Annotated in this window: 56 protein-coding genes and 1 pseudogene; 40 read left to right on the top strand and 17 right to left on the bottom strand. The window is 43.7% G+C overall.

What is annotated here, in order from left to right:
* Positions 1-134 precede the first annotated feature (134 nt).
* Positions 135-1,937 carry an alpha/beta hydrolase gene (locus tag O9334_RS12745; protein ID WP_288000427.1) on the top strand — a complete coding sequence of 601 codons (1,803 nt, stop codon included), beginning with the start codon at positions 135-137 and terminating at the stop codon, positions 1,935-1,937.
* Positions 1,938-2,428: 491 nt separating this feature from the next.
* Positions 2,429-4,402, top strand: coding sequence for a serine/threonine-protein kinase (locus O9334_RS12740; protein ID WP_288000426.1), 1,974 nt, complete (start codon positions 2,429-2,431; stop codon positions 4,400-4,402).
* Positions 4,403-4,532: 130 nt separating this feature from the next.
* On the opposite strand, the gene dxs is transcribed toward O9334_RS12740, so the two are convergent.
* From dxs to O9334_RS12715, 5 genes are all read right to left on the bottom strand, one after another.
* A complete protein-coding gene (gene dxs / locus O9334_RS12735; protein WP_002803695.1) occupies positions 4,533-6,443 on the bottom strand; it encodes a 1-deoxy-D-xylulose-5-phosphate synthase in 1,911 nt (636 codons plus the stop codon).
* A 73-nt stretch (positions 6,444-6,516) separates the two neighbouring features.
* On the bottom strand, positions 6,517-7,287 hold the full coding sequence (gene larB / locus O9334_RS12730) for a nickel pincer cofactor biosynthesis protein LarB (RefSeq protein ID WP_008207304.1): 771 nt from the start codon (positions 7,285-7,287) through the stop codon (positions 6,517-6,519).
* A 327-nt stretch (positions 7,288-7,614) separates the two neighbouring features.
* Positions 7,615-9,363, bottom strand: coding sequence for a ribonuclease J (locus O9334_RS12725; protein WP_288000425.1), 1,749 nt, complete (start codon positions 9,361-9,363; stop codon positions 7,615-7,617).
* A gap of 242 nt (positions 9,364-9,605) precedes the next feature.
* The gene (gene dapA, locus O9334_RS12720) at positions 9,606-10,499 is read right to left on the bottom strand and encodes a 4-hydroxy-tetrahydrodipicolinate synthase (RefSeq protein ID WP_045360948.1); all 894 of its coding nucleotides are present in this window, start codon (positions 10,497-10,499) and stop codon (positions 9,606-9,608) included.
* Between the two features lie 281 nt (positions 10,500-10,780).
* Positions 10,781-11,818, bottom strand: a complete 1,038-nt coding sequence (locus O9334_RS12715; RefSeq protein WP_288000424.1) for an aspartate-semialdehyde dehydrogenase — start codon at positions 11,816-11,818, stop codon at positions 10,781-10,783.
* Positions 11,819-12,142: 324 nt separating this feature from the next.
* On the opposite strand from O9334_RS12715, the gene tig reads away from it, so the two are divergent.
* From tig to O9334_RS12690, 5 genes are all read left to right on the top strand, one after another.
* Entirely contained in the window at positions 12,143-13,534 is a 1,392-nt protein-coding gene (gene tig, locus O9334_RS12710) for a trigger factor (RefSeq protein WP_288000423.1), read from the top strand.
* Between the two features lie 434 nt (positions 13,535-13,968).
* Positions 13,969-14,670, top strand: coding sequence for an ATP-dependent Clp endopeptidase proteolytic subunit ClpP (gene clpP / locus O9334_RS12705; RefSeq protein WP_002736918.1), 702 nt, complete (start codon positions 13,969-13,971; stop codon positions 14,668-14,670).
* A gap of 10 nt (positions 14,671-14,680) precedes the next feature.
* The gene (gene clpX, locus O9334_RS12700) at positions 14,681-16,015 is read left to right on the top strand and encodes an ATP-dependent protease ATP-binding subunit ClpX (RefSeq protein ID WP_287170001.1); all 1,335 of its coding nucleotides are present in this window, start codon (positions 14,681-14,683) and stop codon (positions 16,013-16,015) included.
* A gap of 21 nt (positions 16,016-16,036) precedes the next feature.
* Complete coding sequence (locus O9334_RS12695) at positions 16,037-16,246, top strand: hypothetical protein (RefSeq protein ID WP_002752152.1); 210 nt, start codon at positions 16,037-16,039, stop codon at positions 16,244-16,246.
* A complete protein-coding gene (locus tag O9334_RS12690) occupies positions 16,224-17,081 on the top strand; it encodes an alpha/beta fold hydrolase (protein WP_288000422.1) in 858 nt (285 codons plus the stop codon). Before O9334_RS12695 ends, O9334_RS12690 begins: the two co-directional genes overlap by 23 nt.
* A 276-nt stretch (positions 17,082-17,357) precedes the next feature.
* On the opposite strand, the gene O9334_RS12685 is transcribed toward O9334_RS12690, so the two are convergent.
* Positions 17,358-18,308 carry an undecaprenyl-diphosphate phosphatase gene (locus tag O9334_RS12685; RefSeq protein WP_502846543.1) on the bottom strand — a complete coding sequence of 317 codons (951 nt, stop codon included), beginning with the start codon at positions 18,306-18,308 and terminating at the stop codon, positions 17,358-17,360.
* Positions 18,309-18,560: 252 nt separating this feature from the next.
* On the opposite strand from O9334_RS12685, the gene O9334_RS12680 reads away from it, so the two are divergent.
* The 6 genes from O9334_RS12680 (at position 18,561) to tpiA (ending at position 22,247) form a co-directional block, all read left to right on the top strand.
* A complete protein-coding gene (locus O9334_RS12680; protein ID WP_045360933.1) occupies positions 18,561-19,292 on the top strand; it encodes a glutathione peroxidase in 732 nt (243 codons plus the stop codon).
* A 208-nt stretch (positions 19,293-19,500) separates the two neighbouring features.
* Complete coding sequence (locus O9334_RS12675) at positions 19,501-19,851, top strand: hypothetical protein (protein ID WP_002739434.1); 351 nt, start codon at positions 19,501-19,503, stop codon at positions 19,849-19,851.
* Between the two features lie 196 nt (positions 19,852-20,047).
* Positions 20,048-20,254: a type II toxin-antitoxin system HicB family antitoxin gene (locus O9334_RS12670; RefSeq protein ID WP_002739432.1), complete on the top strand. Its 207-nt coding sequence runs from the start codon at positions 20,048-20,050 to the stop codon at positions 20,252-20,254.
* A 2-nt stretch (positions 20,255-20,256) separates the two neighbouring features.
* A complete protein-coding gene (locus tag O9334_RS12665; RefSeq protein WP_002739431.1) occupies positions 20,257-20,484 on the top strand; it encodes a type II toxin-antitoxin system HicA family toxin in 228 nt (75 codons plus the stop codon).
* A gap of 257 nt (positions 20,485-20,741) precedes the next feature.
* Positions 20,742-21,275 carry a DNA starvation/stationary phase protection protein Dps gene (gene dps, locus O9334_RS12660; RefSeq protein WP_045360931.1) on the top strand — a complete coding sequence of 178 codons (534 nt, stop codon included), beginning with the start codon at positions 20,742-20,744 and terminating at the stop codon, positions 21,273-21,275.
* A 246-nt stretch (positions 21,276-21,521) separates the two neighbouring features.
* Entirely contained in the window at positions 21,522-22,247 is a 726-nt protein-coding gene (gene tpiA / locus O9334_RS12655) for a triose-phosphate isomerase (RefSeq protein ID WP_072024881.1), read from the top strand.
* On the opposite strand, the gene O9334_RS12650 is transcribed toward tpiA, so the two are convergent.
* Positions 22,244-23,026, bottom strand: a complete 783-nt coding sequence (locus tag O9334_RS12650) for a fumarylacetoacetate hydrolase family protein (protein ID WP_045360927.1) — start codon at positions 23,024-23,026, stop codon at positions 22,244-22,246. The genes tpiA and O9334_RS12650 overlap by 4 nt on opposite strands.
* A 145-nt stretch (positions 23,027-23,171) precedes the next feature.
* On the opposite strand from O9334_RS12650, the gene rpsF reads away from it, so the two are divergent.
* On the top strand, positions 23,172-23,561 hold the full coding sequence (rpsF, locus tag O9334_RS12645) for a 30S ribosomal protein S6 (RefSeq protein ID WP_002769143.1): 390 nt from the start codon (positions 23,172-23,174) through the stop codon (positions 23,559-23,561).
* 6 nt (positions 23,562-23,567) lie between these two features.
* On the opposite strand, the gene O9334_RS12640 is transcribed toward rpsF, so the two are convergent.
* Entirely contained in the window at positions 23,568-24,287 is a 720-nt protein-coding gene (locus O9334_RS12640; protein ID WP_288000420.1) for a Uma2 family endonuclease, read from the bottom strand.
* A gap of 437 nt (positions 24,288-24,724) precedes the next feature.
* On the opposite strand from O9334_RS12640, the gene O9334_RS12635 reads away from it, so the two are divergent.
* Positions 24,725-25,333: a hypothetical protein gene (locus tag O9334_RS12635; RefSeq protein WP_288000419.1), complete on the top strand. Its 609-nt coding sequence runs from the start codon at positions 24,725-24,727 to the stop codon at positions 25,331-25,333.
* A 182-nt stretch (positions 25,334-25,515) separates the two neighbouring features.
* On the opposite strand, the gene O9334_RS12630 is transcribed toward O9334_RS12635, so the two are convergent.
* The 3 genes from O9334_RS12630 to queD form a co-directional block, all read right to left on the bottom strand.
* The gene (locus O9334_RS12630) at positions 25,516-25,611 is read right to left on the bottom strand and encodes a type II toxin-antitoxin system HicB family antitoxin (protein WP_238567866.1); all 96 of its coding nucleotides are present in this window, start codon (positions 25,609-25,611) and stop codon (positions 25,516-25,518) included.
* A 154-nt stretch (positions 25,612-25,765) separates the two neighbouring features.
* Positions 25,766-26,209: a DUF29 domain-containing protein gene (locus O9334_RS12625; RefSeq protein ID WP_288000418.1), complete on the bottom strand. Its 444-nt coding sequence runs from the start codon at positions 26,207-26,209 to the stop codon at positions 25,766-25,768.
* Between the two features lie 77 nt (positions 26,210-26,286).
* On the bottom strand, positions 26,287-26,661 hold the full coding sequence (gene queD / locus O9334_RS12620) for a 6-carboxytetrahydropterin synthase QueD (RefSeq protein WP_190380923.1): 375 nt from the start codon (positions 26,659-26,661) through the stop codon (positions 26,287-26,289).
* A gap of 251 nt (positions 26,662-26,912) precedes the next feature.
* Here queD and O9334_RS12615 point away from each other — a divergent pair, with 251 nt between their 5' ends.
* The 5 genes from O9334_RS12615 (at position 26,913) to O9334_RS12595 (ending at position 31,285) form a co-directional block, all read left to right on the top strand.
* Complete coding sequence (locus tag O9334_RS12615) at positions 26,913-27,599, top strand: ATP-dependent Clp protease proteolytic subunit (protein WP_002746650.1); 687 nt, start codon at positions 26,913-26,915, stop codon at positions 27,597-27,599.
* Between the two features lie 35 nt (positions 27,600-27,634).
* Entirely contained in the window at positions 27,635-28,234 is a 600-nt protein-coding gene (locus tag O9334_RS12610) for an ATP-dependent Clp protease proteolytic subunit (protein WP_045360908.1), read from the top strand.
* Positions 28,235-28,590: 356 nt separating this feature from the next.
* On the top strand, positions 28,591-29,226 hold the full coding sequence (locus O9334_RS12605) for a discoidin domain-containing protein (RefSeq protein WP_288000417.1): 636 nt from the start codon (positions 28,591-28,593) through the stop codon (positions 29,224-29,226).
* 345 nt (positions 29,227-29,571) lie between these two features.
* The gene (locus tag O9334_RS12600) at positions 29,572-29,976 is read left to right on the top strand and encodes a DUF1622 domain-containing protein (protein ID WP_288000416.1); all 405 of its coding nucleotides are present in this window, start codon (positions 29,572-29,574) and stop codon (positions 29,974-29,976) included.
* A 358-nt stretch (positions 29,977-30,334) separates the two neighbouring features.
* Positions 30,335-31,285 carry an NAD-dependent epimerase/dehydratase family protein gene (locus tag O9334_RS12595; protein WP_045360904.1) on the top strand — a complete coding sequence of 317 codons (951 nt, stop codon included), beginning with the start codon at positions 30,335-30,337 and terminating at the stop codon, positions 31,283-31,285.
* A gap of 264 nt (positions 31,286-31,549) precedes the next feature.
* Here the strand turns inward: O9334_RS12595 and O9334_RS12590 are convergent, their stop codons facing one another.
* The gene (locus O9334_RS12590; RefSeq protein WP_045360902.1) at positions 31,550-32,491 is read right to left on the bottom strand and encodes a DUF1517 domain-containing protein; all 942 of its coding nucleotides are present in this window, start codon (positions 32,489-32,491) and stop codon (positions 31,550-31,552) included.
* 181 nt (positions 32,492-32,672) lie between these two features.
* On the opposite strand from O9334_RS12590, the gene O9334_RS12585 reads away from it, so the two are divergent.
* Both O9334_RS12585 and O9334_RS12580 read left to right on the top strand, forming a co-directional pair.
* Positions 32,673-33,932, top strand: a complete 1,260-nt coding sequence (locus O9334_RS12585) for a phosphopantothenoylcysteine decarboxylase domain-containing protein (protein ID WP_045360919.1) — start codon at positions 32,673-32,675, stop codon at positions 33,930-33,932.
* Between the two features lie 43 nt (positions 33,933-33,975).
* Positions 33,976-34,275 (top strand): 2Fe-2S iron-sulfur cluster-binding protein, encoded by a 300-nt coding sequence (locus O9334_RS12580; RefSeq protein ID WP_008199024.1) that lies wholly within the window; start codon positions 33,976-33,978, stop codon positions 34,273-34,275.
* Between the two features lie 63 nt (positions 34,276-34,338).
* Here O9334_RS12580 and psbQ read toward each other — a convergent pair whose 3' ends face one another.
* The gene (gene psbQ / locus O9334_RS12575; protein WP_045360899.1) at positions 34,339-34,779 is read right to left on the bottom strand and encodes a photosystem II protein PsbQ; all 441 of its coding nucleotides are present in this window, start codon (positions 34,777-34,779) and stop codon (positions 34,339-34,341) included.
* Between the two features lie 239 nt (positions 34,780-35,018).
* Complete coding sequence (locus tag O9334_RS12570) at positions 35,019-36,149, bottom strand: FAD-dependent oxidoreductase (protein WP_288000415.1); 1,131 nt, start codon at positions 36,147-36,149, stop codon at positions 35,019-35,021.
* Between the two features lie 219 nt (positions 36,150-36,368).
* Here O9334_RS12570 and phaA point away from each other — a divergent pair, with 219 nt between their 5' ends.
* From phaA to O9334_RS12530, 8 genes and pseudogenes are all read left to right on the top strand, one after another.
* Positions 36,369-37,559: an acetyl-CoA acetyltransferase PhaA gene (gene phaA / locus O9334_RS12565; RefSeq protein WP_288000414.1), complete on the top strand. Its 1,191-nt coding sequence runs from the start codon at positions 36,369-36,371 to the stop codon at positions 37,557-37,559.
* Positions 37,560-37,571: 12 nt separating this feature from the next.
* The gene (gene phaB, locus O9334_RS12560; protein WP_045360892.1) at positions 37,572-38,288 is read left to right on the top strand and encodes an acetoacetyl-CoA reductase PhaB; all 717 of its coding nucleotides are present in this window, start codon (positions 37,572-37,574) and stop codon (positions 38,286-38,288) included.
* A 104-nt stretch (positions 38,289-38,392) separates the two neighbouring features.
* Entirely contained in the window at positions 38,393-38,668 is a 276-nt protein-coding gene (locus O9334_RS12555; RefSeq protein WP_045360890.1) for a BrnT family toxin, read from the top strand.
* Positions 38,652-38,864: a hypothetical protein gene (locus O9334_RS12550; RefSeq protein WP_002784823.1), complete on the top strand. Its 213-nt coding sequence runs from the start codon at positions 38,652-38,654 to the stop codon at positions 38,862-38,864. Before O9334_RS12555 ends, O9334_RS12550 begins: the two co-directional genes overlap by 17 nt.
* A 79-nt stretch (positions 38,865-38,943) precedes the next feature.
* Positions 38,944-39,938 (top strand): annotated as a pseudogene (gene phaE / locus O9334_RS12545) (class III poly(R)-hydroxyalkanoic acid synthase subunit PhaE).
* Positions 39,939-40,118: 180 nt separating this feature from the next.
* Entirely contained in the window at positions 40,119-41,213 is a 1,095-nt protein-coding gene (locus O9334_RS12540) for a class III poly(R)-hydroxyalkanoic acid synthase subunit PhaC (RefSeq protein WP_002772718.1), read from the top strand.
* A 248-nt stretch (positions 41,214-41,461) separates the two neighbouring features.
* Positions 41,462-42,679 (top strand): geranylgeranyl reductase, encoded by a 1,218-nt coding sequence (gene chlP, locus O9334_RS12535; protein ID WP_045360886.1) that lies wholly within the window; start codon positions 41,462-41,464, stop codon positions 42,677-42,679.
* A gap of 297 nt (positions 42,680-42,976) precedes the next feature.
* A complete protein-coding gene (locus tag O9334_RS12530; RefSeq protein ID WP_288000413.1) occupies positions 42,977-44,101 on the top strand; it encodes a three-Cys-motif partner protein TcmP in 1,125 nt (374 codons plus the stop codon).
* On the opposite strand, the gene O9334_RS12525 is transcribed toward O9334_RS12530, so the two are convergent.
* The gene (locus tag O9334_RS12525; protein ID WP_045360882.1) at positions 44,091-44,867 is read right to left on the bottom strand and encodes a DUF5131 family protein; all 777 of its coding nucleotides are present in this window, start codon (positions 44,865-44,867) and stop codon (positions 44,091-44,093) included. The genes O9334_RS12530 and O9334_RS12525 overlap by 11 nt on opposite strands.
* A 1,099-nt stretch (positions 44,868-45,966) precedes the next feature.
* Here O9334_RS12525 and hcp point away from each other — a divergent pair.
* From hcp to O9334_RS12500, 5 genes are all read left to right on the top strand, one after another.
* Positions 45,967-47,595: a hydroxylamine reductase gene (hcp, locus tag O9334_RS12520; protein ID WP_190380576.1), complete on the top strand. Its 1,629-nt coding sequence runs from the start codon at positions 45,967-45,969 to the stop codon at positions 47,593-47,595.
* An 85-nt stretch (positions 47,596-47,680) separates the two neighbouring features.
* Positions 47,681-48,397: a bidirectional hydrogenase complex protein HoxU gene (gene hoxU / locus O9334_RS12515; RefSeq protein ID WP_002760545.1), complete on the top strand. Its 717-nt coding sequence runs from the start codon at positions 47,681-47,683 to the stop codon at positions 48,395-48,397.
* A gap of 8 nt (positions 48,398-48,405) precedes the next feature.
* Entirely contained in the window at positions 48,406-48,801 is a 396-nt protein-coding gene (locus tag O9334_RS12510; RefSeq protein WP_190380577.1) for a hypothetical protein, read from the top strand.
* 2 nt (positions 48,802-48,803) lie between these two features.
* Positions 48,804-49,265, top strand: a complete 462-nt coding sequence (locus tag O9334_RS12505; protein WP_045360876.1) for a hypothetical protein — start codon at positions 48,804-48,806, stop codon at positions 49,263-49,265.
* A gap of 77 nt (positions 49,266-49,342) precedes the next feature.
* Positions 49,343-49,891 carry an NADH-quinone oxidoreductase subunit B family protein gene (locus O9334_RS12500; RefSeq protein WP_002740992.1) on the top strand — a complete coding sequence of 183 codons (549 nt, stop codon included), beginning with the start codon at positions 49,343-49,345 and terminating at the stop codon, positions 49,889-49,891.
* A gap of 597 nt (positions 49,892-50,488) precedes the next feature.
* On the opposite strand, the gene recG is transcribed toward O9334_RS12500, so the two are convergent.
* Both recG and O9334_RS12490 read right to left on the bottom strand, forming a co-directional pair.
* On the bottom strand, positions 50,489-52,957 hold the full coding sequence (gene recG / locus O9334_RS12495) for an ATP-dependent DNA helicase RecG (protein ID WP_288000412.1): 2,469 nt from the start codon (positions 52,955-52,957) through the stop codon (positions 50,489-50,491).
* A 67-nt stretch (positions 52,958-53,024) separates the two neighbouring features.
* Positions 53,025-53,918, bottom strand: a complete 894-nt coding sequence (locus O9334_RS12490; RefSeq protein WP_288000411.1) for a hypothetical protein — start codon at positions 53,916-53,918, stop codon at positions 53,025-53,027.
* Positions 53,919-54,159: 241 nt separating this feature from the next.
* On the opposite strand from O9334_RS12490, the gene hypE reads away from it, so the two are divergent.
* From hypE to O9334_RS12465, 5 genes are all read left to right on the top strand, one after another.
* A complete protein-coding gene (hypE, locus tag O9334_RS12485; RefSeq protein ID WP_045360870.1) occupies positions 54,160-55,230 on the top strand; it encodes a hydrogenase expression/formation protein HypE in 1,071 nt (356 codons plus the stop codon).
* A gap of 256 nt (positions 55,231-55,486) precedes the next feature.
* A complete protein-coding gene (hypA, locus tag O9334_RS12480) occupies positions 55,487-55,831 on the top strand; it encodes a hydrogenase maturation nickel metallochaperone HypA (RefSeq protein WP_045360863.1) in 345 nt (114 codons plus the stop codon).
* Positions 55,822-56,634 (top strand): hydrogenase nickel incorporation protein HypB, encoded by an 813-nt coding sequence (hypB, locus tag O9334_RS12475; RefSeq protein ID WP_190381248.1) that lies wholly within the window; start codon positions 55,822-55,824, stop codon positions 56,632-56,634. The genes hypA and hypB overlap by 10 nt, the downstream gene beginning before the upstream one ends.
* Before the next feature lie 47 nt (positions 56,635-56,681).
* Positions 56,682-57,080 carry a helix-turn-helix domain-containing protein gene (locus O9334_RS12470; RefSeq protein ID WP_190381247.1) on the top strand — a complete coding sequence of 133 codons (399 nt, stop codon included), beginning with the start codon at positions 56,682-56,684 and terminating at the stop codon, positions 57,078-57,080.
* Positions 57,081-57,097: 17 nt separating this feature from the next.
* Positions 57,098-57,286, top strand: coding sequence for a DNA adenine methylase (locus tag O9334_RS12465; RefSeq protein ID WP_288000410.1), 189 nt, complete (start codon positions 57,098-57,100; stop codon positions 57,284-57,286).
* The last annotated feature ends 385 nt before the right edge of the window (positions 57,287-57,671 follow it).

Here is a 57,671-nt window from a genome sequence, read left to right as displayed (position 1 = left end):
CTATTTTCCCTTTCTTCCCCGACGGTTAACTTTTCTCCTATCTCCTCACCTAAGGGAAGATTTTTGATTTTTGCAGGAGATCTAATAGGTTCCCGCTCTAGAATTTCTCTGAAAAACTAGCCCTAGTAATGCCGATGAAACTCCTCTCACAATTTTCTGGGAAATTGATCGCTTTTTGGCTAACTTTCTCCGGTTTTAGTGGTTTATTTTCCCCTATTCCCGCTTTGGCCGCTGAAACCCTGACCTTGCGCCTAGGAATGGTCGAACAGGATATTAATATTCAAGAGTTAGAACAATATGTGGAAACTGGAAAATTATCTCCGAATTTACAGTCCTATCCAACAATTTTAACTGCTGCCATCCGTCAAGGTTTAGAAAAACATCTCTATGTGGATAGTCAAATCGCCCAGCAATTTCTAGAAAATTTATTCAACGAACAGGAAGGCAAAAACTTATTATCTCAGTTAAATCAGGCTCTTCCCGAAAGTAATCCCACCAGAATTAAAGCCACTTTATCTCTGATTCTCCAAACCAATGATAAAGTTAATATCTTTAGTTTTTTAAAAGCCTATCCCCAGAAAAAACTTACCCTAGACTTATTAGCTTTAACCTCCATAGCTAAACAACTAAATCAAAATCGTTTTAAAAACATTTTGCTCACCTCGCTTTTAGAACACTCGTTAAGTGCAAGTGATTCCGTCAAATTACCAAATCAATTTTCTCCCGATCAAAGAGGAAAAAATTTGGTTTTTAAACAGACACAATTTTTCTATGATTCTATCAGAAATAGAGCCGTTAAAACCGATATTTATTATTCGGTTGATAGTCGCGGCCCTTTAGTGATCATGTCCCACGGTTTTGCCGCAGATCGGCGTTTTTTACGTTATCTGGCCTTCCATCTCGCTTCCTACGGTTTGACAGTGGTTTCTGTGGAACATCGCGGCAGTAATATTAATGCTTTACTAACCGCTGCTCAAGGTTGGCAAATTAATAATTTATTGCCCGCATCAGAATTTATAGAACGGCCGAAAGACATCAGCTTTATTCTCAATGAATTAACCGCTTTAAACAAGGATAATAACAGTGAATTTCGAGGTAAATTCAATACCCAAAAAGTCACAATAATTGGTCATTCTTTTGGGGGATATACTGCTTTAGCTTTAGCCGGTGCGCGTTTAGAACCCTCCCACACTCGTCGAGTTTGTCAATCCCTAACCCCCTTGGAACGTTCCCCCGCAGATTGGCTACAGTGTGCGGTGACAAAGTTGGCCTATAAACAAATGTCTTTTCGTGATTATCGCATCGATCGAGCTATAGTATTAAATCCTGTTATTGGTTCCCTTTTTGCCTCTAATCTTGCCTCGATCACGATTCCCGTATTGATGTTATCCTCGACAGAAGACGGGATCACTCCCATTATTGAACATCAATTACAACCCTTTGAAAACTTATCAGGAGAAAAATATTTAATCCTTGCTCATGGTGCAACTCACATGAGTGCCACGGATATTATTTATCTGAATAGCACCATGGGACAAAGTACATTAGTGCCAGAAGTAATGGACGAAAAAGCCAACCCTCTCCGGGAGATGATTAAAGGGGTTAGTTTAGCTTTTATCGAACAATCAACCTCTTTTTCTGACCAGTATCAACCTTATTTAAGTAGCAATTATATCGAGTCTTTTAACAGTAAAGCTATTAATTTTCGGCTCACAAAAAAGTTACCTACTACCGTCACAGCATTAGCCAATTTTTTGACAGTTAATAAAACCCCGATTAAATCCGACACTTCCCCAAAACCATCCTCTTGGTTAGAGGAATCATGGATAGCGATAAATAGTCTATTTACTCCTCCCAATTTCCGCACCGAAAGTCTCAGTTCAGTTTTTGGTGAACTTCTTGATTATACCGATCGCACCTTTGATCCTTGGAGTTAAAATAGGGTTTGCGGCAAAAAGTTTGTTGGTGGGGTTAGGAGTCAGTAGCCGGTCGTCGGTCGTTTCAGGCTTTGTTGCCCTCTTTTTTTGTACCAGTTTATATACTACAAGAAGGATAATGCCAGGTTTTTGAAGGTCTCAATCCTATATTCTTGCACTAACATCGGATTTTAACAGGTCAAAAGCCTTATTTTAAAAGGGTTTTACCATTATTCAGCAAGCCTTAAGTAGTAGTGCAAAATTAATTTCCTAGTCGAGACTCCGAGACAGCTAATCTAAGGATAGGCGGTTAAAATGCGTTTTAGCTTACTTAAGTAGGTAGGCGTTAAAAATTATCAGATGCCCCCCTTATCAAGGGGGGATTAAGGGGGGATCGAACCTAAAATCCATTTTTAATTTAATTATAACCAGCTACTTATGATAAAATGCTTTCAAAGACAGGTAAGGGAAAACTTGCAATTATTCACTCAATAAAATAACTGATATCCGAGATGAAACCCTGTTACTGCATTAATCCCGATTGTTCTCAACCAGAGCATCCGAGTAATAATAACTCGAATACTCGTTACTGTCAAAGTTGCGGCTCTGAGTTGTTGTTAAATGGTCAATATAGGGTAAGTCGGTTATTGAGTGATACGACCGGTTTTGGGGTTGTTTATGAGGCTTTTGAAGGTTTTACACCCAAAATCCTTAAGGTATTACAAGAAAAATGGAATAATGAACCGAAGGCAGTGGAATTATTTAAACGGGAATATGACGTTTTATTAGAGTTGAGTCGTCAAAATGTCACCGGTGTTCCTCGCGCAGATGCCTATTTTCAATATTCCACAAGGGAGGGGAAAATATTACACTGTTTAGTTATGGAAAAAGTGGAGGGGATTAATTTAGAACAGTGGCTAAAGCAGTATGATAAATTAAGTCAAAAACGAGCCTTAAAATGGCTGAGAGAAATCACTTTAATTCTCGATAAAATTCATCAACAGAATTGGCTGCATCGAGATATTAAACCCCCTAATATCATGCTGCGAAATAGTGGCGAGTTGGTGTTAATTGATTTTGGCACAGCAAGGGAAGAAACCCAAACCTATCATCAAAAGGTAAAAGGTCAACAGGTAACAGGTATTACCTCAGCCGGATATACCCCCAATGAACAACAACATGGCCAAGCAGTGATTCAATCAGATTTTCATGCTTTAGGACGAACTTTTGTGCATTTATTAACCGGAAAACATCCTTTAGAAATGTATGATCCGATTAATGATGTTTTACCTTGGCGAGAAGAAACGGAAAATATTCACCCGTTATTGTTGGATTTTATTGATGAGTTAATGGGAAGATTACCCAAGAATAGGCCAGCTAATACTAGGGTTATTTTACAACGTTTGGATGAGATTGAACGGCAATTAAAGTTACCTCCTATAACTCCTACTATACCATCTCCACCAGCACCAAATCCGCAGCCTGTTGTAACTCAAAAACAACCACAGGTTATTCCTAAGATTAATCCTTCTCCGCCGGTTTCACCCGTAGCTGTACCCAAAAAAACACCAGCACAACCGGTTAAAAATAATAATCTGAGAAATGGATTAATAGCGCTCAGTGGCGTTTTGTTATTAGGAATAGGAATAACTCAAGGTTACGGTTATTTAAAATATAAAAGATTTCCTGTAACTCCTCAATTTTTGATTTCTGGTTTAGTAGATAATCCATCTCTTTATAAAACCCTTACTGGTCATTCTGACTGGGTTAAGTCAGTAGCATATAGTCCCGATGGCCGCTATTTAGCTAGTGGTAGTGATGACAAAACTATCAAAATTTGGGAAGTAGCAACCGGAAAAGAACTGCGTACCCTTACTGGTCATTCTAGTGGGGTTTTGTCAGTGGTATATAGTCCCGATGGCCGCTATTTAGCTAGTGGGAGTGCTGACAAAACTATCAAAATTTGGGAGGTAGCAAAGGGAAAAGAATTGCGTACCCTTACTGGTCATTCTGACAGGGTTAGGTCAGTAGTATATAGTCCCGATGGCCGCTATTTAGCTAGTGGTAGTTGGGACAAAACTATCAAAGTTTGGGAGGTAGTAACGGGAACAGAATTGCGTACTCTTGCTGGTTATTCTGGCTGGGTTTGGTCAGTAGTATATAGTCCCTATGGCCGCTATTTAGCCAGTGGGAGTTGGGACAATACTATCAAAATTTGGGAGGTAGCAACGGGAAAACAATTGCGTACTCTTACTGGTCATTCTAGCGAGGTTTGGTCAGTAGCATATAGTCCCGATGGCCGCTATTTAGCTAGTGGTAGTAGTGACAAAACTATCAAAATTTGGGAGGTGGCAACGGGAAAAGAATTGCGTACCCTTACTGGTCATTCTAGTGGGGTTACGTCAGTAGTATATAGTCCCGATGGCCGCTATTTAGCTAGTGGTAGTAATGACAAAACTATCAAAATTTGGCGAGTGGGACAGTAAACTTGTGTTGGGGGTGACAGCAATAACTTTTGTCTATCAAAAATGAGCGCTGAAGATGATATTATCTAGAGCAAAAAAAAACAGTCTTCCCTGATTTTTCGGGAAAACTGGACAAGCTAATCTTGAGATTTTAACCGACGTTAGCGGTTTGTTTTTGGCTAAAAAATGCCGCTAAAACCTGTTGGGCAATCTGGGGACTGGTTAAACCCAAATCAGCGAAGGATTCCTCTGGTGTTGCGTGGTCCACTAATTTATCGGGAACCCCGAAACGCTTGACAGGAACTAGAATATTAGCATCCTGTAAAGCTTCCAAAACCGCAGAACCAAAACCACCCATCAAACAACCTTCTTCTAAAGTCACCACTTTACCAAGACGTTGGGCAAGGGGAAAGATAAGTTCTGTATCAAGGGGCTTGACAAAACGGGCATTAACCACTGTGGCTTCGATGCCGTGTTCGCTGAGGATTTCGGCCACCTGTAGGGAAGTGTTGACCATAGTGCCGTATCCTAACAGGAGAATATCATCGCCACTGCGGAGAATTTCGCCCTTACCGATGGGTAAAGCTTCCCAACCTTCTTCCATCAGGGGAACCCCTAAACCGTTGCCCCGGGGGTAACGCATGGCAATGGGGCCGCTGGTATGATTAATCCCGGTCACGACCATTCTTTGCAGTTCCGCCTCATCTTTCGGGGCCATAATGGTCATATTGGGGATACAACGCAGGTAGGCGATATCGTACATCCCTTGGTGGGTCGGTCCATCGGCCCCGACAATACCGGCCCGGTCCATGCAGAAGAAAACCGGTAGATTTTGAATGCAGATATCATGAATAATCTGATCAAAAGCCCGCTGCAGGAAAGTAGAGTAAATAGTGACAACCGGGCGCATTCCTTCGCAAGCAAGACCACCAGCGAGAGTAACCGCGTGTTGTTCGGCAATTCCCACATCGATGTACTGTTTCGGCAGTTTTGCTTGAAATTTATCTAATCCCGTCCCCGTGGCCATGGCGGCGGTGATACCGATAATGCGCGGGTCATTTTCCGCCAATTTAGTGAGAGTATGCCCGAAAACTTTGGAATAAGCGGGAGGTTTCGGTTTACTGGAGGGAATCGGTTTACCCGTGGCTAAATTAAAGGGATTTTGGGCATGATAACCCACTTGATCTTTTTCGGCCCATTCGTAGCCTTTGCCTTTAACGGTGGCAACGTGGACGAAAACCGGTCCGTGGACCTTATGGGCCTGTTTAAAAGTGGCGATTAATTCGGGAATATTATGACCATCAATCGGGCCAAAATATTTAAAGCCCAATTCCTCGATGACTGCGCCAACTTTGGGAACTGCTAACCGTTTCATCCCTTCTTTGACTCGTTCCATTTCCGGAGTGAGGGAGTCACCGAAGAAGGGTAGATTTTTAAATTGTTCTTCGAGATTATCGGCGATAAACTGGACGGGTTCGCTCAGACGAACTTTATTGAGATAGCGGGAAATTGCCCCGACGTTGGGGGAAATGGACATTTCGTTATCGTTGAGGATAACCATGATGTTGGTGTTCGGTAAATGTCCAGCATGGTTAATCGCTTCTAGGGCCATACCCCCGGTTAAAGCACCATCCCCGATGATCGATACCACCTTGAAATCTTCCCCCTTGGCATCCCGGGCTAAAGCCATTCCTAACCCCGCAGAAATGCTCGTGGAGGCGTGTCCAGCCCCAAAATGGTCAAATTTGCTCTCGCAACGTTTTAGATAGCCCGCAACGCCGTTTTTTTGGCGCAGGGTGTGAAAATCGTTATAGCGACCGGTGAGGAGTTTGTGCGGATAAGCTTGGTGTCCCACGTCCCAAAGGACTTTATCTCGATCGAGATCGAGGGTTTGGTAAAGCGCGATCGTTAGTTCTACAACTCCTAACCCCGGTCCTAAATGTCCACCAGTAGCGGCGATCGTCTGGAGGTGTTTTTCGCGAATCTGACGGGCAATATCTTCTAATTGACGGAGTGACAAACCATGTAACTGGTTGGGATGAGTAATTTCACTTAGGTGCATATCGGCTTCTTTTTCAAAGTAGTTTATCCCTATACCAACTGTATAGGATCTTCAGCCTGAGATGAGGGAAAATCTAGGCTAGTCTCGCCGCCGTGCGTAAAATTTGGCCGGCTAACATGGCAGCCCCAAAACCATTATCTATATTAACCACACCGATGCCGACCGCGCAGGAATTGAGCATAGTTAACAAAGGAGCAATACCGCCGAAACTGGTTCCGTAACCGATACTGGTGGGAACGGCGATCACTGGGCGATCGACTAATCCCGCTACCACACTTGGTAAGGCTCCTTCCATTCCCGCAACAACAATTAACACATCGGCGGCATCCAGTAGATGGCGATGATTCAAGAGGCGATGAATTCCCGCTACTCCCACATCCCAGAGACGCTGCACGGAAAAACCGCATAATTGAGCAGTAACCGCCGCCTCCTCCGCTACGGGAATATCGGCAGTTCCCGCCGTTAGGATGGAAATTATCCCTTTTGGGGGATTTTCTGGAGCGGCTGCGGCAATGGCACAGATGCGAGCCAAGGGATAATAAACTAAGTCCGTTACCTGTTCCTGTAGCTGGGCCGCTATCTCTGCTTCAATGCGAGTGGCCATAACCACGGGACTATTTTGACGCAAAACATGGATAATTTGGGCGATTTGAGCGGTGGTTTTACCCGGCCCCCAGATAACCTCCGGAAATCCCGTTCTTAATTGACGATGATGGTCAATCTTAGCGAAGTCTTCCACCGGTTCAAAGGCCAGATGTTTAAGTTTATCTAAGGCTGTCTCCGGGTTAATTTCTCCCCTGGCAACGGCGGTCAGCAGCGATCGCAAATCGGCAGCATGGAACATGGTCAGTTATCAGTTATCAGTTATCAGTTATCAGTTATCAGTGGGTAAGTTAACAGTTATCAGTTATCAGTTATCAGTGGGTAAGTTAACAGTTATCAGATTTGAGTTTTAAGTGAGCAGTAAGTACCTAAGCAAAATTAATTACACATATCTAACCACCTCTTGCCTCTTGCCCCTTGCCTCTTGCCTATCTTCACTAGGAAATTAATTTTGCACGACTACTTATGTGTTAAGTGACCAGTATTAAATAGCAGTTTCTTGCCATCTTTTCACTGTTTACTGATCACTGATTACTGATTACTGATTACTGCTCACTGCTCACTGATATTAGGAGGCCATGGTAGCTGCGGGACGACGGCGGCGATAAGTACGATTGTTCGCTGGTTCTGTTGCCGCCGCTTGCAGGAGGAAAATCACTAGAGGTTGACTCTTTAACTCCCGTTTGATTAAACGTTGCAAAGTCGTCTCGATTTCGGCCCGTAAACCGGCCCAATCTTGGTCCCCCGTGGCGGTTTTAAATTCACCACTGCGATCGCTTAAACAGCGTTCGATCGCCCGAATAATTAACTGATTCAGCAGCGAGATTTCCACTTTTGTCACCACACCGCGCAAATTAATCTCTGGAGGTGCGCTTAATTGCCCCTCAGCGTTAACGAAGGCGGCGATCGTAATCACACCATCTTCGGCTAACTGTTGTCTTTCCTGCATAATGTGTTCGTGGACCACACCCGCTTGATCAACTAACTCGATTCCCGAAGGCACTGGTGCGCCGAGGCCAATGCGATCGCCAGTTAACTCGATCGTGTCACCATTTTTGACAATTACCATATTTTCGGCGGGAATACCCATACTTTGGGCCATCTGAGCGTGTTTGACCAGCATTCGGTGTTCTCCATGCACTGGCACAAAAAACTTCGGCCGGGTCAAAGATAGCATCAATTTATGGTCTTCTTGGGAACCATGGCCAGAAACGTGAATTCCCTTATCGCGTCCGTAAACTACGTTAGCACCCTGCATCATCAGGCGATCAATCGTATTGACCACAGCGATGGTATTACCCGGAATCGGATTAGCGGAAAAGACAATCGTATCCCCCTGACGCACGCGAATATGAGGATGTTCACCCTTAGAAATCCGCGTCATGGCCGCTAAAGTTTCTCCCTGGGAGCCTGTGGTTAAAATGACGATTTTTTCATCGGCTAAATTGCGGGTCGCTTTTAAGGGTTCAAATAGATCGTCGGGACATTTTATATACCCCAAATTGCGCGCATGAGCGATGACATTTAACATCGATCGACCCACTACCACCACTTTCCGGTTAAATTTCTGGGCCAATTTCAACACCAGATTAATCCGATGCACTGAGGAGGCAAAGGTAGTGATCATAATCCGTCCCGTTGCTTGGTTAAAAACCCGCTCTAACCCGGGATAAACGGAAGCTTCCGAGGGAGTATAACCGGGTACTTCCGCGTTAGTGGAATCACTCAATAAACATAGCACCCCTTTCTCGCCATGTTCGGCAATTTTTTGTAGATCAAAAAATTCGCCATCCACGGGAGTATGGTCAATTTTAAAATCTCCCGTGTGAATAACTACCCCTAAAGGAGTGTGAATTGCTACACAAAAACTATCGGCGATCGAGTGGGTATTGCGGATATATTCCACCATGAAAGATTTACCTAAACGCACCATTTGCCGAGGAACTACGGTTTCTAATTTGGTACGATTTGCTAATCCTGCTTCTTCCAATTTATCCCGCAATAAAGCCATCGCTAGACGCGGACCGTAGATAATTGGCACATCAAATTGTTTGAGATGGTAGGGAATGCCACCGATATGATCTTCGTGACCGTGGGTGACGATCATACCCTTAATTTTATGGCGATTTTCCCTTAGATAAGTCATATCGGGAAGCACTACATTCACCCCGTGCATATCGTCGGAGGGAAAAGCTAAACCGGCATCCAGGAGAATAATCTCATCATCGTACTCAAAAACACAGGTGTTTTTGCCGATTTCGTGTAGTCCTCCTAGGGGAATGATCTTTAGTTTTGCTTGGGTTTTATCTTGATTCATTAGGTATCCTTTGATGGTAAGTTATGGTGATTTTTCAGGTGGGTTTTTTGGACGGGAAATCTCAAAAAATGAATAGTTAGAATAAGTCGAACTAGGGAAATAACACCTAGCTAAATTCACTTAGTATCAATACTTTCTAGCAGTTCTAAACTATATTTCTTTTCTTCTAGTTAAGCTATTAATATTATAACCTACTTTCTCGAAAAATCCCAGTTTAGTGGGCAAGAATTTCTAGTGTTTTTCTAGATTAAAGCCAATTCTTGCATAATTTTTGCTAATCCTTCTTCTAACTCTGGACTTAAGGAACATAAAGGAAGTCTTAGACCCCCCACTTCCCAACCGACTAGATTTAAGGCCGCTTTAATTGGAATTGGATTAGTGGCACAGAATAAACCTTTAAACAACGGAAATAATTTCAAGTTAATCTCGGTCGCTTTGGCCGCATCTCCGGTTAAGAAAGCTTGAATCATTCCTCGTATTTCTTCTCCCACTAGATGACTAGCAACACTGACCACCCCCACCGCACCACAGGTCATCAGGGGTAAGGTGAGAAAATCATCACCGGAATAAATAGCGAAATTTTCAGGGGTATGACAGTAAATCTTGCAGGTTTGTTCTAAATTACCACTAGCTTCTTTTACCGCCACAATATTATCAACTGCTGCCAGTTTAATAATCGTTTCCGGGGTCATATTTTGACCCGTACGACCGGGGATATTATAAAGCATCACCGGCAGGTCGGGACAAGCTTTGGCAATGGTGCGAAAATGCTCGTATAAACCCTCTTGGGGTGGTTTATTGTAGTAGGGGACCACTTGCAAAGAACCATCTAAACCCAGTTTAGCAGCCTGTTGGGTAGCTTCGATCGCTTCGGAAGTGGAATTAGAACCCGTCCCCGCGATCACTTTTCCCCGACCATTAACCGCTTTTTTGACAATACTAAATAGTTCGTATTCTTCCTGCCAACTTAGGGTGGGTGATTCTCCCGTCGTCCCACAGACCACTATACCATCGCTACCGTGAGTAACTAGATAATCGGCCAATTTTTCCACCAGGGCATAATTAACTTGACCTTCGACGGTGAAGGGAGTCACCATCGCCGTAATTACTCGTCCAAAATATGTTGTTTCACTCATTGATCAGTTATCAGTTATCAGTTATCAGTTATCAGCTTCTGAAGGCAAGAGGCAACAGGCAAGAGGCAAAAGAAAGAATCTGGCAATTTTCCTACCCAAAAAGAAGGTTATCAACTAAGTACATTGAAGCTTTTAGCTTCACAAATTAGGTTTTAGATTCGGCCTTTATTATCAGTTTTTGAGCAATCAGCAATCAGCTTTCAGACTTTACTTATCCGGTTAATTAGCTATTTTTCTAATTATTATCGCCTTGATTTAGCTGATGGCTGATCGCTTAATTATCAAACTGTTGCTAATCTTGAACCGACGAGATTTTTCTTGACTAAAAGTTCCGCAATTTGCACGGCATTTAAAGCCGCACCCTTGCGAATTTGATCGCCGCATAGCCACAATTCTAGACCGTTAGGATGGGAGATATCTTGACGAATGCGTCCCACTAATACTTCATCGCGACCGGTAGCATCAATTGGCATGGGAAAATAATTAGCGTCCCAATCTTCCACTAATTTTACCCCCGGAGCGTACTGAAGAATTTCTCTAGCCTTCACCACAGAAAAAGGCCGACTAAATTCTAGGTTAACCGATTCCGAATGGGCCCGCAGGACGGGAACCCTTACACAGGTGGCACTAACCCGCAGCCCCGGACAAGCAAAAATCTTGCGGGTTTCGTTGACCATTTTCATTTCTTCCTCGCAGTACCCTTGACCATTAATCGGCGTATTGTGGGGAAAAAGATTAAAAGCGAGGGGATAGGGAAAGGAATTGGTCGGAGGTTGCCGATTATCAAGAATTGCTTGTGCTTGCTGTTTTACCTCCTCCATCGCTCGCGCTCCAGCACCACTGGCGGACTGATAAGTAGAAACTACTACTCGCTTGATCGCCTGTACTTGGTGGAGAGGCCAGATCGCCACTCCTAAAAGAATTGTCGTACAGTTGGGATTAGCGATAATGCCCCGGTGATTGTCCACACTGTCGGGATTGATTTCCGGGACAACTAAAGGCACTTCGGGATTCATGCGAAAAGCGCTGGAGTTATCGATAATCGTCGCACCCGACTCGACAATAGTTTTCGCCCAAGCTTTCGAGGTGGACCCCCCCGCAGAAGCAAGAACGATATCCACGTCCTGAAAAGAGCGCTCGTTTACCGCTTCGATTAGGAGACTTTCGCCCTGAAAATCGAGGGTTTTTCCAGCAGAACGCTCGGAAGCGAGTAATTTTAGACTAGCGAGAGGAAATTGACGACTAGCTAATAACTCTAGTAATTCCGTTCCCACGGCCCCGGTGGCCCCTAAAATAGCGACCCGTACTTTTTGACTCAAATTGTGTAACCTCCTGACGAGTTGGGTGATGATAATGATCCGAAGAAATCGTTAAAGTAAAAAATCTTTTTTGTCCACCGAGTTATTCTAAAACTTGGATTGATCGGCTTTTGATCAGCAAAATTTTCTGATTGGGCTTAACTGCCCCAAGGACGGAATAAATTAAATATACCCCATTGACCGCTAAAATAAAAAGATTGTGAGAGCTTGGGGAACAACTGCAGCTATTCCCCTAGAATATCATGAGCGGGACGGATCCACCGCAGGCGTAAACACCGCTCACCCTATTATAAACGTTCCTTGTCGTAAGAGCTAGAAAAATCAATGAAAGTTATTCAGGAAAAGCTTCCTGCCAGTCAGATAGGTTTAGAAATTGAAATTCCCGCCGAAACCACGAAAAACACCCACGAGCAAGTGGTCAAGAATTTAGCGAAGTCGGCCAATATACCCGGTTTTCGCCCTGGTAAGGTTCCCCGTCAGATTCTTCTGCAAAGATTGGGAACTAAAGCGGTAAAAGCGGCAGTAATTGAGGAATTACTTGAAAATTGTCTCGAATCTGCTCTAAAACAGGAGGGAATCGAGTCCCTGGGTACTCCGCAGCTATTGTCTCAGTTTGAGGATTTGATCGCTGCCTATGAACCGGGTAAAGCTTTGACTTTTTCAGTTTCCGTGGATGTGGCCCCGACAATTGTTCTCGGAGATTACGAAAATCTGAGCGTTACTGCCGAAGAAACCGTTTATGATCCCGAATCCGTGGAAAATTGGTTTAAAGAGCGTCAAGAACAGTTAGCGACATTGGTTCCCGTGGAAGATCGCGGGGCGCAGCTGGGAGATGTGGCGATCGTTGATTATCGAGGAAAATCCGCCGAAACTGGCGAGGATATCCCGGATATTGACGGCGAAGATCTGCGGGTGGATATGGAACCAGGACGCTTTATCGAGGGGATGGTAGAAGGAATTATCGGCATGAAACCGGAAGAAGTCAAAGAGATGACTTTGACTTTCCCGGAAGATTATCCCAAAGAAGATGTGGCAGCAAAAGCGGTAATCTTTACAATTACGATGAAAGAGTTAAAAGCGAAGGAATTACCAGAGCTTGACGACGATTTTGCCCAAGAAGTCAGCGATCAGGAAACAATCGCCGAATTAAGAGCAAGTTTAGAGAAACGTTTCCGAGAAGAAGCGGAGAAGGAAACCAAAGACAGCATTTATGAGGCTTTAACCAAGGAATTGGTCAAGGGTGCGACTTTAGATTTACCGGAGACGCTGATCGAAAAGGAAGTGACGCAAATTTTGACCCAAAGCTTCATGCAGTTCCAACAAATGGGGCTAGATGTCAACCAGTTGTTTACAAAAGATAATATTCCCAAAATGCGGGAAAACGCCCGTCCCGATGCGATCGAAAGTCTGAAACAGACTCTCGTGGTGCAGGAATTGGCTAAAGTCGCAGGCATTGAAGTCAGTCCCGAAGCGGTAACGGAAAAAATCGCTAATATCATGGCCCAATTGTCCGATCGCGACATAGATAGGCAGCGTCTGGAACAGGTGATCACCGAAGAAATCCTGGCGGAAAACACCCTGGCATGGCTGAAGGAAAAGGCTACTATCACCCTCGTCCCCAAAGGTTCCCTAGAGGAAGAAACAAGCGAGGAGGAGGAAACAGAAGAAACCTTAGCAGCCGCCGAAGTGGAAGTGTTGGCAGCCGAGGAAGAATAACCGTAAGGAGTTAGCGGTCATGTTGGGGTGTTGGGGTTTTAGGGTCTTAGGGTTTTGGGGTATTAGTTGAATTCCCCCATTCCCCCATTCCCTGATAACTGATCAGTGAGCACTGACAACTCGACCGAATCTAAAACCTAATTTATTAAGCTAAAAGCTTTGATCTACTTAGTTTCTAAGCTTATTTTTAGGTAAGACAATTGCCAGATTCTTTCTTTTGCCTTTTGCCTTTTGCCTTTTGCCTTTTGCCTTTTGCCTTCACAAGCTGATCACTGATAACTGATCACTGATAACTGATCACTGATTCCTGCCAACAAAGGAAAACTTAGGGCATAATAGATGGACAGAAGTGCTAAAGATGCTTAACATTTGCCAGTAAAAGCTCCACAGCCAAGCAAAAACCCTAAGATTGTGATAGCGGAACCGAAAAAATTATGCTCGAATCGAGATCACCTGACTACCCAATTACCAGTAATTGTCGCCCTGCTATCTACGCCAACACGGGGAGAAACTCCCTAGCTAACGTTTTACCCGTGGTAATCGAACAGTCTGGCATGGGTGAACGGGCTTTTGATATCTATTCTCGACTCCTGCGCGAGAGAATTGTCTTTCTGGGAACTCCCGTCGATGATCAGGTCGCTGATTCGATCGTCGCCCAACTCCTCTACTTGGAGGCAGAAGATCCCGAAAAAGATATCCAACTTTATATCAACTCCCCCGGTGGTTCCGTTTATGCCGGACTAGCTATCTACGACACCATGCAACAAATTCGCCCCGACGTGGCGACAATTTGTTTCGGTTTAGCCGCTAGTATGGGAGCATTCCTGCTTTGTGGTGGCGCGGCAGGTAAACGGATGTCCCTACCCAGTAGCCGGATCATGATTCACCAACCCCTCGGCGGCGCCCAAGGTCAAGCTAGTGATATCGCCATCCAAGCCAAAGAGATCCTCTATATTAAACAGAGACTCAATACCATGCTGGCTCACCACACCGGTCAACCCTACGATCGCATCGCCAACGACACCGAACGGGACTTTTTCATGTCGGCCGTCGAAGCCAAAGAATATGGGTTAATCGATCTGGTGATTTCCCGTCCCGAACTGCCCGATCCTACCGTTCCCGTTACTTCCCTGTAAATAATAAACTATGTCTAAATACGACTCCCACCTCAAGTGTTCATTTTGCGGCAAATCCCAGGAACAAGTGCGAAAATTAATCGCCGGGCCGGGGGTCTATATTTGTGACGAGTGTGTGGAACTGTGTAACGAAATTCTCGATGAGGAATTGATGGAACCGCCCAGTCCGGTCGCCCCAGTGGAGGAACGCCCCAACAAACGGCGATCGGGCCAAAATAAAACCACGTGGGAACAAATTCCCAAACCAAGAGAGATTAAAAAATACCTCGATGACTACGTTATTGGTCAAAATGAGGCGAAAAAAGTGCTTTCTGTGGCCGTTTATAACCATTACAAACGCCTCAAAGATATCCAAACCCAAAAAGCCAGTGGCGGCAATCCGGAAGATAGCATCGAACTGCAAAAATCCAATATTCTGTTAATTGGTCCCACAGGATCGGGAAAAACCCTTTTAGCTCAAACTCTTGCTAAAATCCTCGATGTACCTTTTGCTGTCGCCGATGCCACCACTTTAACCGAGGCCGGTTATGTGGGGGAAGATGTGGAAAATATTCTCTTGCGTCTGTTACAAGTGGCAGATTTAGACGTGGAAGAAGCGCAGCGGGGCATTATCTACATCGATGAAATCGATAAAATTGCCCGCAAGAGCGAAAATACCTCGATTACCCGGGATGTGTCCGGAGAAGGGGTACAGCAAGCTTTACTGAAAATGTTAGAGGGAACGATCGCCAATGTTCCCCCCCAAGGCGGCCGCAAACACCCCTATCAGGATTGTATTCAGATTGACACCAGCAATATCCTGTTTATCTGCGGTGGGGCGTTTGTTGGTTTAGATAAGGTGATCGATCAGCGTCTCGGTAAAAAATCCATGGGCTTTATTCAACCGGGAGATGGCCAAGCTAGTAAGGATAAGGTAGCGGCAGGGTTATTAAAACAAATGACTCCCGATGATTTAGTCAAATTTGGCATGATTCCAGAGTTTGTCGGTCGGATTCCCGTCCTAGCGGCACTGTCACCCCTGGATGAGGAAGCTTTAATCGCTATCCTGACGCAACCCCGCAACGCTTTGGTGAAACAGTATCAAAAACTGTTGAAGATGGACAATGTACAGTTAGAGTTTAAATCTGATGCCGTCCTAGCGATCGCCCAAGAGGCCTATCGTCGCAAAACCGGGGCCCGGGCCCTACGGGGTATTGTCGAGGAATTAATGCTCGATGTCATGTACGAATTGCCCTCGCGCAAGGACGTGAAACGCTGTTTAATCACCCGCGAAATGGTGGAAAAACGTTCCACGGCAGAGCTATTGGTTCATCCTTCCTCTCTACCCAGTCAAGAATCCGCTTAAGGGGAAAAATCGAGGTTAACCATGCTGAACACCGTTCCTGCGATCGTCAAAGAAGGCCGGATCGAACTCCTCGAATCCGTGCCGATTCCAGAGGGTACTAGGGTTTTAGTCACCCTCATCCCGGAGGAGACAAACTCGGATTTCTGGCAAAAAGTCAGCGAAACTGCACTGGCTAAGATTTGGGATAATCTGGAAGATGACATCTATCATGAAAACTCAAATAATCGATAAAACAGTCACTGTCCGCGGTGTTCCCCACTATTACGAGTGGATTCGGGAGTCGGAATCTGCCCAGAAAAAGCCGGTGATGGTGTTTATTCATGGTTGGGGAGGATCGGGACGCTATTGGCGATCGACGGCTGCGGCAATTTGCGATCGCTTTGATTGTTTATTGTACGATATGCGGGGTTTTGGTCGGTCTAAATTGCCGGAAAAATCCCCCGATCTTTCCTACGATTTAGAAGAATATGCCCTTGATTTGGCCTTGTTTTTAGATAGTTTGGAAATGGAAAAAATCTATCTCAATAGTCACTCTATGGGGGCATCGGTGGCGACTTTTTTTATTACTATGTACCCCGAAAGAGTGGTCAAAGCAGTTTTAACCTGTAATGGCATTTTTGAGTATAATAAAGCGGCTTTTGCTGCCTTCCATAAATTCGGTAAGTATGTGGTACAGTTTCGTTATGATTGGTTTTTAAAAGTACCTTTTGCCGATCGATTATTTATGGCGAGATTCTTGCATCGAGCGATCCCAAAATCAGAAAGAATTGCTTTTTTAGAGGATTTTTTAGCGGCAGATTACGAGGCCGCCCTAGGCACAATTTATACATCTGTGAGTAAAAAAGCAGTGGAAATTATGCCGGGTAAATTTGCCGAGATTAAGATACCAACTCTTTTAGTATCGGGAGAAAAAGACATTATTATCCCCGCCAAAATGGGCAAAATGGCGGCGGATTTGAATAATAATATCCAGTATGTGGAGATGGCTAATACTGCTCACTTTCCCATGTTAGAAGATGCCCCTACTTATCTACAAAAATTGCAAGATTTTTTAGAAATTAATTAGGGTTTGCTGAAAATTACTGGAAGCCTTACTAGAAAGCGGTTTTGGGACTTTTTTAGCCAAAAAAGTGCAAGAAATAAAGGTTGAGAAATCGATCCGAGAGACTCAAAACCCTTGCACTTTCCGGAGGTGATTACAAAGGGTTCTGCTTCCCAGTGCGCGAGGTCATTCTGTTATTCTGACTACCCCTCCTGACTCCTGACTCCTGACTCCTGACTCCTGACTCCTAACCCCACCAACAAACTTTTTGCCGCAAACCCTAATTAGAATGCCAAAAGGTCAGGAAAAACGCCCCCAGGCCACACCAATCAGGATAGTAACCCCGAAAAAGAGACGATACCAGACAAAAACCCAGGTACTCTGTTTTTTGAGATAATCTAATAACCAAGCGATCGAAAGATAGGAAAATATCCCCGAGGAAATTACCCCAATAGCGAGGGGAATTAATTCACTGGTGTTAATCTGGTCGAGAACGCCTTTAAATTCCACTAAACCGGCTAAAGTTATCGCCGGAATCCCCAAAAGAAAGGAAAATCGCGCCGCTACTGCCCTTTCTAAACCCATGAATAACCCGGCAGTTAAGGTGGACCCAGAACGAGATACCCCCGGTATTAGGGCTAAAGCTTGGGCTAATCCCATTAAAACCCCGTCTTTTTGTCGCAAAGTCTCAAAACTGCGTTTATGTTTCCCGATTTTTTCGGCCGTACCTAAGAGTAAAGCCATGACTATGGAGGCACAGGCGATCGCTGTCATGCTTCTCAGGGGGGAATTATCTAAATCGGGAATGAAAAGTTTCATTAACAAACCGAAGAAAACGATCGGAATTGTGCCTAGGATAATCCCCACGGCTAAACGAAAATCCTGGGAACGATAATCGGAACTAGCCACCGCTTTCACCATTCCCGTGGATATTTGCCTTAAATCCTGCCAAAAATAGGACAATACCGCCGCAATACTGCCCAATTGAATCACTGCCGTATAGGTGACACCAGGATCTCCCCAACCCAAAAAGACGGGAATCGCTTTTAAATGGGCGGTACTGCTAATCGGCAAAAATTCCGTCACTCCCTGCACAAATCCCAAAAAAATCGCCTGTAACCAGTTAATTTTGGCCAGAGGTATGGTGCTAGTGGTTGATTGGGCAATGGCGGCGGGTGTAATCGCCAAAATCACCGTTATTATCGCTAGTCCTAGCCATTTATAGCTTTTTTTCAGTAAGGAAAACATCATTTTTCAGTAAAAAAAGGGGTTGGGTGTAGGGTGTGGGGTGTGGGGTGTGGGGTGTGAGAGTTGGGGAAATTAACTAATCAATATTACTGCCTTTTGTCTATTTCCCATTCTCCTGTCTCCTGTCTCCTGTCTCCTGTCTCCTGTCTCCTGATTTAAGTATAAATACTTATTGACAACTCATAGTCGTTATGAGTACACTTAAATCATACAAACTCGAAATGAGTACGACTTAGCCCTTAGGAGTTGACGATTATGCTACCAAACCGAGAAGGACAGAGAGTTCCCGATGTCACCTTTCCCATACGTCAAAATAATCAATGGGTGAACATCACCAGCGAGGAATTATTCAAAGGAAAAACCGTTGTTCTTTTTGCCTTACCCGGGGCATTCACTCCCACCTGTTCCACCTCTCATTTACCCGGATATAACGAATTAGCCCCAGTTTTTCGGGAAAATGGCGTAGATACTATTGTTTGCTTGTCGGTGAATGATACCTTTGTCATGAACGAGTGGGCAAAAGATCAAGAATGTGATAATGTCGTCTTGATTCCCGACGGTAACGGCGAATTTAGCGCAGGAATGGGGATGTTAGTCGATAAAGCTGACTTAGGTTTCGGTAAACGTTCTTGGCGCTATTCGATGCTAGTCAAAGATGGTGTTATCGAGAAAATGTTCATCGAACCGGAAGAACCGGGAGATCCTTTCAAAGTCTCCGATGCGGAAACGATGTTAAACTACATCAACCCAGAAGCCAAAAAACCGCCTTTAGTCTCTCTTTTCTCGAAAGTGGGCTGTCCCTACTGCCTCCGGGCCAAGAAAATGTTAGAAGAAAAAGGCCTACAATACGAAGAAATTATCCTCGGACGCGATGCCACCAGTCGTTCTCTGCGGGCAATGAGTGGCAATACCACCACCCCACAAGTCTTCATTGACGGCCAATTAATTGGCGGTTCGGAAGAATTAGCGGCTTATTTGGGAGCATAATCAATCAGTTAGACCTCAAGTTATCTTTCCATTGCAACTGGAGAGATATCTGTGAGAGGTTTTGCCCGGGCAAGTTAGAGCTTTTTTGTTGGGTGTGATTGTAGTCTGATGTATTTCGTTAATCATTTATAGCGTTTCTCAGTCTTATAAAGTACACCATCTGTTGCCTGTTCCCTAACTAAAACCAGAAACTTTGTGCCTCACAAGTATGAGAATTGCTGATTTTGTGAAAGCCCGTGACTTCATAAAGCCAAATGAAAAGGTAGTCGTTATCTTTACAGAGGGAAAACACTTTGTTCTCCACGATGACAACACTGGTTCAACGGGTCAGTGGAAGATCGATCCCAATCGTGAAGTTGACCGTATTATTCTTTATCATCGTGATGATGAGAATAATGCGAATAATTTGTACATAGCGAACCATGCTGGTGCAGAGCCAGCAGACAGGGAAGGTCGATACGACATTCGATTAACTCATGTTCAGTACATAGGGGCAACATCCGTAAATTGGGTTGAGTTTGCTGAAGGTGGGCAAAACCCAATTCGGTATCTTCCTTGATGTAGCTTTGATTACTGAAGGTTCTTGTCATCCACTAATAGGTAGGTGAGAACACGAGGTAAACTATAAGCGGGGAGATTGTGGTGAAAACTTAAGTAGTCGTGCAAAATTAATTTCCTAGTGAAGATAGGCAAGAGGCAAGAGGCAAGAGGCAAGAGGTGGTTAGATATGTGTAATTAATTTTGCTTAGGTACTTATGAAGTTGACTGTAACACTTGACCGTGACGAAGATGGAGTTTGGGTTGTAGAATGCCCCAGCATTCCGGGTTGTGTCAGCCAAGGTAAAACGAGAGCAGAAGCTCTTGAAAATATCAGAGATGCAATTATCGCCTGCCTTCAAGTTCGTGCAGAACGTGGGCTACCCCTAACGATTGAAACTCACCAAGTAGAGGTAATGGCATAATCATGTCCTCTGCTCTTCCTGTTCTCAGCGGACGTGAGGTAGTCCGAGTATTTGAAACCTTCGGCTGGCAAGTTGCGCGTCAAAGTGCCAGCCATATTATCATGGTTAAGGAGGGCGAACAGGTAACACTCTCTGTTCCTGATCATCGTGAAGTGGCAAAGGGTACGCTTCGTAGTCTTATTCGTACTGCTGGAATTACGGTACAAGAATTTGTTTCTGGCATGAGATGAGCGATAAGAGAGGTCTGACAATTCGAGTGCAGCAGACGGACGAAGGCTGCTGATGCTCAGTTCAAGGTTGTCTGATGCCGCTGATTCGAGCCGTTACTTGTACTGAGCGCATTGGAAGTATCAGTTATCAGCTACTTGTTTTCCGAATTAATTGGCCGTTTTTCAGTTTATTATCAACGTCCAATAGGATCAAAATCAGTCCCTTATGCACCCACAAAAATTATCGAGTATTTGTTAACTGATCAAGGAGAAAGATTATGGTAGCCACTTCAGTCAAAACCAAAACCACGGGACAATACTACGCCACTCGTATCGATTTAGCATTAGATATCCGCAAAGCTGTGGTTGAAATCTTAAGCCAAACCCTTGCCGCTAGTTTAGACCTAAAAACTCAGGTTAAACAGGCCCACTGGAATGTAAAAGGTTTAAATTTCTACCAATTGCACAGCCTATTCGACGAAATGGCCACGGAATTAGAAGGCTATGGGGACATGGTAGCAGAACGGATTACCGCTTTAGGTGGAACCGCTTTGGGAACAGCGCGCATCGCTGCCGCTAACTCGATTCTGCCGGAATATCCAGCTAATATCGTCGATGGTAGTGAACATATCGTTGCTTTAGCCGAACGTTATGCCTTATACGCCGCCCATCTTCGTTCTGCGATTGATACCACTGGCAATCAAGGGGATGCCGACACAGCAGATCTCTATACGGAAATCTCTCGGGACATCGATAAACGTCTTTGGTTCCTAGAAGCGCATCTGATTAAATCGGAAGATGTTATCGGTTAAATATAGATAAATTTGGGGTGTGTTAACGTAGCCTAATACACCTTAGATTTTGGAACTAGGCCCTTGCATCCCCACATCACGCCTAGGGTGGTTGGTAGGGGCCTAGGGCATAGGTCCTTAGAGGTAAAAGTATTAAAGAAATCTGTTCAAGACAAACAGCGATTATCGGTGATCTTGCTTAGGGTAACAAAAAGGCTTACAGTAAAATGTGCCATAAATTATCAAATCTACTAAATTAATTAAGCTGTGCCGAAAGTTGTTATTGCAGGTAACTGGAAAATGCACAAAACTCAAAGAGAAGCTTTGGAGTTTTTGCAAGATTTTAAATCCCATCTAGAGGAAACCCCCGACGACCGAGAAGTAGTTCTTTGTGCGCCTTTCACAGCTTTAGCTGTCCTCTCTAAAACCCTCCACGGTGGTCGTATTCGCTTAGGGGCGCAAAATGTCCACTGGGAAAAATCGGGGGCTTATACGGGCGAAATCTCGTCGGATATGTTAACCGAAATTGGGGTTCACTATGTGGTTATCGGTCACAGTGAACGCCGGCAATATTTCGGCGAAACCGATGAAACAGTCAATTTGAGGGTCATATCTGCCCAAAAACAAGGTTTAACCCCGATTATCTGTGTGGGAGAAAGTAAAGCCCAAAGAGATGCCGGAGAAACGGAAAAGGTAATTATCAAGCAAATTCAAGGGGGTTTAGTCAATGTTGACCCAAAAAACCTCGTTATCGCCTATGAACCCATCTGGGCGATTGGCACCGGGGAAACCTGCGAAAGCGAGGAAGCCAATCGGGTTATCGGTTTGATTCGGCAACAATTAGACAATCCCGAAGTAACCATTCAGTACGGTGGTTCGGTAAAACCCGATAATATCGATGAAATTATGGCTCAATCGCAGATAAACGGGGCTTTAGTCGGTGGGGCGAGTCTAGACCCCGCCGTATTCGCCCGAATTGTTAATTATCGCTAATCGATTTCTGCTGCCATAACGCTATTTTCCAAAACGCCGATGCCTTCTATTTCCACCCGAACCTTATCCCCCACCTGCATCGGTCCGATTCCTTCGGGAGTTCCCGTTAGAATCACATCCCCTGGCAGCAGGGTCATCACTTGGGAGATATAAGCCACCAAGACATCGGGGGGAAAGACCATATCACTGAGATAACTGCTTTGTTTGGGGTCGCTGCCATCATTGAGAAAAGTGGTTAATTGCGCCCCGATACTCAATTCCCGGACAATCCAAGGGCCGAGGGGACAAAAACTATCAAATCCTTTCGCCCGCGTCCATTGGCTATCTTTTTTCTGTAAATCCCTAGCGGTGACATCGTTAGCAATGGTATAACCCCAGATTTTGCTTCTGGCCTGGGCTGTGGTGCATTTTTTGGCGGTTTCTCCGATAATTAGGGCTAATTCTCCCTCATAATCCACTCTTTCCGATTGGGGCGGATAAAAAATTGTTTCACCGTCGGCGATAATTGTCGTCGGTGGCTTGAGAAATAAAAGCGGTTCTTCCGGTACAGGTGTTCCCATCTCGGCGGCGTGGGCGCGGTAATTTTTGCCTACAGCAATAATTTTCGACGGGAAACAGGGGGCTAATAGTTGGTAGCTATCAGGTTCTAATTCTAGTTTGGTTAGTTGCCCTCCTTGCCAGGGAGGGACATCAAAGACGGCAACGCTACGGTTTAGCTGTAACAGTCCGTAGAAGATTTGTCCTTGACGATGTTTCACTCGTACATAGCGTTGCGCCATATTTTTCTGGGAATGACTAGCGATCGACTCTCGGATAGTAGTATGATCATATATCCTTGCTTCTTTATTAAAAGCTAGAGAGTTATTAAAATCAATTAACCTCCGGTCTTGACAAAGAAGCCTTCTAGTCCATAAGGATTCTGAGATGAGCAATAACTACGAAACTCTTTACATTCTCCGTCCCGATTTAGGGGAAGAAGTCGTTCAGCAACAAGTGGAACGTTATCGGACTCTGATTAGCGAACACAGCGCCACAGACATTCAAGTGAAGGTGTGGGGTAAAAAACGTCTGGCCTATCCCATCAAAAAACTCAATGATGGTGTCTATGTGCAGATGAATTATCAGGCCAGCGGCAAACAAGTCGCCCCCATGGAACGGGCCATGCGTTTAAGTGATGAGGTTATTCGTTATTTAACCCTAAAACTCGATCGCGTGGTGGCCCCCCCTGCCGATTTATCTCCCTTAACGGAAATTCCCCCCTCTCCTATCACCGAAGCGGTGGTGGAAGATGACGGTATCTCCGCTGAAGATTAATTATAGTCACAACTGTGTCGGGTCAATGCCCAATTCGCGTAATCGGGCAAAAGCGAGGTCACGTTCTTGTTGTGCTTGGTTGCGCTCTTGTTGTGCTTGGTCACGTTCTTGTTGTGCTTGGTTGCGTTCTTGTTGTGCTTGGTTGCGTTCCTCAAAGAGGGTTTCAGGGTCTTTAAATCGTTCCCCATTGGGATAAAAGACCTCTAAACCCTCTTCAAACATCTCGAACCGAATCCCTAGGATTGGGGAAGTCCAGGGAAAATTCAAGGCCGTTACTGGGAAAAAATCCTCTTGCTGATTGGCCCGCACCAATCCCCAGAAATCATGGGAGTCTGGGTCATAGAAAAACATCTCTAATACCCCATACTCCCGATAGAAAGACTGCTTTTTGAGCATTTCCCTAGCACTATTGTTAGGGGAGAGGATTTCAAACACTACCTGGGGAGCAATATTGTCTTCTTCCCATTGTTTATAGCTGCCCCGCTCACCCGGTGGACGGCCGAAAACTACCATGGCATCGGGAGCTTGACAGGGAGCAGGTGGTACAATTACCTGCTGGGGATACCAGAGCAAATCCCCGGCGACAAAGACGGTTTGCTCCTTAAATAAATACTTGAGATTGGCAACCAAGCGAACAATCCAGCGATATTGAACTGTGTTGTCGGCCATAGGTTTACCGTCGGAGTCAGGATAGAAAAGTTGGGGTTCGATGGGTGCTTGAACCATGCTTTATCTCTTGCGATCGCATTTTTGCTTAACTTTATTGTATCACCGCAAATCCTGGGTTTAAAACCCCATCCTTTTAGGACGACTTTGCCTTAGACCTCCTGCCAAAGTTGTATAAGTAGGGCGTGTTAAGCTGTCGCTAACATACCTTTATTTTTATAAGTAACTTAGAGTATTTTTAAGATTTGATAAATTTATTAGAGTATTTTCAAGATTTGATAAATTTAACGGCAAGGGCTTCAAATCTACAGAATTGAACATTATAAATCAGACAGAAACACATTTTTTAAGAGGTATGTGCTTATGTTATTAGCGAAACTTATCAAACAATCCATCGGGGGGGGGTAATACTTATCAGTCTTGCGGTAGGAAGTGCAGCTACTGCCCTACCTACTTATTATGGCGATCGGGCAAGTTTCAATGCCGCCAATCCTGGATTGACGTTAGAAGATTTCGAGGACTTCGATGCTGCAGGAAACAGCACGCTATTTCCTGCCCCCATTGATAGCTCGTCCAACATACTAGGCGTGGTTTCTCCCGGTCAGGTGGCAGCTGGCATTACTTTTGCCCTGACCAGCGGCACGGATGCCTATTTCGCCGCGCCAGGTCAATCGGCAAATCCTACTAACGCCATCGGCGTGAATACGCCCACATCCGCTGGCTGGAACATGATCTTCGATGTCGGTACCAATGCCCTTGCGTTCGATGTGTTCCAGAACTTTGGGGGTGGAAGCCAGTCCGGGAGTACCATTTTGGCGACAGTAGACCTCTATGGAGTAGGCAATGCCCTTATCGATTCATTGGATGTAGCCATCCCGAGCGGCGGTTTAGGATTCTTTGGCGTATTCTCGGATGTGCTGATCAAACGTGCCGTCGTGAATAACCCAAATAGCTTTGACGTAATCGATAACGTCAGTTTTTCCTCTGGCGTACAAGTACCTGAGTCCTCCAGCCTATTCGCTTTGCTCGGCTTCGGCTTCCTCGGCGCTGCCTCAGCCATCAATCGCAAACTATCTCAAGAAAAGAAGTCAAAACAGGACAATTGAGTTGAGAACTTTGGGGTTTATCCCCCCTTGATCCCCCCTTAATCTTACCTTAATAAGGAGGGTATATGACGGTTTTTAACACCTACCTACATATAGGAAAATAGGGGTTGGGTTGAGCAATAGCAAGGCCTAACCTGCTGTTTTATAATTGTCAAAGGCAAACCTTTTTCTTTTCTAACTTCTCAACATAAGTCAATCGCCTCTTTGATATTTTGTAGAGCTTCTTCTTGAGTCTCACCTTGACTCAGGCAGCCCGGAATAATAGGACATTCTACAATGTACCATCCAGGGTAAGCGCATCTAAAAATGTAAGTAGCTGGTTATAATTAAATTAAAAATGAATTTTAGGTTCGATCCCCCCTGCCCCCCTTAATAAGGGGGGTGCCGATAGGCGGGGGTATCTGAAACTTTTTAATACCCACCTACTTAGTATTAATCCGGTAGATATTCAGGATTGAGGATATCAATTTTGGCAAAAGGACAGATATCAGGAAAAGTTTTTTTATCTAACCCTGTTTCTCTAGCGGCAAGTAGGCAAGCATTTTGATAACACTGATCAAAAACTTCCTTAAAATATACCTTGAGACTGGGACTATCTTCAAAAAATTCTAACAATCTCAAACATTGTTCGGTGATAGAATACTGCCAATTATGAGAACGTTTAGAGGGTTGATACTTCCATTTAAGGAGGTGAAGCAATAGCTTTTCTAAATTACTTTTCAAAGCCTTTTTATCACTCCTACCCATTGCCTCAATTTCCTCGATCAGATTTTCTAAATCGAGGTACTCCCACTTACCTTCTTTAAGTAATTTAGCAGTTTCTTCTACCCAAAGATTAAAGTCTGTTTCATAAAGTTTCTTGGCAGTAGATAGCATATTAGGTTTCTCCTAACTCCTTCATCTGATTCGTGGGATAGGTTTGCAATCCATCCTAGCTAATGATACCTTGCCGATTAGGGGTAATAGGTGCATCCAGAGGTACAGGTTTCGCGGATTTCGACGGCATGAAGCCCGGGGAAACCAGCTTTTGCCAATTTTTCATAGATCCAGCGCGATAATTCTTCACTGGTGGGATTTTCTAAACCAGTGGTTTCATTGAGATAATGATGGTCGAGAAAATTATCGAGTAGCGGCTGTAAATATTGTTTAATTTCGCCAAAATCCATCACCATTCCCTGTTGTGAGCCTTGGGACTGTAAATAATGACTTTTCACATAGATGCGTCCTAGCCAACTATGACCGTGGAGACGACGACATTTACCTTCATAATGGGGTAAACGATGGGCCGCTTCAAAGCGGAATTCTTTGTAAATAATCCATTCTGCCATGGTTAATCGGTCGATACTATCGGTTACATCTGGTTTATTTATTTTGCCACCGATAGTTATCCATTCTAGTCAAAAGCTTAGTATTCTTATACCATTTTTTCTGCCACCACTTTTTAAAAATGGTATGAGATGCGCGGGCAGCTGTTGAGAGATTCTTGGGGAAGAACCTAGCTAAAAATACCCCCAGGCAATCGGTCAACCTGATTACGTTAAAATCAAAAGCAGGATACTGTGTATGACGGAAAAACTCGATGAACTCAGTGATTAAAGCGGTACAAACTGCCTATTATGGGGATGCAGCCTATCGGACACCACCACCGGACTTAGAATCTCTCCTGCTCAAAGAGAGAATTGTCTATCTGGGGTTGCCCTTATTTTCCTCCGATGATGTCAAGCGCAATGTCGGGGTGGACGTGACGGAATTAATTATCGCCCAACTGCTCTACCTGCAATTTGACGATCCCGAAAAACCGATTTTCTTCTATATCAACTCTACCGGCACATCCTGGTACACTGGCGACGCGATCGGCTACGAAACCGAAGCTTTCGCCATCTGTGACACCCTCAACTACATTAAACCTCCCGTTCATACTATCTGTATCGGACAGGCCATGGGAACTGCAGCGATGATTCTTTCCGCAGGAACCAAGGGTTTTCGCGCCTCCTTACCCCACGCTACCATTGTTCTCAACCAAAATCGCACTGGGGCCCAAGGACAAGCCACCGATATCCAGATTCGCGCCAAGGAGGTAATCGCCAATAAACAGACGATGTTGGAAATTTTCTCGAAAAATACGGGTCAAACCACCGAAAAACTGGCGAAAGATATGGATCGCACCTTCTATCTCACCCCACAACAGGCGAAAGACTACGGATTAATCGATCGCGTTCTCGAAAGTCGCAAGGAACTACCGAAACCCCTCGCCCAAGTTAGTTAAGATTTATTACAAATTAGCAGGAGTTGTTACCAATTATGCCTATCGGTGTGCCAAAAGTTCCCTACCGTCTGCCTGGTAGCCAATACGAACAGTGGATTAGCATTTACAGCCGTCTTTCGGTGGAACGCATTCTTTTTCTGGGGCAGGAAGTCACCGACGGGTTAGCCAATGCCCTTGTGGCCCAAATGCTTTATCTCGACTCGGAAGACCCCAGTAAACCCATCTATCTCTATATCAACTCGCCGGGGGGTTCCGTTACCGCCGGTATGGCCATCTACGACACCATGCAGTACATCAAAGCGGAAGTGGTGACTATCTGTGTGGGATTAGCGGCCTCTATGGGGGCATTTTTACTGGCTTCCGGTAGTCCGGGTAAGCGTCTCGCCCTTCCCCATGCGCGGATTATGATTCACCAACCCATGGGGGGAACTGGGCGCCGGCAAGCGACAGATATCGACATTGAAGCTAAGGAAATCCTGCGTATTCGCCAGCAATTAAACGAAATTATGGCTAATCGCACCGGACAAACCATCGAACGCATCGAAAAAGACACTGATCGCGATTATTTCCTCTCCGCCGAGGAAGCCGTCGCCTACGGTTTAATCGATAAAGTGGTCGAGGGAAAACCGGCTTAAGTCAGCCATAGGTTAGAACAGGCGAGAAACCTGTTCTAACTGCCAAATCAAGGGCTGACGCTATGGTTCCCTACCAATCAAAGCAGCTGCAATGTAGGGGCGCAACGTGGTCAGTGAGTTTATCGAACTGCTTGCGCCCATAATGTGACATTGTGAACATTTTTCAGCCAAGAGCCAAGAGAGGCTCTTTTTTTTCTGATATTGAGGGAATAAACCTGACTTCTTGACCATAAAAACGCCCAAAAAACTGTATCAAAAATAGCAGAAATTGGCAAAAAAAAAAAAATAAGATGCGCAAAGATGTTTTACATCTATTTAACTTTACTTAACTTAACTTTACAAAAGGAAGCCTGCCAATGAGAGTCGCCATCGCACCGATTGTTTTATCCACTGCCAGTTTAGGCTTAATGTTAGGTGTGGCACAAAAAGCCCAAGCCGCTCTGATTACAGGAGTCACTGCCTCAACGGATATGGGTAATGTTAGTTCTTCTGTCACCAATACCGTCAATGGCGCAGGGTTGCCCAGTAATATACCAAGTCTGACGGGACTTCATGCTGTGGCGGATGGTACTAATGCTTGGCTGGGAAGTACGGCCACTGGTAATATCACTTTTGATCTCAAGGGCAGCTATAGCCTCGCTGGTTTTAGCTTCTGGAACTATAACCGGACAAATTTCAATCGAGGAATTAAAGACGTGACTGTTCAATCCTCCACCAATGGCACGACTTGGACTACTATAGCGGGGGCTCCTACTCAGTTTGCTATCGCAGCTAACGCCGCTATAAATCCACAGACGTTCAGCTTTTCTCCAGTTACTGCGTCTTTTGTCCGGTTTGTTGTTGCTAGTAACTGGCAGACGGGTACTCCTACTAATACCGGCTTCTCTGAGGTTCAATTTAATGGAACTCCCATTCCCGTCCCTGAACCTTCTTCCTTACTTGCCCTGTTAGCCTTTGGTTTAGCGGGTGTTGGTTTAAGAAAAAGAATTTAATCTTGAGATGGTAGGTTGGTTTATAAGCTGTTCGTAATTTAAATTGCCTGTTGAGATGAGGCACTCTTGCACTCTTGCAAGAGGCAACCTACGCCCTGCCCCCCCGATGTCGGGGGGGTTGGGGGGGTGGGGGTTGGGGGGCAAGGGGAGGTGGGGGAGATTCGGCTAATCATAAGAATAAGCGATTTAAATACGTCTTAACTTAGGATTCGTGGCAAGAGACCAACCTACTTATTCAAAGCAATCAAAATCGTTGTCAACTGTTGCCGTGGGCGCTAAGAGCGGGTTAGTGGCTTTTCTAGGGATTCTCTGGCGAGTTTCGGTGCTTGGACAATCAGGGAAGAAATGGAATTTTTAGCAACTTTAGAAACAGGCTTGATCTCTGCCGTGGCAATCATCAAGTTTTGCCTAGAAAGTATTTCGATCGCTTGTGTGGTGATCGGATTAATTAAAACCCTACAATTAGCTTGGCAGTCTAATCGTCACCGTCGCAGTCTTCCCCCTTTTTCCTTCAATCAAATTCGCATTCGTTTCGGTACTTGGCTATCTTTAGCCCTAGAGTTTCAGTTAGGTGGAGACATCGTGGCTACTACCGTCACACCTACTATAGAAGCCTTGGCACAACTCGCCCTCATCGCTATTATCCGAACTTTCCTCAACTATTTCCTCAGTAAAGAATTGGAAACGGAATTGGCCCGAGAAAAAGAGCAATCGCAGTTAGCAGCCAGGTACAATCTTAGAGATTTTTAATGACAAAAAAAGGTGAGTTGACAATCACCTGACACTAACCCCTTATACTAAATCTGGTTATTAAAAACTGATTATTTATTCAGCCTTTTGCCTTTTGCATGAGTGCCTTTTGCCTGTCCTCAGAAGTAGCCTATACTCAACGGATTTAGTATCAGATGGGAAATAGAGGGCTGATGGTGGAGGGGAAAAGGGAATCGATCGAGAGCCATGATCGGGATAAAACTGGTAAAATTCGCCTATTTTCAATAAATCTCTTGATTTTGACCCCTAAAAGCTGACGGCGGACGGCGGAGATTGATTGCGGCAAAAAGCGCAAAAATGATTACAATCGATCCAAAATATCAACGACTAGGATTAAATGGCTACTCATATTGTTACTGGTGTCGCGGGTTTTATCGGTTCTAACTTGGCAGAAAAGCTTTTAGAACAAGGAGATCAGGTGATCGGCATCGATCAATTTAACGATTATTACGACCCCAGTTTAAAGCGCAAAAATGCCCATATTCTAGCAAAATATCCCGAATTTAAGTTAATTGAAGCGGATATACAAGCCCTTGACTGGCGACAACTGTTGCAAGGAGTAGAAGTATTATTTCATCAGGCAGCCCAAGCGGGAGTCAGAGCAAGCTGGGGTGATGGATTTCGTCAATATACCGAAAGGAATATAAATGCCACTCAAATTATTCTTGAGGCCGCTAAGGAAACCCCGTCTTTACAACGGATGGTTTTTGCTTCCACTTCCTCGGTGTATGGCAATGCGGAAACGATGCCGACTCCCGAAACCCTTTGTCCCCAACCGGTTTCACCCTACGGTATCACCAAATTAGCGGCTGAAAGACTCTGTTGGCTATATCACCAGAATTTTAACGTTCCCGTCACTGCCTTGCGTTATTTCACCGTTTATGGACCGCGGCAACGTCCCGATATGGCTTTCCATAAGTTTTTTCAAGCAGCGATCGCAGGTAAAGCTATCGGCATCTACGGGGATGGCAAACAAACCCGGGATTTTACCTTTATTAGCGATGCTGTAGCCGCTAATTTAGCCGCTGCCGTAGTCCCGGAAGCGGTGGGTGAGGTGTTTAATATTGGTGGTGGTAGTCGCGTGGTATTGTTGGATGTCTTGGATACCATGGCAAAAGTCATCGGTAAACCTATCGAGCGATCGCATCAAGGACTCGCCCGGGGAGATGCCCGTCACACCGCCGCCGATGTCACCAAAGCCCGTACTATTCTAGGTTATAACCCCCAAGTTTCTTTAGCCGAAGGATTAGCCCAAGAATGGCAGTGGATTCAGGAATTATATTGTTAACGGGGGCAATATCCTTAATAATCAAAAAATCTCCCTGTCAAAGGGAGATTTTGGGCAATATCTAGGGCTGGCTGAATAAATCTAAAAACCTTGTTGGGTAAGACTTTTAGACTTTTTGGAAGACTCCCTCAAAATCGGTAAAACCCTACACCCCACACCCCACCCCCCCCTGCCACCCCGATGTCGGGGGGGTTGGGGGGGCCACACCCTACCCCCACGAAAAAATTTTTCAGCAAACCCTATCTAGGGTTATCCCCCGACAAATTACACCAATTTCAGATCGGGATAATTGGCGAGAATGTCATCTTGACTGAGAATATCACCCTCGCTTTGGGGAGTCCAAATCACTTCTACTGCTAAAAGTCGATCGCCTCCCATACTACCAATTTGTTGCAGGGCCTGTTTCAAGTCTTGGGAATCATTAATTTTGGCTAGGGAAAATTTACCAACAATGCCGGCTAAAATAGTCACCAAAATATAGCCTTCCGGTGCGTTTTTGGCTAATTCTCCAGCCGATTCGGGTAAAATATTTTCTGTAGAACCTTGACGCAGTTGATTATTGTAATTAGTTAAGGTTTCCGCCGTTAGTTTACCGCGTTCGTTGAGGGACCACTGATTAAACTTCGCTTCTGCACTGCTGAGGCTGGTTTGCTGGCAATCGACGTTACCATAAACCCAGTATTCCGGATGACGTAACAGGGCGAGGGCGGATTCTTGTAAGACATCAACGCGCCCCTCGGAGGTGCTAGTATCCACAGTTAGGGCGATTTGATTTAATTCTTGTTGCAGATAACGGGCATTAGCCAACAAACCCACCTGTACTTTAGCCACGGAGACGGTTTCATAACCGGATTCTATCGTCATACCATTCTCATCACTGCCGCCACCATTACGGAAAGCATTAACGAGGAAATTGGCAATAGCAAAAAAGATTAACAGAGAAATTAAGCCACCGCCACCACCACCCCAAAAGAAGGGTAAGAGGAAGGGAAAACCAATACCTCCACCGTAACCGGGGGAACTGTAACCACCACCTCTAGAAGGGCTAATACTGCGACTAGGGGCGCGAAAACTACCGCCCCCCATTCTACCCCCCGATGCCGCCAAAGCACTGGGAATAGAACCGAAAATCAGCGTTGTCACTAATCCTAGAACTAATAGCGGCTTGGCAAGCGCTCGAACTTTAGTTAAAATTTTGTCAATCATAAGAACACCGAAGCAACCCTTTATTTACTAGGATAACGAGTTTCTCGGTCAGGGATAAACAAATCCCCAATAGGGATAACCGAATCAGTTATCAGTGATCAGTTATCAGTGATCAGATTTGAGTTTTCAGTTCACTGTTTACTGTTTACTGATCACTGACAAAACCCCCACCCCCAAATTTATGACTTGGAATTTCTCCTCTCCCACGGATTCGCCCTTATGCGATCGCGAAGTACCCTTAGAAAGTCATCATCTCTGGGGTAAACGTATTGCTTTACTGGTAACGGGAGGGATTGCGGCCATGAAAGCGCCGCTAATTGCCCGATCTTTGCGGAAATTCGGGGCTACAGTCGTGGCTTTTGTCTCGGAAGAAGCTTTAAGATACGTCACTAGGGAAGCTTTGGAATGGAGTACGCTTAATCCCGTAGTTAGTCAATTAACGGCAAAAGCAGAACATTTAAGCGATCAATCTCCCTTTGATCTTTATTTAGTCGCCCCCGCTACCTATAACACGATTAATAAGTTTCGTTACGGAATCGCTGACGGAGTGATCACTTCATGCTTGGCCTCGGCCTTGGGACGACAGGAAAAGGGAAAAACTAAAATTCTGCTTGTCCCCACCATGCACGGCAGTTTACATAATGCTATTCTGACTGAATCTTTGCAAACTCTCGATCGCTGGGGAGTAGAGATTATGCCACCCCGGGATGATTACGGTAAGCACAATCTCCCCGGAGAAAAAGAGATTACCGTGGCAGCCTGTGGGATTCTCAGTAATTCTGTCCTGAAAAATATGCCGATTTTAGTCACTGGTGGACCCACACCCGTGATTATCGATAATATTCGTCGTTTAACCAATCGTTTTACTGGACAATTAGGAGTCGCTATTGCAGAAGAATTATACCTGCGCGGGGCAAAGGTGCAATTAATCCACGGACGCGGCAGCTATACACCCCCCGCTTATTTACCCCACGAAATTATTGAAACTTATGACGAGTATCTAGGGAAGGTGATGGGAGAATTAGAGAGTAAAAATTATAAATTTGGCATTTTCTCGGCAGCAGTGGCAGATTATCGCTTAGAAAGCCCTTTTTATGGTAAGATTCCCAGTGGTGGGCAGTTAAATCTTAATTTTGTGCCGACGGAAAAAGTGATTGACAAGGTGAGAGAAAATTTTCCCGATTTAGGGATGGTGACTTTCAAGTATCAGGAGGGAGTCAGTCAGGAAGAGTTACTGGAAATCGCCCGTAAACGCCTAGAAAAGGGCTATCAGGCCGTTATTGCTAATAGGGGTGAGGAAAAGGGCGATCAAGGGGAACAGGTGGCTTATTTGGTCACAAAAGCGGCACTGGGGAAATTTATCGGTAAAAAAGCGATCGCTATTGGCATCGCCGAATATTTAGAAGAGCGAGCCAAAAATGTTACAATCAAAAAAATTTAATATTTTTTAATATTAATTTGCAAAAATTTAGGGTAACACAGTCATGGGTAACATCAACTTCGTCAAAGAGAATAAGATTGTTGTAGCGGCAGATGGGGCGAATTTACGAGAGAAAGCAATCCAGAATGGCGTTGATATCTACACTTTTGGCGGTAAATTGATGAATTGTGGCGGTTACGGTCAGTGTGGTACTTGTATAGTGGCAATTGTCGAGGGTATGGAAAATCTCTCGGCCAAAACCGACTTTGAACAGCGCTGTCTGAAGAAAAAACCCGAAAATTATCGTTTAGCCTGTCAAACCATCGTTAATGGCCCTATTAGCGTCCAAACTAAACCAAAATAGCATTTATCGGTTTTTAGCCGTCAGCCCGATCGGTGATCACCGATCACCGATCACTAATACAAACTAACTAGGAACAATATTTAAGAAAGCATCGAAGTCTTTTAATGCTTCTTGGAATTGATTAGCAGCGAGACTAGCATCTTTCTCCTTGGCTGCCGCATCGATACGTTCAAAGTGAACGAAAAGATTTTTCGCTAACTGCTTGGCTTTTTCTTGGTCTTTGGGCAGTAAATTACGGGATAATCCTACCATTTCCTGACGCAATTGCCCCAAAGGACCGTGGATATAGGTGCGAGTATCTACCCAATTTTTGTCAGCGATGAGGTCTTGCAAAACGCTCATTTTTTCGCGAAATCCTTCTATGGGTTGGATGTAAACCTGTAACTGTTCGATTTTTTGCGGACTGTAAACGGTGGGGATAGTTGCTTGGGGACCACTGCAACTAACCAGCAGGGTAGTAACTAGGACTAAAACTAGGGAAATAATCGAGCGAAGACGTGGCATTGGTTTATATGTACTATTTAACAAACTATTGACGTTCTCTCCCGATAACCAGTCAAGCTATCGGGACGATTTTTACTTTATCAGGTTGTGGGATTCCCAAATCAGATTTTACTCCCAACGGCCTTGACAGTAACTCGGTGTTATTGGACGATAATCAGCAATTTTGCCTCTGATCCCCCCTTAATCCCCCCTTGATAAGGGGGGTGTCTGATAATTTTTAACACCTACCTACTTATTGATTAGAGCTTAAACTGTTTCATAAAAGCTCGATCAATCCGATCTTTCCATAACCATAATAACGGCGATTGCCATGCGAAACCGCCCCAAGATGCGATCGCTTGTTGGTCTCCTGTCCCGATTAAACTCAGATAATTTTTCTGGGGAAAATAGGGTTTTAGGGGCTGATTTTGCAGAATTCTTGCTAAATTATCGAACAGGGGTTTTCCTTGTCGGACGGCAAAAACTCCCGCTTTCGGACGGGGATAATCTGGAATCGTGGCAATATCTCCCACGGCAAAAATATGGGGATGGGAAAGAGATTGCAGATAATTATTCACTAAAATAAACCCTTTTTCATCTGTCAGTAATCCTGACGCTTTAATCCAACTAGGGGCCGAGGCAGTCGTTACCCAAATTGTATAATCCGTGGGTAAAACTAACCCCGATGAACAGATAATCTGATCTGCTTGCACTGCCGTCACATCCGTTGATAAATATAATCTAATTCCCCTTTGTTGACAAATATTCTCTAAACGTTGACCGACCCAATTATTATGGGCCGGTAGTAGTTTTTTTCCTCGATGAATTAGAGATAAATTCAAATTACTGCTAGAGTTGAGAATTTTGGCCAAACGGGACTGCATATTTAAAGCTAATTCAACTCCGCCTGCACCACCACCAACAATGACGATATTGAGAGGATTATTAGGGTTACTAACCGCTTTTTTGAGGATTTCTTGCCATCCTTCCCGAAAAATCGGCACCGGTTTGGCGGGAATAGCGTACTCTTTAGCACCGATAAAATGATCTACTGCCGGGATGCTGCCGATATCGATCGAGAGATAATCAAAGGGAATCGGTGAAGAATTATGACAAATTACTTGACATTTTTCCGTATCTATGAAATTAGCCTTGTCTAAACAGAATTGCGCTTGAGAATACCTAGCTAGAGAAGGTAAATCGATATGAGTCTCAGCAAAATCATAAAAACCGGCGATGTGGCCGGGTAACATTCCCGAATAGGGGGTATGGGTGACATCGCTAATTAAAGTTAATTGAACGTTTTTTAGGGGTGATTGCCCCCAAAGACGAAGAGCGATCGCATGACTATGGCCACCACCGATAAAAACCAAGCGCTTGACTAAATCCATAAAAAAAGGGGATTGCTGCCGGAAAAGTTAAATTCTAATGAATATATCTTCTGACACAGAAATTCTGTTGCAAGATCGAGGGTAGATAGACAAAAACTCAAGACATCGGGGCCAGGAACTTTTAACCAATGACAGTCAATTGGGATTTTGATCTTTTCGGACTCGATATTCTTAAGTAAATTCTATCTAGTATCTTCGCTTCCCAATAGAGAGAAGTCTATGCAAGAAGTTTATATCGTGGCCGCTGTCCGGACTCCAATTGGTCGTTTTGGTGGGGGATTAATGGGATTATCCCCGGCCGATTTAGGGGCAACAGTGATGAAATCCGCCCTAGAAATCGCTAATTTGCCCCCAGAAGCCCTAGATTTGTACATTTTCGGCAATGTTTTGGGATCGGGTCATGGTCAGTTAATCCCCCGACAAGCGGCGATTAAAGCGGGAATTCCCGTAAGCGTGGACGGATATCGGGTGGATATGGTTTGTTCTTCGGGAATGATTGCCGTTAGTAACGCTGCCACCTCAATTCGCGCTGGCGAAGCGGATCTCGTCCTCGCCGGTGGCATCGAATCCATGTCCCAAACTGGCTTTTTTCTCTCCCATCGGGCCCGGTGGGGTTATAAATTCCTTATGGGTGCGCCGGAACAATTAACCGACCTATTACTGCACGATGGCTTAACCGATGCTACCACGACTGAGGGCATGGGTTCCCAAGTTGATCGCCTCTGTCTCGATCGCGGGGTTTCTCGGCAAGCATTAGACGAAATTGCCGCCTTATCTCACCAAAGAGCGGCCACAGCCACAGAAAAAGGCTGGTTTAATGGTGAAATCGTGCCAATTGAACTTAAATCTAAGAAAGGTTCCACAATTATCGCTCAAGATGAGGGTATTCGTGCCGATAGTACCCCAGAAGGGTTAGGAAAACTGCGGCCGGCTTTTAATCCGTCGGGAGTTTTAACCGCAGGGAATAGTAGTCAGATTTCCGATGGGGCCGCCGCTATCCTTTTAGCCAGTCAAAAAGCGGTGGATCAGTACGGTTTAAAACCAATTGCCAAAATCCTTGGCGGCGCTGTGGGTGCTGGAAAAACCGATCGCTTCCCAGAATTCCCCGTCCTAGCGGTGAAAAAATTACTGGCATCTCTAGATAAAACGATCGAAGATTTCGATTTAGTGGAAAATAACGAAGCTTTTGCCTTAAATAATCTGCTTTTTGAGATGGATCTGGGGTTAGCGAGGGAAAAACAAAACGTTCACGGTGGTGCGATCGCATTGGGTCATCCCATCGGTGCTTCCGGATCGCGGATTCTGGTGACGTTAATTAATGCGTTGAAAGTACAGGATAAAACCCTCGGTATGGGGGCCATCTGTCATGGGACCGGTGGCGGAACAGCGATCGCAATTGAAAGAGTTTAGGAGGAAAAAGCTATGGTATCTCTGGGACTAGAGGAGAAAGTTATCGTCGTTACGGGCGGAAATCGAGGCATTGGGGCGGCTATTGTCTCTCTTTTGATAGATTTGGGGGCCAAGGTGGCCTACACGGATTTAGCCACGGATAATCCCCAGGGTTTAGGCATTGTGGCCGACGTGACTAAGTTGGAATCTATGGAAGCGGCAGCTAAACAAATTGAAGCGGAATTGGGACCGGTTTACGGTATCGTCGCTAACGCGGGGATTACCAGAGATAACTTTTTCCCTAAATTAACGCCGCTAGATTGGGATTTAGTGATTAATGTCAACCTAAAAGGGGTTAATCACACGATTAAACCGTTTATTGAGGGAATGTACGAACGACAAGCGGGATCGATCGTTTGTATTAGTTCTATTTCCGGTGATCGCGGTAATGCCGGCCAAACTAATTACGCAGCCACAAAAGCGGCAGTTATCGGTTTAGTCAAATCCTTAGCGCGAGAAGCTGCCCGTTATAATATTCGCGCCAATGCGATTGCGCCGGGGTTTATTAACACCGAAATGACTTTAGCGATTCCCGATAAAGTTCGCGATAAAATCACCGCCGAAATTCCCTGTCGTCGCTTCGGTGAACCCGCAGATATCGCCTGGGCAACTGCTTATTTACTCTCTCCTGTTGCCAGCAGTTATGTCTCTGGAGAAGTCCTCAGAGTTAATGGGGCCCATCACACCTAATCAGTTATCAGTTATCAGTGGGTAAGTTATCAGTTATCTAATTCAAAGATGGAGAATGTGTTTGTTATTGTCCCTGCTAAGTTGCTTGATAGTAGCATAAATCTATGAAATTTCAATGGGATCAAGACAAGGCAAATAACAACATCACAAAACATAGTATATCTTTTGAAGAAGCAGTGACCGTATTTGGGGATCCATTGGCCGTGACGATTTTAGATCCCGATCATTCAGTGGGTGAGTTTCGTTTTCTGACGATAGGACAGTCAAAATCACAAAAGCTGTTAGTCATATCTCATACAGAAAGAGAAAATGAGATTCGCTTAATTAGCGGCCGTTTAGCTAGTAAACAGGAGAGAAAAAATTATGAATCAGGAGTCTGAAGAAACGGTTAATGACGAGATGCGAACTGAATATGACTTTTCTGGTGGTATTCGTGGCAAATATTATCAAGCTTATCGACAGGCTAGTAATGTGATAATTCTCGATCCCGATGTGGCGGAAATTTTTCAAGATTCAGCCTCAGTCAATGAAGCGTTAAGATTACTAGCAAAAATTGCCAAGTCTGGAAAAATATGACTTATCAGTTATCAGTTATCGGGTGTAGGGTGGGTTAGTAAACTAGCGAAATCAGCGTTAAAGGAAAAGGGCAAAAATAATGGATAAACCGACACAAGCTTGGAGTGAAATGGCCGCCGATTACGTCAATCTTTGGACAGAAACCGGGGCAAAAATGTGGTCAAGTTGGTTTGATATGATGGGGGCGATACCGACTCCTATGGGCAATATTAAACCAGAATTGCAAGAGGCAACCCAGCGCTATTTTGATAATCGGGATTTATTGATCAAATTCCTAAAATTATCGATGGAAGCTTGGGAAAGTATCTTCCCAAAAATGCAAACAGGAGAAGACTGGCAAACAATTTTAAATAATTATACCCAACAGATGCGCGGTCAACTGAATAGTTTTACTACTACCACTTCCCAAAGTAGTCAAGATGTCAGTCAACTATGGACAATTTACCTGCAACAATTGCAAAGTATCAATCATTTATGGTTCGATCCTTTCGTCCTGTCAAATGACACAATAACCAAAGCTTGGTTAGGTAATACTTCTTCCTTGATCGAACTCAATAATATCTATTGGCAGAAGTTTTATGATGAAACTTTTGGCCAATGGTTACAGATGCCTTTATTGGGATTGCCGCGAGAATTTAACCGCAAATTACTCGATAGTTTTGAAACTTGGCGCATTCTTTATCAAGCTAGTATTAACTATCAAATTGTGCTGGCTGATATTCAAGTTAAATCCTTTGAAGCTTTAACTAAAAAATTAGTTTTCCTAGCAGAAAAAGGTCAACCTGTCAAGAATTGGCGAGAATTTCAAGATGTGTGGAGTGTCGTCGCTGATGATATTTTTGAAAAGGCTTTTTGTCAACCAGAAAACCTAAAAGTCAGGGGAAAATTTATTAATTCCCTCAATGATTATCGCCTCAAACAGCAGGATTTAATGGAAGTTTACCTGCGATCAATGAATCTGCCTACCCGCAGCGAAGTCGATGAAATTCATCGGACTATCTATGAATTACGCAAAGAGGTAAAAAGTCTCAAAAAAGCTTTAGGAGAAAAAAAGCAGTAGAAAGTAACAATTAGTTAATTGTGCTTGACAATCAGTTATCAGTTATCAGTTATCAGTTATCAGTTATCGGATTGCAGTTTTCAGTATATAGTGTTAGGTGAAAACTTCGGAACTTTCTTTTCACTGATTACTGTTTACTGTTCACTGCTCACTGAAAAATCCCCACTTCCCCAATTCTTTAGGAGAATTAAATTATGTGGCCATTTTTGACGCAAGTGAAACTGGAAGACTTTACCCAAGATTATCTAGAATTAACTCAAAAAAATCTCAAAGGTTTGGACAATCTCAAACGAGTTAAAGAAGAAGATATTCAGTGTGGAGTCTCGGAAAAAGAAGCAGTTTATCGGGAAGATAAAATCATTCTCTACCACTTTAAACCCGTGGTCGAAAAACCCTTCGAGATACCCTTGCTGATGGTTTATGCTTTGGTCAATCGTCCCTACATGGTAGATTTACAGGAAGGGCGTTCTTTAGTGGCCAATCTGCTGAAATTAGGCTTAGATATCTACTTAATTGATTGGGGATATCCCACCAGAAGCGATCGCTGGTTAACCCTTGATGATTATATCAATGGTTATGTGGATAATTGCGTCGATTTTATTCGTCAAAGTCACCATCTCGACAAAATTAATCTGTTAGGAATCTGTCAGGGGGGAACCTTTAGTTTATGCTATAGTTCCCTCTATCCCGATAAGATAAAAAATCTGGTGACAATGGTGACACCGGTGGACTTTTATCAAACCGAGACCCTCTTAAATATGCGCGGGGGGTGTTCCCTAGGATCCGAAGCATTAGACATCGATTTAATGGTAGATACCATGGGCAATATCCCGGGAGATTTTCTCAACTTAGAGTTTCTGGAATTAAAACCTTTACAGTTAGGTTATCAGAAATACCTCGATTTTCCTGACATCATGGAAGACGAATCAAAATTAGTTAATTTTCTGCGTATGGAAAAATGGATTTTTGATAGTCCTGACCAAGCGGGAGAATCCTACCGACAGTTTCTCAAGGATTTCTATCAGCAAAATAAACTGATTAAAGGGGAAGTGATGTTAGGAGATAAACGGGTAGATTTACATAATCTGACCATGCCAATTCTCAATCTTTATGCGGATAAAGATCACCTTGTCCCTCCCGCTTCTTCCCTCGCTTTAGGGAATTATATCGGTACTTCTGACTATACCGCTTGTGCTTTCCCGGTCGGACATATCGGAATGTATGTCAGTGGCAAAGTGCAACGGGATTTACCCCCCGCTATTAGCGATTGGTTGAAAGCAAGAGCTTAACAATCCTAGAAAATATCCCCTTTTCCCCGTTTGGGAGAGGGGTTTAGCACTTTTTTTCTCTACGGGTGTAACACAATACAACACATCGATAAAAAAAATCTACGGGCAGTAAAATAAACTTTTGTAACAGAGGATGTTAAGCACTGTTGCAAGATCGGGCAGAATCGGAGAATCCCGTTTCTTTCGGCTAAACCCCTGTGGTACACTGCAAAGCGTACTCGCTCGTAAGTATGTAGGAGAAAACCTGAGTGTTAAGAGTCGCTGTTGTGGGTTCAGGGCCGGCCGGTTCTTCGGCGGCAGAAACATTAGCTAAAGCAGGCATTGAAACCTATTTATTTGAACGCAAATTAGATAACGCTAAACCCTGTGGTGGAGCGATTCCTCTCTGTATGGTGAGCGAATTTGACCTACCTCCTGAAATTATTGATCGCCGGGTGAGAAAAATGAAAATGATCTCCCCCTCTAACGTCGAAGTCGATATTAATCTCGATAATCAAGACGAGTATATCGGAATGTGTCGTCGGGAAGTCCTCGACGGTTTTATGAGAGAACGCGCCCATAAATTAGGAGCGCATTTAATCAACGGAACCGTTTACGGTCTCGACATTCCCACCAATAGCACCGATCCCTATACCCTACACTACGCCGATCACTCCCACGGCAATTCCCAAGGGGAAATGAAATCTCTGAAGGTGGATGTGGTTATCGGCGCCGACGGTGCTAATTCCCGCATTGCTAAAGCTATTGATGCTGGGGATTACAACTATGCGATCGCTTTCCAAGAACGCATCCGTCTCCCCCAAGATAAAATGGCCTACTACGAAGATCTGGCCGAAATGTATGTAGGAAAAGACGTATCCCCCGACTTCTACGCTTGGGTATTCCCCAAATACGATCACGTCGCCGTCGGTACCGGCACAATGAAGGTCAATAAAGCCATGATTAAAGACCTACAAGCTGGTATTCGCGCTCGCGCAGCCCGTCGTCTGGAAGGGGGCGAAATCATCCGCGTGGAGGCTCACCCCATCCCCGAACATCCCCGTCCTCGTCGTGTAGTTGGTCGCGTGGCGCTGGTGGGAGATGCTGCGGGAACAGTTACCAAGTCTTCGGGAGAAGGCATCTATTTCGCCGCTAAATCAGCGCGGATGTGTGCTGAAACCATTGTCGAAGTCACTAACGGCGGCCAAAGTATTCCCACAGAGGACGAATTGAAACTCTACCTCAAGCGTTGGGACAAGAAATACGGTATGACCTATCTGGTATTAGATATTCTGCAACGGGTTTTCTACCGTACCGATGCCACCCGGGAAGCTTTTGTGGAAATGTGTTCCGATAAGGATGTACAGAAGATGACTTTTGACAGTTATCTCTATAAAACCGTTGTTCCCGCTAATCCTCTCGTACAGATGAAGATTACTGCTAAAACCATCGGTTCTCTCCTGCGCGGTAACGCTTTAGCTCCTTAAAATCAATTGATAACCAGAAAACCCAATCTCCCCATCGCGGTGGTTGGGTTTTCTTTTGGGTTGTTTCATCTCCTGTCTTCTCTAATACTAAATCTGGTTATTAAAAACTGATTATTTATTCTCCCTTTTGCATGAGTGCCTCTTGCATGAGTGCCTCTCCTGATATGTAGCCTATACTCAACGGATTTAGTATAATTCAAACAAAAATAAGGTATGTTATATTTGATTAACGCATCCGACGAGAGCGACTTGCCGCTACCTTAAGCGCCTTCGGCATCGTAACTATTGATATAGCTTATGACCGAAAATTCCTTCTTCAATGAGCAAAAAGAACAGTCCTTGATCAAAGCTAGGATTGTTGAGAAATATTTCTGGGCTTGGGCAAAAGTTATAATTTCAAAAGTTAAGGGATCGTCTTCAGTCCAGAAAATCGCTTATGTTGACCTTTTTGCTGGTGCAGGACGATATAAAGATGGCTCAAAATCAACCCCAGTAAAGGTTCTAGAAACTGCCATCGCCGATAAAGATATGCGAAATATGCTGGTATCGATCTTTAACGATGCCGATGTCGAAAATGTTAATTCTCTTCAACAAGCTATAGATTCAATTCCGGGCATAGAAAATTTAAAATACCGCCCTCAAATATCAAAATATGAGGTGGGAGAGGACATAGTTAAAATCTTCCAAAGCATGAAATTAGTTCCCACTTTATTTTTTGTTGATCCTTGGGGTTACAAGGGGCTATCTCTTCAACTTGTTAATTCGGTCGTCAAAGATTGGGGTTGTGATTGCATCTTCTTCTTCAATTACAATCGCATCAACATGGGTTTAAATAATGATGCAGTCAAAGAACACATAAATGCGCTATTCGGACAAGTACGAGCAGATCAACTCCGCGAACGATTGAAAACACTTACTCCACAAGAGCGTGAGTTAACCGTTGTAGAATATATCTGTGAAGCCTTGAAAGAAATGGGTCGTAAATATGTTCTTCCATTTCGTTTCAGACATGAAATGGGAAATCGTACTAGCCATCACCTAATTTTTGTAAGCAAGCATCCTAAAGGCTATGAAATTATGAAAGAGATAATGGCTAAAGAGAGTTCTGAACAGACGCAGGGCGTACCATCTTTTGAGTATAATCCTGCAACTCTTCAACAACCATTACTCTTTGAGCTAACCAGTCCTCTTGATCAACTGGAATCTATGTTGTTGGACAATTTTTCAGGTAAAACTATGACGATGGCAGAGATTTACGACCAGCATCATCCGGGAAAACCGTACATTAAAAAGAATTACAAAACTGCCCTTAGCAATCTTGAATCTCAAGGAAAAGTCACAGTACATTCACCCGAGGACAAAAAACGGCGAAAAGGAACGTTTGCGGATGATTTAAAGGTTACATTTCCAGTTAAGCAATAAGCTCTAATTTTTCTGAACGCCTCGCTGATTTAAGTGGGACACTTCCCCATTTTTGGATATGCTGATTCCAAGCATTAGGCATCTCGTCCCAGATTTTATCATCAAGTAATCTACCCCCTGCTTTCGGTGTCCTTCCCCCAACTTGTTTGAAAAAAAATGCTACCCCTGAATTTTGACATTGATTGCGGATATCCCTTGCCCAGTCAAGTTTCATCGGGCGATGTTTTTGCCCGGATTCTCCGCCGACAATAACCCAATCAATGCCAGTTAAATTAAGTTCTAGTGGTCCTAAAAGTGGCTCACAGGAAATGAAACGCACTGAAACAGGCACTGTCCGAAGATATTCAATCCGATCTATGTGGTTTTGGTTCTCGACAGATACACCTAGCCAAATGTTTTCTGGAAAATCTAATTTAGACGCTAAATCACCTAGACGGCTTTGTCGCTTTGTTAGAATCTGATATATATGCCAAGGTGTTGAATGAATAACTGAGAAAACTTGTCTGATAAAGTCGAGAGGCACATCATCATGAAAAAGGTCACTCATTGAGTTGACAAAAACTCGACTGGGAGTGCGCCAACGTAAGGGTTCTTTCAATCTTTCTGGATGCAAAGTTAAGCTGAATCCATTGGGAAAGTTCTTGGGAAAACGCTGTGTAATAGCTTCGGCATAACAATGCAGGCAGCCAGTGCTAATTTTATCGCACCCGGTTGTTGGATTCCACGTTTTATCAGTCCACTCAATACCAGTGTTTATACTAGACATATTTTAACTCCACAAGCTATATCTATGACAGACGCTACCTGCCGATAATTAGCAATTTACTTGTACTATACCATTGTTTGACAAGTACAATTGTCGCCGCACTCACTTTCTACATTACGCAATCGTCAATGAGTTGCGGTGTACACAAAATATTACATCGTTTAACGAAAACAACAGGCACTTACGAAGTTATAACCGATGCTATGAAATCTAAGCGGCGATCGCTTCACCGGCAATCTCTAAGTAGGGCTTGCTGAATAAATCTAAAAACCTTTTTGGATAAGACTTTTAGACTTTTTTGAAATCCAAAAGTGCCAGGCATGGGAGTGATCAGGGGAAAAATTCAGGTACTTTTTCCCTGAAAATTAGGTAATTGACCACGGCGGTTCGACAAGCTCACCGTCCACTCGACTGATCTCACGGCCGAAGCCTGCCCCCAGGAAAAACTTTTTCAGCAAACCCTAATTAATTTTGCCTGCTGAAAATTTCGCTGATTATATCATAAAAATTACCAAAAATACTTAATTTACTAAGACAACTAAATAATTGTTTAATCGGTAATTCTTGAGGAAATCTAAAATCAGAACTCAACCGGCAAAAAGGGTGAGAGAATAAAAACATAGTTCAGAGAGTAAGCTGTTCGTAATTTAAATTGCTTGTTGACTTGCACTCTTGCAAAAGGCAACCCCCCAACCCCCCTAGGGTCGTTTCATTCTCTCAAATGTCATTCTCTCAAATCCTTATCTGGCAACGTTTTAAGTCGATTTCTCGGAAATATATATCTGAAAATTTTTAAAAACGTCGTGCTTTGCTTACCTCATAAGCGATTAAAGGTAGCAAAAAAAGAATTAGATTCGGAGAATGAATCAGCCCTACCCACCCCCCCGATGTCGGGGGGGTAAGGGGGGGTGGGCTAATCTAAGAATAAGCGATTTAAATACGTCTTAGCTTAGAAGCTATCAAGACAAGCTTTGCAGTCGTAAAATCCACAATTCGTGCCGGGTGAAGGCTGATAAATAACTTTCAGACAAGCAGAATTAAATTTAGTAGAAAAAAATCGCAACAATCTGTAAATCTACTGAAAAAAGAGAGAAACCTTATGTTTTGTGAACAATGCGAACAAACCGCTAGTGGTAATGGTTGCCATCAGTGGGGAGCCTGTGGAAAAAGTCCCGAAGTCAACGCTGTTCAAGACTTATTAGTTTATTGTCTGCGGGGATTAGCATTGGTGGTTTTAAAAGCCAAAGAAGCGGCAATATCTACTCGCGAAGCCGATATTTTTACCTGTGAGTCGCTTTTCGCCACCATGACCAATGTTAACTTTGATCAACGGCGTTTTACTGATTATATTCAGCGTTGTTTAGAGATTCGGGAAAATTTAAAAGCACAATTGGGATCGCTTGACTGGTCTGCACTTGCTAACTATCAGCCTAATTTTAATGAGAGTCTAGTCAGCCAAGGTCAAGAAGTATCCTTAGAACTAATTGAAAAAGTGCAAGACCTCGATATTTTTTCCCTAAAGTTAACCGCTATCTACGGAGTTAAAGGTCTTGCTTCCTATACTTTCCACGCTCAGGAATTAGGTCAAGAGGATGACTCGGTTTATCAGGTTATCCAAGAGACTTTAGCGGCAATTGACCGCGGGGATTTAAACCTGAATGATTGGGTGGCAATCTGTCTAAAAGTCGGGGCCGCAAACCTGCGGGCCATGGAATTATTAGATCAAGGTCATACCGAAACCTACGGTCATCCTATACCGACAAATGTTCCCTTAAATCCGCGTCTAGGTAAAGCCATTTTAGTCTCCGGCCATGATATTAAACAATTAGCGGCTTTACTGGCACAAACTGCCAATACTGGGATAACAGTCTACACCCACGGAGAATTATTACCCGCCCACGGTTATCCAAAACTCAAAGAAAAATATCCCCATCTCTACGGTCATTATGGCACCGCCTGGCAAAATCAAACTAAAGAATTTGCTAAGTTTCCGGGGGCAATAGTTTTAACTACTAATTGTCTCATGCCCCCCCACGAAAACTATGAAAGTAAACTCTTTACCCTCGGACCTGTGGGTTATGCCCATATTAACCGCTTAGAAACAGTGGACGGTGCGATCGATTTTAGTCCCGTGATTGCTAAAGCGCAGTCATTGCCCGGATTTACTGAAATAAGCGAACCTCGGCAGGTAATGGTGGGATTTGCCCACAATACCGTTCTCAGTGTCGCTGATACGGTGGTTGATGCCCTTAAACAGGGTAAAATCCGTCACTTCTTCCTGGTTGGGGGCTGCGATGGGGCAAAACCCGATCGCAATTACTACACCGAATTTGTGGAACAAGTTCCCGAAGATTGCATCGTTTTAACCCTTGCCTGTGGAAAATTCCGCTTTTTCGACAAACAACTAGGTAGCATCGAAGGATTACCCCGGCTGATGGATTTAGGACAATGTAACGATGCCTATAGTGCCATCAAAATCGCCCTAGGATTAGCCAACGCTTTTAACGTTAGCGTCAACGAGATTCCCCTCTCCCTAATTATCTCTTGGTACGAACAAAAAGCGATCGCTGTACTGCTCACCCTGCTACATCTAGGGATGCAAAATATCCGTCTGGGACCAACTTTACCGGCATTTATCTCCCCCAACGTCCTGAAATTCCTCTCCGATACCTATCACCTGCAGCCGATTACTACCCCCGCAAAAGACTTAGCCGATTGTCTAAGTTAAAACTTTCTGTAAAAATCCCACCATAGGCCACAAACTGTGGCCTATGGGAAGGAGAGGGATATTATCCTCAAGGAGAATAATTTTTATGTCCGTAATCACTTTAAGCATTGATGGTAAAGATGTAGCGATCGAAGCAGGTTCGCGAGTTCTGGCGGCAGCTAGTCAGGTAGGAATAAAAATTCCCGCCCTCTGTCATCTCGATGGGGTTTCCGAAGTGGCTGCCTGTCGCTTATGTTTGGTAGAAATTGAAGGTATTAATAAATTATTACCTGCCTGTGTAACGGAAGTGGCGGAAGGAATGGTGGTTCATACCGATACTCCAAAACTGAAAGAATATCGCCGCATGACGGTGGAATTATTATTCGCTGAAGGTAATCACGTTTGTGCAGTTTGTGTGGCTAATGGTAACTGTGAATTACAAGATTTAGCCATCGAAGTGGGTATGGATCATAGTCGTTTTCCCTACCGTTTTCCTAAGCGAGAAGTGGATATTTCCCATCCTCTTTTCGGTATCGATCATAATCGTTGTGTTCTCTGTACCCGTTGTGTGCGAGTCTGTGATGAAATTGAAGGGGCGCACGTTTGGGATCTGGCTTATCGCGGCGAAAAAGATAAAATTATTGCGGGAATGGATCAGCCTTGGGGCAGCGTTTCCGCCTGTACTTCCTGCGGCAAATGTGTTGCCGCTTGTCCAACGGGAGCCATATTCCGCAAGGGTTCCGCCGTTTCTGAAAAAGAGGAAGATCGATCGAAGTTGGAATTTTTAGTTAACGCTAGGACTCAACACCAATGGACGCGTTAAAGTAATCAATGGAGGGCGATAGTGATCGATGGGCGCCTTTAGATATCTACGAGCAGAAATTAGCCGCCAAGGTAAGGGAGGACTATGATCAGATTATGGGTAATAATCAAGATATCCTAGCGATTGCCACCCAATACGAAATCTCGGAGATCGATATCCGACGCGCCAAGGATTACGCTTTTGGATCGGGAGTGTCTCGATATCAATTTTTTCCGGAAGGTTTAATGGTAGCAGCTTGGCGAAGACTCGCTGGCGCTCAAGGGAATAATCTTGATCGGATGTTTCTCAATCATGAAATCTACGAATCTGACTTAGTTATTAATCGAGGATTTTCGCAGCAACAAGCGCATTTACTGGCACAAAAACAATATCCTTGGTCCGATTCAATTCAGCAAACAAGATAATTATGACCACATCACCCGAATCGCAATTTCTGCAAGCCCTAGAAATGTGTCAGTCTCTCTCCAATTTGACGGCGCAATTTTCTATTATTCCTTGTCGGGTAATTGAAATTTTGTCTGATGTCAGTCAAGAGCCTAGGGTTTTGTATTCGCTCTTAATTAAATATTCTAGAGAGGTGGATTGTGCTTTAGTTGCCCTAGATATTTATGCCAAAAATGCTGATAATTGGCGAGTAAAAGATCGAGATAGAACCTGTTCTCTTGGTTTTGGAGTGAAAGACCATTGCACGATTTTAAGCTGTTTGCTCAATTTCGGCAAACGTCCTTTTTCTTTTATTTCCTATACGGGAAATTTTGCATCGGAGGCGATTATTTTTGAGCTACTTAAAGACTGGAAAAATCTAGATTTAGCCCCTTTCTTTGAGGAAAAAATGCAAGAGTTTATCCAGGAGGCAAAAATAGCTTAAAAGAGTATTTCTTTTCGTTTGATACTTTTGACAAAATTGCAACTCAGCCAAAAAATACCAATCAAGGAATTAAAATTATGTCTAAAATTCGCTTCGCTACTGTCTGGTTAGCCGGTTGTTCGGGATGCCATATGTCCTTCCTCGATTTGGATGAATGGCTGTTAGAATTAGCCGAAAAAGTTGACGTTGTCTATAGTCCTGTCGGCTGCGATCTGAAAACCTATCCAGAAAATGTCGATGTCTGTTTAGTGGAAGGAGCGATCGCTAATCAGGATAATTTAGAACTAATTCATCTAGTCCGTCAAAATACCAAAACCGTCGTTTCTTTTGGTGATTGCGCCGTAACTGCTAACGTTCCCGCTATGCGGAATATGTTAGGAACTGCCGATCCCGTGCTAAAAAGAGCTTATTTAGAGTTAGGAGATAACACACCTCAACTACCAGAAGAACCCGGTATCGTTCCCGAATTATTAGATCAAGTGCTGCCCGTCCATCAAGTCATTCCCATCGATATTTTTATGCCGGGATGTCCCCCCGATGCGGACAGAATTCGCGAGACATTGATTCCCATTTTAAAAGGGGAATTACCCGTGATGGCAGGACGAGAAATGATTAAATTTGGTTAATTGAATCAGTTATCAGTTATCAGTTATCAGTTATCAGTTATAAGATTTGAGTTTTAAGTTTTGAGTGAGCAGTATGTATTAAGTGAGCCTCATCAAATGCCAGTTTGCTGCTGTCTTTTCGCTGATTATTGATTACTGTTTACTGATTACTGATTGGGTGCATCTCACATTTGTAGAAATACCGACAATCAGCAATTATCAGTGACTCCTAAATTATTACAGATGTGTCAGCGGCTGCGTGTAAGCATCCCACCGAAAAACTAATGCGCTCCGGGGTTTGGGGGCGGCACTTCGACACATTTCGACACATTTCGACACATTTCGACACATTTCGACAAGCTCAATGTAAAGGCTCAATGTAAAGGCTCAATGTAAAGGCTCAATGTAAAGGCTCAGTGACCGCGCCACGCCCCCAACGGGGGGTTTGGGGGGTAGAACCCCCCAAAAGCTTGGATTGAGTAATCAGATCTGAAGTAATACTAAATCCCTTGAGTATAGGCTACATATCAGGAGAGGCACTCATGCAAAACGGAGAATAAATAATCAGTTTTTAATAACTGGATTTAGTATTACTGATTACTGAACATCTCCCCTAAATCAAGTTAAAATATCCGCTCCTAACATCCGTTGATATTTAGCTTCTAAAGCTTTTTTTAAATTAGGCAAAGTGATTAAATGGGGATCATCTAACATAATTTTTTCGGCGGCATCTCTTGCCAAAACTAACACCTCTTGATCCTCGACTAAACTAGCGAGGGCAAAATCTGGTAAACCCGATTGCCGTTGTCCTAAAACTTCCCCTGGACCGCGGAATCGCATATCCATTTCCGAGATAAAAAAGCCGTCTTGGGATTGTTCCAAAACCGTCAATCTTTGACGAGAATTAGCACTATTAGTGCCACTTAAAAGTAAACAGTAGGATTGATGGGAACCTCTGCCTACGCGCCCCCGTAATTGATGTAATTGTGAAAGGCCAAAACGTTCGGCATTTTCAATTAACATCACCGTAGCATTGGGAACATCTACCCCCACTTCAATAACCGTAGTTGAGACAATAATTTGCAGAATATTATCGCGAAAAGCTGTTAAGATTTCCTCTTTTTCGGCGGAACTCATGCGACCATGGAGTAAACCGATATTAAAATTGGGAAAAATCTTTTCTGATAAATTTTGATATTCTTCCACCGCAGCCCTCACATCTAATTTTTCCGATTCTTCAATCAAGGGAAAAATCACATAAGCTTGTCTGCCTTGGGCAATTTCACGGCGAATTAAATCATAGGCAGCCCTTCTTTGATTGCCATTTAAAGCAGTGGTTTGAATCGGTTGCCTGCCGGGGGGTAATTCGTCAATTTGACTCACATCTAAATCCCCATGCAGGGTTAAAGCTAAAGTACGGGGAATCGGTGTTGCTGTCATGGTTAAAACGTGGGGAGACTCTCCTTTGCTTAATAATCTTGCCCTTTGTTGTACCCCAAAGCGATGCTGTTCATCAATAACAACTAACCCCAATTTGCGGAAATTAACTGCATCTTGAATTAGGGCATGAGTTCCCACTAAAAGTGGTAATTCTCCTGTCTCCAATTGGGCGTGAATTTCTCGCCGTTTAGCGGTTTTTGTGGAACCAGTTAATAATTCTACGGGTAAATGTAAGAGATTAAACCAGCTAACTAACTTACGATAATGTTGTTCTGCTAAAACTTCCGTGGGAGCCATTAATGCCGCTTGATAACCGGATTGTAGGGCTGCTAAAATAGCATAAACTCCGACAATTGTTTTGCCAGAACCCACATCCCCCTGCACGAGACGATTCATCGGGGTGCTAGAATCTAAATCCTCTAAAATTTCCTCAATAACTCGTTTTTGAGCATTGGTTAATTGAAAGGGAATTATCTGATTAAATTGATCAATTAATTGACCCCTAGCACTAAAAACAGCACTTTTCTGTGTCTGACGATACTGTTGCCGCCGCCGCAGAAAACCCAATTGTAAAAAGAAGAATTCATCAAAGACTAATCGCCGTCGCGCTTGACTGAGAATCTCGGCATTATTGGGGAAATGAATGTTAGTAATTGCTGTTTTTAAATCGATTAATCCGTATTGTTTTCTTAGACCGAAAGGTAGGGGGTCTTTTATCGCCTCTACTGCCCCAAAAGCGGCGACTACAGCCTTTCTAATTAGGTCGGCGGGTACTCCATCGGTGAGAGGATAAACCGGCAGAATACGCCCGATTTTTAAGGACTCAATACTTGCGCCAGAACTGTCTAATAATTCAAATTCAGGATTTTCTAAAGTTACCCCATATTTACCCGCTTTGACTAAACCACTAACCGCCACCACTGAACCGACGGTATAGAGTTTTTTTTGTCCTTCCTGCCAAGCACGATTAGTATAGCGAGTTCCCGCATAAAAACGGTTTAATTTTATCTGTCCAGTGCGATCCTGTAAGAGCAATTCAAAGATAGCCAACTTGGTATTTTTGGGGCTAGTAAAACAATTACAGCGCTTGACATTCCCCACTAAAGTTACCGTTTCCCCCTCGGTTAAATTAGCGATATTGACTTGACGACTGTAATCAATATGATCCCGGGGATAATAATATAATAAATCTTCAACTTTGTGGAGGTTTAATCTTTCTAACAGACTGGCTTTTCTCTCTCCCACTTCCGCTAGATATTTCAAGGGTTGTTCGAGGGTAACTTGCCGTGGAGAATTAGTCTTTGCCGTGATGGGAGTGGTATTAATAATTTTCGCTGCGACTGGTTCTTTTGGGGTGGGGGCTGCTTCTAAAGTTTGCCGTAATTGTTGCAAAAAATTGCGCGTTTCGGTGACTAATTGTTGTCTTTGTTCGGGATTAAATTGGGAGTATTGGGCAAATTTTTGGGCTAATTCTCGCCAGCGATTTCTCTCACTGGTGGCAATTCCCACGGGAGGATTATCCCCGAAACTAAGACAGAAAAACTCGCTAAAACGGTATTGATTTCCCTGAAGATCGGGATAACCTTTTTCCGCTTCTACAGATAAGGCTTTTTGTAATCTCACCCAGTCGGGTATTTCCCCTTTCATAATTGCCTCTTGATTCCAAATTTTCCGGTATTATGCTTCCCTAATACCTCTGTTTGATCATAACTGATTAATCATACCAACTACTGCGCCACGCCGCTTCTGCTTGAGCGATAGTATATTCTTTGCGAATACGATGATATTGTTCCCCTAGACGATTTAATTGTTCCCAAAGGGAGCGAATTTGATTTCTTTCGACACTTAAGCGCGTGTCAGCAAATTCCAGTTCAGCCATTCGTAGATGAATTGCCGTTACTTTAGTGACTTTGCCACTCGAAAAATCCCTATCATCCCCATCATCTTCATCTTCATCTTTTTCCTCCTCTAGTTCAGGGTTTTTAGCTTCCACTAAGATGTTTAACATATTATTTACTCCACCTAGGGACTGTCCTTCTTCTCCCGATTGAATTGCCATATCGATAATTTGACTGGGTAGATGAGGGGGAAGAATATAAGCTTTTTGTAGTTGCTGATTAATTTGTCTAGAGAGATGATTGAGAATCTCGATACAGTTTTTTTCCAGCACTCGACAACAATAAAGTAAAATATCGGGGTTATTAATCTCTCCAGTTGCGGCTAGATTTTCCGGTTTGTTTAGAAAAAGTTTCAAGAAATCTGGGGTGTTAACTGTCTCTGCTGGACTTTTAGAGAATCCTACCCCCGAAAATGCCCCTCGATCGAAGCTCTGCTCGCCCAATTGCTGTAAACTAGCCTTAGCCTCTTGTCCTAGAGTTTTGATCTCCTCTTGCAGTTTCTGACGATTGCTGTGGGAGAGGGCCAGAAATTCCCCCCCATAGTAACGGGTACAGATATAATACACTGCCCCGATCGCCTGTTTATAGAGAGATTCACCGAGTAAATCAAGATAAATTCGGTATTTTTCTCGCATTCTTTCGGCTAAATTTGCCACTTCCGTTTCTATGTTCTTTAAATCTTGTTGTAGCTTGTTCAGTTTTCCAGTCATAGAAATTTTACCGAGGGAGAAGTTAGCGATCGGCGAATTCTATTATAGCGACTCACTGTCAGCTATAGCACCCTGTAGAAAAAGTGTCAGAAATACAAGAAACCCATTAAGATAATCTAGCAGTAAGCTATGACAGTGTTTCTCATCAGGATAAAGTGTAACCTAATTTGCTATCGACCACCGACTCCCCAAAACGAAAACTTCGCACCTCACCATCAAGATAACTGCTGTACTTAAATTTATGACTAGCAATCCTTCAGCTTCTTTAAAATTAAAAAAAACAAAAATTACCGACACAAATATCACTCTCTCCCATGGCAGTGGTGGCAAAGCAATGCGGGATTTAATTAACGAGATATTCGTTAATAACTTCGATAATAACTTACTGGCACCCCTGGAAGATCAAGCCCGATTTGAGATTAAAGATTTAGCTAAAATAGGCGATCGCTTGGCATTTACCACCGATTCCTATGTGGTTTCTCCCCTATTCTTTCCAGGGGGTGATATTGGCAGTTTAGCAGTCAATGGAACCGTTAATGATTTGGCTGTCGGTGGCGCAATTCCTCTCTATCTCAGTTGTAGTTTTATCCTCGAAGAAGGTTTATCTATCGACACCCTAAAAACCATCGTTACCAGCATGAAAATAGCCGCCGACAAAGCGGCGGTAAAAATCGTCACCGGGGATACAAAAGTCGTTCCCAGGGGACAAGGGGATCAAATATTTATTAATACCTCTGGAGTCGGAGTAATTGCGGCCGGAATCAATTCCGGTGCCAATAATTTACAAGTTGGCGATCGCATTTTGATTAACGGTTTTCTGGGGGATCACGGTGCCGCCATTCTGATTGCCAGGGGCGAATTAGACTTGCAATGCACAATCGAAAGCGATTGTCAAGCCCTGAATTCTTTAATTTCTGCAATTCTGGCAGTTTGCCCGGAAGTTAAAGCGATGCGGGATGCCACTAGAGGCGGATTAGCCACAGTTTTAAACGAATTCGCTCAAAGTTCAGGGGTGGGAATACAGGTGCAGGAAACGGCGATCCCCATCCGGGAAGAAGTGCGAGGAATGTGCGAATTATTGGGTTTAGAACCGCTTTATCTGGCAAATGAGGGCAAATTAGTCCTTGTCGTGCCTCCAGAGGCGGAAAATCGCGTTTTAGCAGTGATGCGTTCCCATCCTGACGGTAAAAATGCCGCTTGTATCGGGGAAGTCGTCGCTTCTCCCCCCAATTTAGTTTACTTAAAAACCGCTTTCGGCACTAAAAGGATTCTCGATATGTTAGTCGGTGAACAATTACCGAGAATATGTTAATTTTACCTCTGGTAAAAATCAAAAATTGTTGTTAGGGTTAGGAGTCAGTAGCCAGTAGTCAGTAGTCAGGAGAATTAAAAATGAATAATAATCAATTAAATGGTCTATTTACAGATTTTAGGCAATTTAATCCTTATTTTTGCTGTTTTGAACCCTCAAATAGTTGGGGTTTTGGGGTTTTAGTTGAAATTTCCTTGATAACTGATAACTGATAACTGATAACTGATAACTGATAACTGATAACTGATAACTGAAAATGCACGAACTAGGAATCACCCAAAATATTATCGAACTTGCCTTAGAACATTCCCGAGGAATGAAAGTTAAGCGAGTGGTGTTAGAGATTGGTCAACTAACGGCAATTATGCCAGAATCGATCGCTTTTTGTTTTGATACCTGTTGTCAAGGTACTAATATAGAGGGGGCAATGTTAGAGATTCTGGAAATTTCTGGTTTAGGACAGTGCCAAGATTGCGGAAATGAGCTAGAACTAGAATATCCCTATGGCATCTGCGATCGATGTGGTAGTCGTAATATAATCATTTTACAGGGTCAAGAATTAAATCTCAAATCCTTGGAGACAGAATCCTTATGTGTGTAACCTGTGGTTGTTCTGATAACTCGGAAGTGACGGTAACTAATCCGCAAACGGGAACCCATGAACATATTTTAGCCGATGGTACTGTTATTAGTCATAGCCATCACGATCACGATCATGAGCATCCCCATCATCCCGCAGAAATTCACGCTCAAATTCATCATACCACTCTCCAAGTTGAGCAAAATCTGCTGGCAAAAAATAATCTGTTAGCGGCACAAAATCGCGGTTGGTTGAAGGGTAGAAAAACTGTTGCCCTTAATCTGGTTTCTTCCCCCGGTTCGGGAAAAACTACCCTGTTAACTCGCACAATTGCCGATTTAAAAACCGCTATTCCTATCAGTGTGATTGAGGGAGATCAAGCAACAGCTAATGATGCCCAAAAAATTAGTGAAACCGGTTGTCAGGTTATCCAAATTAATACCGGAACAGGTTGTCATTTAGAAGCATCAATGGTAGAGAGAGGATTAATCGAACTCGATCCACCGATGAATTCTTTAGTGATGATCGAAAATGTCGGTAATCTAGTTTGTCCTGCTTTATTTGATTTGGGAGAAAATGCCAAGGTTGTCATTCTTTCCGTCACCGAAGGGGAAGATAAACCGATTAAATATCCCTATATGTTCCACGCTTCTCAAGTCATGATCTTGACAAAAATAGACCTACTGCCCTACGTTAATTTTAACCTCGATCGCTGTTTAGATTACGCCTATCAAGTTAATCCCAATCTGAAAGTTTTTCAAGTTTCCGCTACCACTGGAGAAGGTTTAGATGCTTGGTACAGTTGGTTAAAATCGCTGGTTTAAGTTAAGTAGTAACACACCAAAAAAGTTCAGTCTAACCCCTAAAAACAATGACCCTAGCACTTGACCAAAATATTTATAATCAACTGTTGACTAAATTTCAACCCAAGATTATTGAAAATGAGGAAGAATATGAGCAAGCTCGTCATCTTCTGCTTAATCTAATTAGTAAACAGGATCGACTACCAGAAGAAACCGCGATGGTTAAATTAATGGCGACAATTATTAAGGATTTTGATGCCAAACAACCTCAACCCGAACCAGCTTCACCGCAGGAAGTATTATTACACTTAAGGTCAGCTAACAACATGAAACAAGCTGATTTAGTTGGTAAAATTGGTTCTAAGGGTGTGGTTTCAGAAATTGTTAATGGCAAGCGATCGATTAGTAAAGCTCAAGGGAAAATTTTAGGAGAGACTTTCAATGTTTCCCCCAGTGTATTCATTTAATTCTTTATTAGTTGTTAATGAAAACAACCGTCATTGTTCCCCCGATTAAATGTCAAGGTATCAAAACTAAACTGGTATCATCAATCAAAAGTTTAGCGGATCAGCAAAACTTTGATCGCTGGATAGAACCCTTTTGTGGTTCGGGGGTGGTAGCTTTTAATTTACAACCAAAAAGGCCTTACTTGCTGATGCCAATATTCATATAATTAACTTCTACAATGACCTAAAAACTCAGCAGATCAATCCCAACCTTGTTAAATAATTTCTCGAAGAAAATGGCAACTTACTCAAAGAAAAAGGAGCAAACTATTATTATCAATTGCGAGAAAGATTTAATCAAAATCCCAACTACCTAGATTTTTTATGGCTCTTCGGGAATTGTTATGCAAATAATTAACTTAAAATAAAATTCGATGAGAGTGCCTACCCCTAAAAGTAGCTGAAATCCATGAAAATCGAAAACAGTTTTAAGATACAGTTGCGAATTTCCGTTCGACTGGGAGCATTGCGAAAAGGCTCAAGCAAAGTGCTTGTTGTCACCATTTGCCCTAAAAGACCCAAAGATTGAGCATTTCCCCGTGTATTAGGGTG

Source organism: Microcystis sp. LE19-8.1F (assembly GCF_027531715.1).
Lineage (GTDB): Bacteria > Cyanobacteriota > Cyanobacteriia > Cyanobacteriales > Microcystaceae > Microcystis > Microcystis wesenbergii_A.
This window is presented reverse-complemented; position numbering and strand designations above follow the sequence as displayed.

Coding starts and splice junctions, on each gene's coding strand:
- phaA (WP_288000414.1), top strand. CDS start 36,369: ATGCAAGAAGTTTATATCGTGGCCGCTGTCCGGACTCCAATTGGTCGT.
- O9334_RS12725 (WP_288000425.1), bottom strand. CDS start 9,363: ATGAATCAAGATAAAACCCAAGCAAAACTAAAGATCATTCCCCTAGGA.
- O9334_RS12640 (WP_288000420.1), bottom strand. CDS start 24,287: ATGGTTCAAGCACCCATCGAACCCCAACTTTTCTATCCTGACTCCGAC.
- clpP (WP_002736918.1), top strand. CDS start 13,969: ATGCTCGAATCGAGATCACCTGACTACCCAATTACCAGTAATTGTCGC.
- O9334_RS12530 (WP_288000413.1), top strand. CDS start 42,977: ATGACCGAAAATTCCTTCTTCAATGAGCAAAAAGAACAGTCCTTGATC.
- O9334_RS12615 (WP_002746650.1), top strand. CDS start 26,913: ATGAACTCAGTGATTAAAGCGGTACAAACTGCCTATTATGGGGATGCA.
- O9334_RS12510 (WP_190380577.1), top strand. CDS start 48,406: ATGGAGGGCGATAGTGATCGATGGGCGCCTTTAGATATCTACGAGCAG.
- O9334_RS12685 (WP_502846543.1), bottom strand. CDS start 18,308: ATGATGTTTTCCTTACTGAAAAAAAGCTATAAATGGCTAGGACTAGCG.
- O9334_RS12590 (WP_045360902.1), bottom strand. CDS start 32,491: ATGATTGACAAAATTTTAACTAAAGTTCGAGCGCTTGCCAAGCCGCTA.
- hoxU (WP_002760545.1), top strand. CDS start 47,681: ATGTCCGTAATCACTTTAAGCATTGATGGTAAAGATGTAGCGATCGAA.
- phaB (WP_045360892.1), top strand. CDS start 37,572: ATGGTATCTCTGGGACTAGAGGAGAAAGTTATCGTCGTTACGGGCGGA.
- tig (WP_288000423.1), top strand. CDS start 12,143: ATGAAAGTTATTCAGGAAAAGCTTCCTGCCAGTCAGATAGGTTTAGAA.
- O9334_RS12595 (WP_045360904.1), top strand. CDS start 30,335: ATGGCTACTCATATTGTTACTGGTGTCGCGGGTTTTATCGGTTCTAAC.
- O9334_RS12580 (WP_008199024.1), top strand. CDS start 33,976: ATGGGTAACATCAACTTCGTCAAAGAGAATAAGATTGTTGTAGCGGCA.
- O9334_RS12670 (WP_002739432.1), top strand. CDS start 20,048: ATGAAGTTGACTGTAACACTTGACCGTGACGAAGATGGAGTTTGGGTT.
- O9334_RS12550 (WP_002784823.1), top strand. CDS start 38,652: ATGAATCAGGAGTCTGAAGAAACGGTTAATGACGAGATGCGAACTGAA.
- O9334_RS12585 (WP_045360919.1), top strand. CDS start 32,673: ATGACTTGGAATTTCTCCTCTCCCACGGATTCGCCCTTATGCGATCGC.
- O9334_RS12675 (WP_002739434.1), top strand. CDS start 19,501: ATGAGAATTGCTGATTTTGTGAAAGCCCGTGACTTCATAAAGCCAAAT.
- hypA (WP_045360863.1), top strand. CDS start 55,487: ATGCACGAACTAGGAATCACCCAAAATATTATCGAACTTGCCTTAGAA.
- hypE (WP_045360870.1), top strand. CDS start 54,160: ATGACTAGCAATCCTTCAGCTTCTTTAAAATTAAAAAAAACAAAAATT.
- O9334_RS12470 (WP_190381247.1), top strand. CDS start 56,682: ATGACCCTAGCACTTGACCAAAATATTTATAATCAACTGTTGACTAAA.
- dapA (WP_045360948.1), bottom strand. CDS start 10,499: ATGAGTGAAACAACATATTTTGGACGAGTAATTACGGCGATGGTGACT.
- O9334_RS12540 (WP_002772718.1), top strand. CDS start 40,119: ATGTGGCCATTTTTGACGCAAGTGAAACTGGAAGACTTTACCCAAGAT.
- O9334_RS12605 (WP_288000417.1), top strand. CDS start 28,591: ATGAGAGTCGCCATCGCACCGATTGTTTTATCCACTGCCAGTTTAGGC.
- rpsF (WP_002769143.1), top strand. CDS start 23,172: ATGAGCAATAACTACGAAACTCTTTACATTCTCCGTCCCGATTTAGGG.
- O9334_RS12680 (WP_045360933.1), top strand. CDS start 18,561: ATGCTACCAAACCGAGAAGGACAGAGAGTTCCCGATGTCACCTTTCCC.
- hypB (WP_190381248.1), top strand. CDS start 55,822: ATGTGTGTAACCTGTGGTTGTTCTGATAACTCGGAAGTGACGGTAACT.
- O9334_RS12610 (WP_045360908.1), top strand. CDS start 27,635: ATGCCTATCGGTGTGCCAAAAGTTCCCTACCGTCTGCCTGGTAGCCAA.
- psbQ (WP_045360899.1), bottom strand. CDS start 34,779: ATGCCACGTCTTCGCTCGATTATTTCCCTAGTTTTAGTCCTAGTTACT.
- hcp (WP_190380576.1), top strand. CDS start 45,967: ATGTTTTGTGAACAATGCGAACAAACCGCTAGTGGTAATGGTTGCCAT.
- O9334_RS12650 (WP_045360927.1), bottom strand. CDS start 23,026: ATGGCGCAACGCTATGTACGAGTGAAACATCGTCAAGGACAAATCTTC.
- dps (WP_045360931.1), top strand. CDS start 20,742: ATGGTAGCCACTTCAGTCAAAACCAAAACCACGGGACAATACTACGCC.
- O9334_RS12600 (WP_288000416.1), top strand. CDS start 29,572: ATGGAATTTTTAGCAACTTTAGAAACAGGCTTGATCTCTGCCGTGGCA.
- clpX (WP_287170001.1), top strand. CDS start 14,681: ATGTCTAAATACGACTCCCACCTCAAGTGTTCATTTTGCGGCAAATCC.
- O9334_RS12745 (WP_288000427.1), top strand. CDS start 135: ATGAAACTCCTCTCACAATTTTCTGGGAAATTGATCGCTTTTTGGCTA.
- O9334_RS12490 (WP_288000411.1), bottom strand. CDS start 53,918: ATGACTGGAAAACTGAACAAGCTACAACAAGATTTAAAGAACATAGAA.
- O9334_RS12740 (WP_288000426.1), top strand. CDS start 2,429: ATGAAACCCTGTTACTGCATTAATCCCGATTGTTCTCAACCAGAGCAT.
- recG (WP_288000412.1), bottom strand. CDS start 52,957: ATGAAAGGGGAAATACCCGACTGGGTGAGATTACAAAAAGCCTTATCT.
- O9334_RS12690 (WP_288000422.1), top strand. CDS start 16,224: ATGAAAACTCAAATAATCGATAAAACAGTCACTGTCCGCGGTGTTCCC.
- O9334_RS12555 (WP_045360890.1), top strand. CDS start 38,393: ATGAAATTTCAATGGGATCAAGACAAGGCAAATAACAACATCACAAAA.
- O9334_RS12665 (WP_002739431.1), top strand. CDS start 20,257: ATGTCCTCTGCTCTTCCTGTTCTCAGCGGACGTGAGGTAGTCCGAGTA.
- O9334_RS12570 (WP_288000415.1), bottom strand. CDS start 36,149: ATGGATTTAGTCAAGCGCTTGGTTTTTATCGGTGGTGGCCATAGTCAT.
- O9334_RS12465 (WP_288000410.1), top strand. CDS start 57,098: ATGAAAACAACCGTCATTGTTCCCCCGATTAAATGTCAAGGTATCAAA.
- O9334_RS12695 (WP_002752152.1), top strand. CDS start 16,037: ATGCTGAACACCGTTCCTGCGATCGTCAAAGAAGGCCGGATCGAACTC.
- dxs (WP_002803695.1), bottom strand. CDS start 6,443: ATGCACCTAAGTGAAATTACTCATCCCAACCAGTTACATGGTTTGTCA.
- O9334_RS12625 (WP_288000418.1), bottom strand. CDS start 26,209: ATGCTATCTACTGCCAAGAAACTTTATGAAACAGACTTTAATCTTTGG.
- O9334_RS12500 (WP_002740992.1), top strand. CDS start 49,343: ATGTCTAAAATTCGCTTCGCTACTGTCTGGTTAGCCGGTTGTTCGGGA.
- O9334_RS12525 (WP_045360882.1), bottom strand. CDS start 44,867: ATGTCTAGTATAAACACTGGTATTGAGTGGACTGATAAAACGTGGAAT.
- O9334_RS12505 (WP_045360876.1), top strand. CDS start 48,804: ATGACCACATCACCCGAATCGCAATTTCTGCAAGCCCTAGAAATGTGT.
- larB (WP_008207304.1), bottom strand. CDS start 7,287: ATGTTCCATGCTGCCGATTTGCGATCGCTGCTGACCGCCGTTGCCAGG.
- queD (WP_190380923.1), bottom strand. CDS start 26,661: ATGGCAGAATGGATTATTTACAAAGAATTCCGCTTTGAAGCGGCCCAT.